Raw genomic sequence first — 57,671 nt, 5'->3', positions numbered from 1 at the left:
ACAAGTCATTCCAGATGCCCTTATCTTTTTTTGAACCTCGGACGCCTGCACATGAGCATTCAAAGCCACTTCTGCCTCGCCGCCTTGATGACCGGCGCGTTCATCTCGACGGCCATTGCTGACAGCCTCAACGTGCCGGACGGGCAAGTCGAGATTCCCCCGACACAAGCGCCGTCCGTTACCCCAGACCCAGCCTTGTTAACGATGATAGAGGTTTGGAATAACAGCGACTTCCAGGTCTACGCAATACAACAAGGCAAGAAAACCCTCCTGGAGCCCAAGGGCCGTACGCGCCTGGACAATCGCTACAGCGTGACCGTCTCCCCCGTGTCCCCAAATAGCGGGTTTAAATTTGCGTCACTGGTGGGCACCAACACCAAGTGCAATACCCAGTATTGCCTGATTGTCCAAGGCGCCGAACAACCGTAAATAACGTGGGCGCCCTGCCCGGCAAGGCTTTGCGCGCCTCCGCTGGGCATATCGCCGGGCGGATCAAACGACCGAATCAATGGTTCGATAGCGGCGCTGAGTGCCCCACCTGTTAGTTCTGACAGGTTACAAACTGGCAATCCAAGCATTGAATGGACATGACACTACCCTTTCATTTATGCATGGAGAGTTGGATATGAACATCACAAAAAACCTTTGGATTGCCGCGGCTTGCACGCTGGCCATGCTCGCCGGATGCACCAGTGGTCAAGGCCCGAGCAACATCGCAGGCGTGCAGCGGATCGCAAACAAGACGGCGTTCGCTCTAATCGTTATGCAAGGCACTCAGCCACACCCGCTCGCCTCAGGAGCATCGCTTGATCTGCAAATAAACAGTTGGGATATCACCATAGCGCGTCCGAACAGCGTAGGAACCATTGACCAACTGGGTCTGAAATACAACCAGGGAACCTGCCCGGTGGCGCACTGCGTTGACGTCTACTGACCAAGCCCATGCCGGCCCAGGCTATCGGCCGGAGGTGGACTCGATAAACCCCGTCACCCTATCCAGCACTGGCGCCAACCAGCGCAAAGGCTTGGCGATAGACGCCACCAATGTCGCATGGCCGGTTCGGGTGAAATACAACACCTCAACCTGCGCACCCGCTTCCCGCAGTTTTTTCGCTAACCCTCCCGTGTTGCGGGTGGGGTTCACGAGCGTGTCATCGGTCGAGGCAATCAACAGGCTTGGCGGCGCGTCACGGCTGACGTGGTTGATCGGCTGCGATTCCGGCGGTGAGTCCGGAAAGAAGAACACCGGCTTCACGTCTGGGTTTTCAATCGGCAAGAAGTCATAAGGCCCGGCCAGGCCGATCCAGCCTTTGAAGATCGAGGGTGCCAAGCCCACTGCATTGAGCCAACGCCCATCCAACGCCAGCATCGAGGCGTTATAAGCGCCGGAGCTATGGCCCATCACGTAAAGCTGCTTGGGATCGGCGCCGTATTCAGCGCCATGGTGATAAGTCCAGGCCACCGCTTTGGCGCCGTCCTGGAGAAAGGCGGGGTAACGCACTTGCGGGTAGAGCCGGTAGTCTGCGATCACCACCACCATGCCCCGTGAAGCCAGGGCTTCGCCGACGAAAGCGTAGTCGTCCTTGCTGCCGTTGTTCCAGCTGCCGCCGTAGAAAAACACCACCACGGGGGCGTTTGAAATGGCAGGAAGCGGGCGGTAGATATCAAGCTTCTGGCGGGGATCGTCGCCGTAGGCGATGGCGGAAGTCTTGGTGAAGGTGTCGCCGGGTGTCAGTGCATTGAGCACTTTGATCGGCGAGCAGGCCGCCATCAAAGCAGCCATTGCCAGGGTGAACACTTGCAGCCATTTGCGCGACATCGTTCAGCCCCCACACAACCTCAGCAATGGCAGCGTTCCAACTGTGGGAGGGGGCATCGCACCGCACCTCCCACAGTTGGATTTGTGTCAGCTCAGCTTACGAGGACAGGTACGAGGAGCGCGTCAGCCCCAGGCGCAAGGCGTCCAGGAACTGGGTGCGTTCCGACGCCGAGATCTTCGCGCTCGCACACTTGTCGCGGTAGTGCGTCATCAACTCCTCCGGCGACAGGTGCACGTAGCGCAGCATGTCTTCGATGGTGTCGTGGGTCTCGATCCCGGCGCTGTACACCGAACCGTCTTCACGCTGGTAGATGTTCACCGAGTCGGTGTCGCCGAACAGGTTGTGCATGTCACCGAGGATTTCCTGGTAAGCCCCCACCAGGAAGATGCCCAGCAGGTAATCTTCACCTTCGTTCAGGGCGTGTACCGGCAGGCTGGTCTCGATGCTCTGCTCGTCGACGTATTGCTTGATCTTGCCGTCGGAGTCGCAGGTCAGGTCTTGCAGCACGGCGCGGCGCAGCGGCTCTTCGTCGAGGCGGTGCAGCGGCAGGATCGGCAAAACCTGGCCGATGGCCCAGGTGTCCGGCAGGCTCTGGAACACCGAGAAGTTGCAGATGTACTTGTCGGCCAGCTTGTCGTTGAGTTCGTCCAGCACTTGGCGGTGCGAGCGCTGGCGGGCTTTCAACGAGTTGTGCAGGCGGCGGCACACGGCGAAGTAGCACTGTTCGGCCAGGGCTTTTTCGGCCAGGGTCAGCTTGCCATCGGCGTACTGGGTGGCCACGTCGCTCATGTAGTGAGTTGCGCGCCAGTAGGTTTCGGTGACCATCTCGATGTCGGTCGGGCCCAGCAGGTCCACCAGCCACTGCACGGTTTCCGGCAGGCTTTCCTTGTTTTCGATGGTCGGGATTTCGTCGTTGTGTTTCTCGACGTCAGTGACTTGCACCACCAGCATGGCGTGGTGGGCGGTCAGGGAACGGCCGCTTTCGGAGAAGATATTCGGGTGCGGCAGGCTCTGCGCGTCGCAGAATTCCTTGAGCATGCCCACGACCACACCGGCGTAGTCGTCCATGTCGTAGTTGATGGAACTGGCGTTACGCGAGTGCGTACCGTCGTAGTCCACGCCCAGGCCACCGCCGACGTCGATGTGATCCACCGGCAGGCCGAGGTTGCGCAGTTCGCCGTAGTAACGAATGGCTTCCTTGAACCCGTGCTGGTAATCGGCCAGGTTGGCGATCTGCGAACCCATGTGGAAGTGCAGCAACCGGATGCCCTGGTCCAGGCCTGCGGCGCGGAAGCGCTCGACCACGGACAACAGTTGCGCCGCCGACAAACCGAACTTGGACTTCTCGCCACCGGTGTCCGCCCACTTGCTCGACGCCAGGGACGACAACCGTACACGCAGGCCGACCTGTGGCTTGACCTTGAGGCTGGCAGCCTCTTCGATCACCAGGCCGACTTCGGATTCTTTCTCGATCACGATAAACACGTTGTGGCCGAGCTTCTGGCCCATCAGCGCGAGGCGGATGAACTCACGGTCTTTGTAACCGTTGCAGACGATGGTGCCGCCCTTCGGCGCCAGGGCCAGCACGGCCAGCAGCTCAGGCTTGGAGCCCGCTTCGAGGCCGATGGAGACGTTCTGGGTGGCGATGATGTTCTCGATCACCGCTTCCTGCTGGTTCACCTTGATCGGGTACAGCGCGGTGTACTTGCTCTGGTACTCCAGGCGCTCGATATTGGCGTCAAAGGCGCCGGTCAGCTGGCGTACACGGTCTTGCAGAATGTCAGGGAAGCGCACCAGCAACGGCAACGACAGGCCGCTTTTGCGCAACTGGTCGACTTGTTCGTAAAGGTCGACAGGCGTGCTGTTCGGGCCGTTCGGACGGACTTCAACGCGACCGGCGTCATTGATCGCGAAATACCCGGCCCCCCAATGGCGGATCCCGTAAACACTGCGGCTGTCCGCAACTGTCCATTGGCTGCCATCGTCTTTGCGTGTGCGTCGTACGGACATTGAAGTCCCCTATAAATGAAGGCGAAGGCGCCACCTCTCACGGAGGCTGGCGCAGTCTAAAGAATGAAAATGACGATTTGCCTGTAAGAAAGGTAGACCCCACTCGCAGGACAGAGTTTAGACACAGGTTGGGAAGAGGCTGTCAGCCGCCGGACTTCTTGGCCTTGTAACCGAGCTTGATCAGCTCGGCCAACAGCAGTTCGACGTGATCGCCCTGGATCTCGATGACACCGTCTTTCAAAGCGCCACCGGTGCCACAACGCTTTTTCAGCGCGGTGGCCAGTTCCTTGAGCGCATCTTCAGCCAGGGGCACGCCGGTGATAGTCGTCACCGTCTTGCCGCCACGGCCCTTGCTCTCGCGTCGCACGCGGGCAATACCGTCGCCTTCAGGAATCAGGGTGTGTTTGCAGGTACACGAATCCACGGGCTGACGACAGTCCGGGCAGTGTCGACCTGCGTCGGTGGAAAATACCAGGCCACCAAGGGCGGCGAAGGATGCGGCTTTTTTGGCCACCGGCAATCCTCTTGGGAGGATGAAGACTGATCGGCGCGCTCATGCACGACCGACCGCGAAGCCCCACTCAGGCAGGGGCAGCGCTACCGAACCGCCAAGGCGGCTCGGGTGAAAAGTCGCGCAGTGTAACGGCAAAAAGCCAACTTGCTAAGGGCCAAATGGCGCCAATTTATGCAACTTTAGCGACGTGAGGCCAGATAGCGGCGCAAGCCCTCCTGGGCGTCCGGGCAGTAGGGCTTTTGTTTGGCCTCCTGCAGGACAATCCCGATGGGCAAAAAGCGCGCTTCCATGACTTCTTCGGGCTGCAGACGCAGGGGGCCATCCCACACGGCGGAATAGGATCTGCACCAGAGCCGGTTGTTACCATCCTCGAAGTAGAAATGGTCATGCTCGACCAGTTCCACCCCGCCCACGCCTAGTTCTTCCTCCAGCTCACGCGCTGCGGATTCGGCATAACTCTCCCCGGCCGCCACCATGCCGCCCGCCGCCGTGTCCCAGAACCCCGGGTACATGGCTTTGCTCAACGTGCGCCGGTGCACACACAGCTCACCGGCGCAGTTGAACAGGAAGATAAAGGTGCAGCGGCCGATCAGGCCGCGCTGGCGAAGGTCGGACCTGACGAGGCTGCCGAGCAGATTGTCCTGCTCGTCGACCCAACAGATCAGTTCTGCATCGGAAGCCGCACGGTGCGCGGCCTCCTGTTGAGTGGCGTCCATCATCAACCCTGGTTAAGCAACTGACGCAAATCGATCACCGCTGCGTTGGCCCGCGAGATGTAGTTGGCCATCACCAGCGAGTGGTTTGCCAGTACGCCAAAGCCGCTGCCGTTGAGGATCATCGGGCTCCACACAGGCTCTTGCGAGGCTTCCAGCTCACGGATGATCTGACGCACGCTGACCGTGGCGTTTTTCTTGGCCAGTACGTCGGCGAAGTCGACTTCGATGGCGCGCAGCAGATGGGACAGCGCCCACGCCTGGCCACGGGCTTCGTAGAACACGTTGTCGATCTGCATCCATGGGGTTTCCACCACTTCTTCATCGACCTGCGGCACTTCACCCGGCGCCAGGGCCTCGGTTTTCAGTGCCGTGTTCAATTTGACCCGGCCTACACTGGCCGACAGGCGTTGCGACAGTGAACCCAGGCGGGTAGCGACATCGCCCAGCCAGTTGTTCAGGTTGTCGGCACGCGCATAAAACAGCGCGCCGCGCTGGTTGGGGTCGGACAAGCGTGCTTCGTAGCGGCTCAAGGAGTTGATGCCTTCCTGGTACTCCGACTCGCTCGATGGCAGCACCCAGCTCTTGTTGTCGAAGTTGAAACGCGGCTCGGCCTTGGCCAAGTCGGCGTCTTCGGCCGATTGCGACTGGGACCGGGCGAAGTCTTTACGCAAGGCACGGGTCAGGTCGCGCACCTGCACCAGCACGCCGTATTCCCAGCTCGGCATGTTGTCCATCCACAAGCCAGGAGGGAAACGGTCGTTGGAAATGTAGCCACCGGGTTTATTCAGCAACGTGCCGACCACGGTCTTGAGGGTTTCAACGGTGGTGTAGCCCACCACCATCTGCTTGCCTTCTTTCTCGGCAGCAATTTGCGCGTTCTGCTGGACCGGGAACAGCGCCGGCTCTTCGCTCCAGTACCAACCCAGGGCACCGGTGACCAACAGGTACAGGCCAAGCACGCTGAGCAGCGCCCGGCTCATCAGCAGGGTACGAAAATAGCTGCGGTTGGCCGACTTGGGCTCAGGGGCGGGGCCTTTGGCACTGCCTGCACGGTTTTTCCAGTCCAGCATGGCGATATCCTTTCAATCACTTGAGTTCATGCACTTCAATTGACGGCGTGCGTTCAAACACTCCGACCACAACCCTACCCCATCGTGCCCGCCGGTGCGGGGGTTTTCACCAAACTGGCGCAGGAGTGGCGCTGGACTATAAAGGATGGACGCTTTTTACGCTGCGCGACCGTCAGGTCATTAACTGAATCGCGCAGACGTACAGTTAATTGACATATGACACTCATCCCATTGAAAAGAGGTGCTAGCATAGAGCCATCAGTTCGACCTCAGCATGCACCCTTACTAGTAGTCAGGATATGACCGAGCCAGAAGACCCCAGCCGTGAGCGTCTCAAGCAGCACTTTGCCCAGCGGGTAATTCATCAGGCACGTCAAATTCTTGAGATCTGGCAGCGCCTGCAACGCAGCGAATGGTCAGGCGCCGACCTCTCCGAGCTCAGCGAGGCCAATCTGCGCCTGCTGCGCTTTGCCGAGCGTTTCGAACAGCCCGAACACGGCCAGTTGGCGCGCCACATCGGTGAATCGCTCAAAGCGGTGGATGAAAACCGTGGCCGCCTCAGCAGCCAGTTGATCACCGAGCTCAACCGCTTGATGCAGCGCCTGTCCCGCACCGGCCTGCGTCAAGGCGACCAGCTGGAACAAACCTTCCTGCCGCCGATGCGCAAGCCGATCTACGTGATGCTCGCCGATCACGACCGCGCCGAGCGCCTGGCCAAGCAGCTGGAGTTCTTTGGCCTGAGCGCCCAATCCCTGGACAGCGTCACAGCGTTTCGCGCGTCCATGGCCGAGCGCCTGCCGTCCGCGATCGTGATGGACGTGGACTTCTGCGGCGCAGGCCTGGGCCTCAAACTCGCCGCCGAAGCCCAGGAAGGCCTGGAGCAAAAGCTGCCGCTGTTGTTTTTCAGCCTGCACGAAACCGACACCCCGACCCGACTGGCTGCCGTGCGCGCCGGTGGCCAGGAGTTTCTGACCGGCACACTGGAAGCCTCCAGCCTGCTGGAAAAAATCGAAGTGCTGACCTGCGTCGCGCAGTACGAGCCCTATAAAGTACTGATCATCGACGACTCGCGGGCCCAGGCGCTGCACACCGAACGGCTGCTCAACAGCGCCGGGATCGTCACCCGCACCTTGATCGAACCCATCCAGCCATGGCCGAACTGGCGGACTTCCAGCCCGACCTGATCATCCTCGACATGTACATGCCCGCCTGCACCGGCACCGAACTGGCCAAGGTGATCCGCCATAACGACCGTTATGTGAGCGTGCCGATCATCTACCTGTCGGCCGAGGACGATCTGGACAAGCAATTGGATGCGATGAGCGAAGGCGGTGACGACTTCCTCACCAAGCCCATCAAGCCGCGCCACCTGATCACCACCGTGCGCAACCGCGCGCCCGCGCCCGCCACCTCAAGGCACGGATGGTGCGCGACAGCCTGACCGGGCTGTACAATCACACCCATATCCTGCAATTGCTCGAAGACTGCAGCTTCCGCGCACGCCGCGAGAACAAGCCGTTGAGCTTTGCCATGCTTGATATCGACCACTTCAAGCGGGTCAATGACAGCCACGGCCACCCCATGGGCGACCGTGTGATCAAGAGCCTGGCACTGTTCCTCAAGCAGCGTTTGCGCAAGACCGACTTTATCGGACGCTACGGCGGTGAAGAATTCGCCATCGTGATGCCCGACACCGACCTGGATTCGGCCTGCAAGGTGCTGGATGAAATCCGTGGGCGCTTTGCCGAAATCCATTACCCGGCACAGCCCCAGGATTTGTGGTGCACATTCAGCGCCGGGCTGGTGGAGCTGTGCGACGGCTCCGACAGCCTGATGATGGCGGCCCAGGCAGACGAGGCGCTGTATCGCGCCAAGCATGCCGGGCGCAATCGCGTGCAAGCCGCACGGGCGTCAAAGCAAAGTGCCACCTTTTCACCAGAATCCACTGATTCCGTCATAACGCTGTAACGAAAACGCAATAACTTCAGGCACTTACCTTTTGCTGTCGGTTGAAACCACGCATGCGCCTGAAGCTGCTGACCAATCTCAATACCCTTCTTCTGGTGGCCGTGTGCCTGGCACTTGGGGCGACGCTGTGGTGGTCGCAACGGGCGCTGGAACGGCCATATCTGCTGATGGAGCGCTACCTGGGGTTGTCCCAGACCTTCCAGAACCAGGCGGCGCGCAATATCGACGATTACCTGGCCAGCGGCGACGCCCTCCGCCTGAGCAGCGCCAGCCAAAGCCTGGAAAACCTGCGCCAACAGCTGGATGAACTGCCCGCTGACCTGGCGCAAAACCTGCGCCCCAGCCTGGCTGCCCTGGACGCCTTCAGCAAGACCGACTTGCTGGCCGCCGGCAAGCTGGCCGGCGACCCACAAGCCTTGCTGCTGCAAGCGGAGCGCGAATTGGGCGCCAACCTGGACCAGTTGAGCCAGTACGCCACGGGCGTCAATTCCCCAGACGGTGCGCGCTACCTTCAACCGCTGATGATCGCGTCCCAGCACCTGGGCAAGTTGTCCCTGGCCCGCGACAAGCTGGTGAGCAGCGGGCGTGCGGAACTGGCCGATGATGTTGAGCGCGAAGTCGCCAATATCCGCGCCCAGGCCGAGGTGCTGGGACAACTGCCGTTGCTCGGCGTCAAAGCCAGCACCGAATCCAATACCGATGACTTTTCCGCCCTGATGGGCCTGGAAAACAGCGAAAAAACCGAAGCCCAGGACACCGGCGTCGACCTCAAGCGTGAACTCAACAGCCTGCTGAACCGCTACCCCGCCGAACTCAAGCGCACCCGCGACCAGATCCAGCAACGCACCGAGCTGGCTGCCAGTACCCACCTGAAGATCAACGCCGTGCAACAGGCCATCGCCGGTCTGGAGCCTGTGGTGCGTGCGCAACATGGCCTCATCCAAGGCGAAGTCCGCCTGATGCAAGGGGTGATGATCGGCCTGATCCTGCTGATTGCGCTGCTGATCGACACCCTGCAACGCCGCCTGGCGAGGGTGCTGACCAATCTGGCCCCCGCCTTGTCGATCTGGGCCGAAGGCAACTTCAGCCAACCGATCGCACTGGGCAAGACCAACCGCGAACTGCGCGACATCGAAGCCTCCCTCAATCGATTGCGCGCCTACCTGGTGGACTTGGTGGGCACCATTCGCGGCAATGCCGAAGAAGTGGCCGGCAGCAGCCGCGCCCTCGCCGAGCTGAGCAGCGGCCTGCACGACGGCGCCGAACGCCAGGCCGGGGACACCGCGCAAATCCGCGATTCCCTGGGCGAACTTGAAGCCACCATCCAGCAAGTAGCCGGCGATGCCAGCCAGGCCGCCGGCGCCAGCCGCAGCGCGGGCCAGGCGGTGGAACACGGCCAGCGGGTGATCGGCCTGAGCCTGACCGGCTTGCATGCATTGGTCGGTGAAGTGCAGCAAAACGCACAGATGATCGAGAAGCTTGCTGAAGAGTCCGCCACCATCGGCGGCGTGCTCACGGTGATTCGCTCGATTGCCGACCAGACCAATCTGCTGGCCCTCAACGCCGCCATCGAAGCCGCCCGCGCTGGCGAGGCCGGACGTGGATTTGCCGTGGTCGCCGACGAAGTACGCACCCTGGCCCAACGCACCGCCGGCGCCACCGCCGAGATCCAGGGCTTGATCACCGGCCTGCAAAACGCGGCCCACCAATCAGTGGAAGGCATGCGCGCCCAGGTCGAACACGCCGAAGCCACCGCCCAGCAGGCCCAGGCGGCGGACGGAGCGCTGGATGAAATCGTCGGGGCGATCCAGACCATTTCCGACACGGCTGTGCGGATTGCCGATGTGACCGCGCAGCAGAGTGGCGCGGTGAGTGAGATTCGCGATAACAGCGAGCGGATTCATCAATTGGGTGAAGATAATTTGCTGCGGATCGGGCAAGGGCGTAGCCAGGGAGAGCATCTGCTGGTGCTGGGTGGGCAGCTCAATACCGCAGTCAAAGCCTTCCGGGTATGACCCAATCCCGCGCCCTATGAAGATCAAATGTGGGTGGGGGCTTGCTCCCGATTGCCGAGTGTCAGCCACTGCATGTGTTGGCTGATGCACCGCTATCGGGGCAGCCTCCCACATTTGATCTTCACCATGCCCAAGAATGCACAAAGGCCACCCGAAGGTGGCCTTTGCCTGGTGAAGCGTCAGTTAAGCGCGAGGCTTATTTGACAGCCCAACCGGTCAGCTCGGACAAAGCCTTGCCGATGTCTGCCAGCGAACGCACGGTTTTAACGCCTGCGTCTTCCAGGGCAGCAAACTTCTCGTCTGCAGTACCCTTGCCGCCAGAGATGATTGCGCCAGCATGGCCCATGCGCTTGCCCGCAGGGGCAGTCACACCAGCGATGTAGGAAACAACCGGCTTGGTCACGTGTGCCTTGATGTAGGCAGCCGCTTCTTCTTCAGCCGAACCGCCGATCTCACCGATCATTACGATCGCTTCGGTCTTCGGGTCTTCCTGGAACAGCTTCAGGATGTCGATGAAGTTCGAGCCTGGGATCGGGTCACCGCCGATGCCGACGCAAGTCGACTGACCGAAACCGGCGTCAGTAGTCTGCTTCACAGCTTCGTAGGTCAGGGTGCCGGAACGGGAAACGATACCGACTTTACCTGGCAAGTGAATGTGACCTGGCATGATGCCGATCTTGCATTCGCCTGGGGTGATCACGCCTGGGCAGTTAGGGCCGATCAGGGTAACGCCCAGCTCGTCGCACTTAACTTTAGCGTCCAGCATGTCCAGGGTAGGAATGCCTTCGGTGATGCAAACGATCAGCTTGATGCCGCCGAAAGCTGCTTCCAGGATGGAGTCTTTGCAGAAAGGAGCTGGAACGTAGATAACGCTGGCGGTAGCGCCAGTTTTTTCTACAGCGTCTTTCACAGTGTTGAACACTGGCAGGCCCAGGTGCTCGGTGCCGCCTTTGCCCGGAGTTACGCCGCCAACCATCTTGGTGCCGTATTCGATGGCTTGCTGGGTGTGGAAGCTACCTTGCGAACCGGTAATACCCTGGCAGATAACTTTGGTGTCTTTATTGATCAGGACGCTCATTATTTGCCCTCCGCAGCTTTGACAACTTGTTGAGCAGCGTCGGTCAGGCTGGTAGCCGCGATGATGTTCAAACCGCTTTCTGCCAGTACTTTAGCGCCCAGTTCAGCGTTGTTACCTTCAAGGCGAACAACAACCGGGATTTTCACGCCGACTTCTTTCACTGCACCGATGATGCCTTCGGCAATCATGTCGCAACGAACGATGCCGCCGAAGATGTTGACCAGTACTGCAGCGACGTTGGAGTCGGACAGGATGATCTTGAACGCTTCGGTAACGCGTTCTTTGGTAGCACCGCCGCCCACGTCGAGGAAGTTGGCTGGTTTGCCGCCATGCAGGTTGACGATGTCCATGGTACCCATGGCCAGGCCGGCACCGTTGACCATGCAACCGATGTTACCTTCCAGGGCTACGTAGTTCAGTTCGAACTTGGCAGCGTGCGCTTCGCGCGGATCGTCTTGCGACGGATCGTGGAAAGTCTTCAGCTTAGGCTGACGGTACATGGCGTTGGCGTCGATGTTGATCTTGGCGTCGAGGCAGTGCAGATCGCCATCAGCCTTGATCACCAGCGGGTTCACTTCCAGCAGGGCCAGATCGTGATCCTGGAACAGTTTGGCCAGACCTACGAAGATCTTGGCGAACTGGGCAACTTGCTTGCCTTCCAGGCCCAGCTGGAAAGCCAGCTCGCGACCCTGGAATGGCTGAGCGCCAACCAGTGGATCGATAGTGGCTTTCAGAATTTTTTCTGGGGTTTCTTCGGCGATCTTCTCAATGTCCACGCCACCTTCGGTGGAAGCCATGAACACGATGCGACGGCTCGAACGGTCAACGACAGCGCCCAGGTACAGCTCTTTAGCGATATCAGTGCACGATTCAACCAGGATCTTGGTGACTGGCTGGCCATTGGCATCAGTCTGGTAAGTCACCAGACGCTTGCCCAGCCACTGCTGTGCGAAGGCCTTGGCGTCTTCTTTGCTGCGAACCAGCTTAACGCCGCCCGCTTTACCGCGACCACCAGCGTGGACCTGGGCTTTGACAACCCACTCGGTGCCACCGATTTTGTCGCAGGCTTCTGCTGCTGCTTCCGGGGTGTCTACTGCGTAGCCCTTGGAAACTGGCAGGCCGTATTCAGCGAACAGCTGCTTACCCTGATACTCGTGAAGATTCATGCTTTTTACCGTCTTCGTTAGGTACTGCGCATTCGGCGCTGCGCTCATTATGAGTGCCGCGCCACCTGTGACTGCTGCTTGCGCAACTTGCTGGGCTTATGGCCCGTAAAGCTGCGCAAGGCTGCGTCCAGCGGATATTCCGCGGTGAGTCTTGCGCGCAAGGCTCACGACGGGCAACTCCGCCGTGGTTTCTTATTATCTCGCTTAGCGCTTCTTGCGGTTGGCGATGTGGATGGCGCCGCCATTCACAGCCAACGCTGCTTCGTGCAACGCTTCGGACAGGGTCGGATGGGAGAAGACCATCATGCCCAGGTCCTCGGCACTGGTGCCGAATTCCATACCGATCGCGCCTTGCTGAACCAGTTCTGCAGCGCTCGGGCCAATCACGTGGACGCCCAATACGCGGTCAGTCTTGGCATCAGCGATGACTTTGACAAAACCACCGGTGTCGTTGGCTGCCATGGCACGGCCAGACGCAGCAAACGGGAAGGTGCCGACGTTAACTTCAACGCCTTCAGCTTTCAACTGCTGTTCGTTCTTGCCGACCCATGCAATTTCCGGGTGGGTGTAGATAACCGATGGGATCAGGTCGTAGTTCATCTGGGTTTTGTGGCCCTTGATGCGCTCGACAACCATGATGCCTTCTTCGGACGCCTTGTGCGCCAGCATCATGCCGCGAACCACGTCGCCGATGGCGTAGACGCCAGGAACGGTAGTCGCGCAGTGATCGTCAACGTGGATGAAACCACGCTCGTCCATGTTCACGCCGCTGTCGGAAGCCAGCAGGTCGGTGGTCACCGGACGGCGACCCACGGCTACGATCAGCTTGTCGAACGTGATGGTCTGCTCGCCGTCTTTGTCGGTGTAGGTCACAACGACTTCTTCGCCGTTGACCTTGGAACCGGTAACGCGGGCGCCCAGCTTGATGTCCAGACCTTGTTTGGTCAGGGTTTTCAGCGCTTCCTTGGACACCGCGGTGTCGGCAGCCAACAGGAACGTGTCCAGGGCTTCCAGCACAGTCACTTCGGAACCCAGACGGGACCAGACCGAGCCCAGTTCCAGGCCGATCACGCCAGCGCCGATCACACCCAGACGCTTAGGAACCGCTTGGAATTCCAGGGCGCCGGTCGAATCAACGATCACGTTCTGATCAACTGGAGCTGGCGGGATGTCGATTGGACGCGAACCTGGAGCCAGGATCACGTTCTCGGCTTCGATGACTTCTACCGAACCGTCAGGCTTGGTGATTTCAACTTTCTTGCCGGCCAGCAGTTTGCCGTGGCCTTGCAGGGAAGTGACGCCGTTGGCCTTGAACAGGGTCGCAACGCCGGAAGTCAGGCCTTTAACGATGTTGGCTTTACGGCCGACCATTGCTGGCACGTCCATGGTCACGCCAGCATGGTTGATACCATGGATCGCGAAGCCGTCTTGGGCTTCGTGGAATTTCCAGGAGCTGTCCAGCAGCGCCTTGGAAGGAATGCAACCAACGTTCAGGCAAGTACCGCCCAGTGCCAGTTTGCCTTCCTTGTCGGTGTATTTTTCGATGCAAGCAGTCGAGAGGCCCAGTTGTGCGGCCTTGATGGCGGCAACATAGCCGCCAGGACCTGCACCAATCACTACGACGTCAAATTTCTGAGACATGAAAATAGATCCTCTATTAGCTACAAGCTGTCAGCCGCAAGCTGCAAGCAAAAGCCAAACTGCTTTTTCCTGCAGCTTGTAACTTGACGCTTGCAGCTGCTTCTCTTAAATATCCAGGAGCAAGCGAGCCGGGTCTTCCAGCAGGTTCTTGATGGTCACCAGGAAAGTCACGGCTTCTTTACCATCGATCAGGCGGTGATCGTAAGACAGTGCCAGGTACATCATTGGGCGGATCACGACTTGGCCGTTGATGGCCATCGGACGCTGGATGATGTTGTGCATGCCCAGGATCGCGGCTTGTGGCGGGTTGACGATCGGGGTCGACATCATCGAACCGAAGGTACCACCGTTGGTGATGGTGAAGGTACCACCGGTCATCTCGTCGATGGTCAACTTGCCATCACGGGCTTTCTTGCCGAAGCCGGCGATGCCGCCTTCGATTTCAGCCAGGCTCATCAGTTCGGCGTTACGCAGAACCGGTACCACCAGGCCACGGTCGCTGGACACGGCAACGCCGACGTCTGCATAGCCATGGTAAACGATGTCGCCGCCGTCGATGGAAGCGTTGACTGCCGGGAAGCGCTTCAGCGCTTCGGTGGCCGCTTTCACGAAGAACGACATGAAGCCCAGGCGCACGCCGTTATGGGACTTCTCGAACAGATCCTTGTACTTCGAACGCAGGGCCATGACTTCGGTCATGTCGACTTCGTTGAAAGTGGTCAGCATCGCCATGTTCGACTGTGCTTCAACCAGGCGCTTGGCCACGGTTGCACGTACGCGGGTCATCGGCACGCGCTTCTCGGTGCGGTCGCCAGCAGCGAACACAGGAGCGGCGGCAGCTGGAGCAGCAGCCTTGGCAGGCGCGGCAGCCGGAGCGTTTTTCTTGGCTTCAACAGCGGCAACCACGTCTTCCTTGGTCACGCGGCCGTCTTTGCCGGTGCCTTTGATGGAAGCCAGGTTGATGCCATTTTCTTCAGCCAGCTGACGTGCAGCCGGTGCAGCGATTGGATCTTCGCCACCCGCAGCCGGAGCAGCCGCTGGAGCCGAAGCAGCAGCAGCCGGTGCAGCGGCGGCAGGAGCAGCAGCGCTGCCCGCTTCGATCGAGCCCAGTACCTGGTTGGACAGGACGGTAGCGCCCTCTTCGGCAACGATTGCGCCCAGTACGCCGTCAGCCTCGGCCAACACTTCCAGAACGACTTTGTCGGTCTCGATGTCGACGATCAGGTCGTCACGCTTTACAGCGTCGCCTGGTTTCTTGTGCCAAGTGGCAACGGTGCCATCGGCAACCGATTCCGGGAATGACGGGGCTTTGATTTCGATAGCCATTATCTGTGGGTCCTTAAAATTCGGTTTCAGTCAGCGCGAAGGCGTTAAACAGTGAAAGCATCTTGCAGCAGTTTTTCCTGCTGCTCGGCGTGCATCGACGCATAACCACAAGCAGGTGCAGCAGATGCATCACGACCGGCGTACTCCAGGCCCAGGGCCTTGTTGTGGTTGCCGATGCTGCGACGCAGGTGATGCTGGCTGCTGTACCACGCGCCCTGGTTCATCGGTTCTTCCTGACACCACACCACATTGGTGAGGTTGGTGTAAGGCGCGATGATCTCCATGAGGTCATCTTCCGGGAACGGGTAAAGCTGCTCGATACGCACGATGGCGATGTCTTCGCGGCCTTCGGCACGACGTTTTTCCAGCAGGTCGTAGTAGACCTTGCCGCTGCACAGGATCAGGCGAGTGACCTTGGCCGCATCCAGCGTGTCGATTTCTGGAATCACGGTCTGGAACGAACCGTCCGCCAGATCTTCCAGGGTCGAGATGGCCAATTTGTGACGCAGCAGCGATTTCGGGGTCAGCACTACCAGCGGCTTGCGCAGCGGGCGGATTACCTGACGACGCAGCAAGTGGTAGATCTGGGCCGGGGTAGTCGGCACGCACACCTGGATGTTGTGCTCGGCGCACAGCTGCAGGTAACGCTCCAGACGGGCCGAGGAGTGCTCCGGACCCTGACCTTCATAACCGTGTGGCAACAGCATGGTCAGACCGCACAGACGGCCCCACTTGTGCTCGCCGCTGGTGATGAACTGGTCGATAACCACTTGGGCACCGTTGGCGAAGTCGCCGAACTGGGCTTCCCAGATCACCAGCGCCTGCGGCGTGGTGGTCGAGTAACCGTATTCGAACGCCAGTACGGCTTCTTCGGACAGGAACGAATCGTACAGGTCGAAACGCGGCTGGCCTTCGTACAGGTTCTGCAACGGGATGTAGGTGCCCGCGTCTTTCTGGTTGTGCAGCACAGCATGACGGTGCGAGAACGTACCGCGGCCGATGTCCTGGCCGGTCATGCGGATCGGGTGACCTTCGAACGCCAGGGTCGCGTACGCCATGGTTTCGGCGTAACCCCAGTTGATCGGCAGGCCGCCGGCTTGCATCTTCTGACGGTCTTCGTAGATCTTCGCAACCTGGCGCTGCACCACGAAGCCATCCGGGATTTCCAGCAGCTTGGCGGACAGTTCCTGCAGGGTCTTCAGATCGAACGAGGTGTCGTGACGCGCCGTCCAGGTGTGACCCAGGTACGGACGCCAGTCAACGAACAGCTCTTTGTTCGGCTCCTTGACCAGGCTTTTCACTACATGCAGACCATTGTCCAGCGCGTTGCGGTATTCATCGATCTTCGCCTGAACACGCGCATCGTCAACAATACCGGCCTTGGTCAGGCTTTCGGCATACAGCTCACGGGTCGTGCGCTGCTTGGTGATCTGCTGGTACATCAACGGCTGGGTGCCGCTTGGTTCGTCAGCTTCGTTGTGACCACGACGGCGGTAGCACACCAGGTCGATCACCACGTCACGCTTGAACTGCATGCGGTAGTCGACAGCCAGTTGGGTCACGAACAGCACGGCTTCCGGATCATCACCATTCACATGGAGGATCGGCGCCTGGATCATCTTGGCAACGTCGGTGGCGTACTCGGTGGAGCGCGCATCCAGCGGGTTGCTGATGGTGAAGCCAACCTGGTTGTTGATGACGATGTGAACCGTACCGCCGGTCTTGAAGCCGCGAGTCTGCGACATCTGGAACGTTTCCAGGACCACGCCTTGACCGGCGAATGCCGCGTCACCGTGGATGGAAATCGGCAGAACCTTTTCACCGGTGGTGTCGTTGCGACGATCCTGGCGAGCACGGACCGAACCCTCGACCACTGGAGAAACGATTTCCAGATGGGATGGGTTGAAGGCCATGGCCAGGTGAACTTCACCGCCGGTGGTCATGACGTTGGACGAGAAGCCCTGGTGATATTTAACGTCACCGGAACCCAGCTCGACCTTCTTCTTGCCTTCGAACTCGTCGAACAGCTCACGCGGGTTCTTGCCGAAGGTGTTGACCAACACGTTCAAGCGACCACGGTGGGCCATGCCGATCACGATTTCCTTGGTGCCGTAGGAACCGGAACGCTGGATCAGCTCGTCGAGCATCGGGATCAGGCTTTCGCCGCCTTCCAGGCCGAAACGCTTGGTACCCGGGTATTTGGTACCCAGGTATTTTTCCAGGCCTTCCGCTGCGGTCACGCGCTCAAGCAGGTGGCTGCGTACGTCGGCGGACAGCACCGGACGGCCACGCACGCCTTCCAGGCGATGCTGGAACCAGTGGCGTTGCTCGGAATCGGTGATGTGCGTGAACTCAGCGCCGATGGTGCGGCAATATGTCTGCTGCAACGCTTCGTGAATTTCGCGTAGGCTCGCTTCCTCTTTGCCGATGAACAGGTCGCCGGCACGGAAGGTCGTATCAAGATCGGCATTGGTCAAGCCGTAATGATTGATCGACAGGTCAGCAGGTGCAGGACGCTGCCAGAGCCCCAGCGGGTCAAGCTGGGCCGCCTGGTGGCCACGCATCCGGTAGGCCTGGATCAGTCGCAGCACTTCAACTTGCTTCTTCTCGTGCTCACTGCTCACGCTGCCGGCGGAAACCGGTTGGGCGCGGCGCTGGTTCTTTGCCAGCAGCACAAATTGATCGCGAATCGTTGCGTGCGATACATCGGTGGCAGCGTTGCCGTCTGAAGACAACGTCTGAAATTTGGTGCGCCATTCTTCTGGCACAGCGTTAGGGTCGTGCAGGTAGAGCTCATAAAGCTCTTCCACATAGGCAGCGTTACCACCTGAAAGATAGCCGCTGTTCCACATGCGCTGCATCACGCTTTCTTGCATGCTTGGTCACCCTCGATTTGGGGACACCACCGGCGAAAACACCGAGTTTGCTTGCAAAAGGCCAAGTGCAGCGACCAAAACAAGCCACTTAGGATCACGCTGATAGTTCGGGTACCAACCCGAATGCCCCTGCTTGTCTCATTTCTTCAAAATAAGAGCCGCGGCTTTGTAAGTCGCTGCTCAAGTTAAAACTACGGCGCCGGTTGAAGCCTGCGCCGCAGCATTTACGGGCACAACGGTCCTGCTTTGTTACAACGTCGGTTACACGCCGCTTTGCAGCAGCATGTTACGGATGTGACCAATGGCCTTAGTCGGGTTCAGGCCTTTGGGACATACGTTGACGCAGTTCATGATCCCGCGGCAGCGGAATACGCTGAACGGGTCATCCAGCGAAGCCAGACGCTCGGACGTCTTGGTATCACGGCTGTCTGCCAGGAAGCGGTACGCTTGCAGCAGGGCAGCTGGACCCAGGAACTTGTCCGGGTTCCACCAGAAGGACGGGCACGAGGTCGAGCAGCAGGCGCACAGGATGCACTCGTACAGACCGTCGAGCTTTTCACGCTCTTCAGGGGACTGCAGACGCTCGATGGCCGGAGCCGGCGTGTCGTTCTGCAGGAACGGCTTAACTTTCTCGTATTGCTTGTAGAAGATGCTCATATCGACGACCAGGTCACGGATAACCGGCAAACCTGGCAGAGGACGAACGATCAGCTTGTTGCCTTTCACCACGGCGGACAGCGGCGTGATGCACGCCAGGCCGTTTTTGCCGTTGATGTTCATGCCGTCGGAACCGCATACACCTTCACGGCAAGAGCGACGATAGGAGAAACCTTCGTCCTGCTCTTTGATCAGTGCCAATACATCCAGCACCATCAGGTCTTTACCACCGGTATCGACCTGGAACTCCTGCATGAACGGCGCAGCGTCCTGATCAGGGTTGTAGCGATAAACACTGACTTTCAACATGGCAGCCACCCTTAGTAAGTCCGAATCTTCGGTTCAAACGTCGGAACCGTTTTCGGCGAGAAGTTCACGGCACGCTTGGTTACGCGCTTGTCACCCGGGAAGTACAGGGTGTGGCACAACCAGTTTTCGTCATCGCGGTCTTCAAAGTCTTCACGAGCGTGGGCGCCACGGGATTCTTTACGAACCTCGGCGGCGATCGCCGTCGCTTCAGCCACTTCCAGCAGGTTTTGCAGCTCAAGGGCTTCGATACGAGCGGTGTTGAACGCCTGGCTCTTATCGTTGATCTTGACGTTGGCGATGCGCGTACGCAGGTCAGCCAGCTGGGCGATACCCTTCTGCATGTATTCGCCGGTACGGAACACACCGAAGTAGTTCTGCATGCAGCTTTGCAGCTCGCGACGCAGGGTTGCCACGTCTTCGCCATCAGTGCGCTCGTTCAGAGCGTTCAGGCGAGCCAGGGCAGTCTCGATGTTGGCGTCGGTGGCGTCATCGTATTCGATGCCGTCAGTCAGCGCTTTTTCCAGGTGCAGGCCGGCCGCACGGCCGAATACCACCAGGTCGAGCAGCGAGTTGCCGCCCAGACGGTTGGCACCGTGTACCGATACGCAGGCAACTTCGCCTACTGCGAACAGGCCATGGATGATCTCATCCACACCTTCAGCGTTCTGGGTGATCGCCTGGCCATGAATGTTGGTCGGCACGCCGCCCATCATATAGTGGCAAGTTGGAACAACCGGAACCGGAGCCAGTACCGGGTCAACGTGAGCAAAGGTCTTGGACAGCTCACAGATACCTGGCAGGCGGCTGTGCAGCACTTCCTCGCCCAGGTGATCGAGCTTGAGCATCACGTGGTCGCCGTTCGGGCCACAGCCGTTACCGGCGATGATCTCTTTAACCATGGAACGGGCTACAACGTCACGACCTGCAAGGTCCTTGGCGTTCGGAGCATAACGCTCCATGAAACGCTCGCCATGCTTGTTGATCAGGTAACCACCTTCACCACGGCAACCTTCGGTCACCAGTACACCGGCGCCGCGATGCCGGTCGGGTGGAACTGCCACATTTCGATGTCTTGCACCGGCACGCCAGCACGCAGTGCCATGCCGACGCCGTCACCGGTGTTGATCAGGGCATTGGTGGTCGACGCGTAGATACGGCCTGCACCGCCGGTCGCCAGAACAGTCGCCTTGGCGCGGATGTAGGTGGTTTCACCGGTTTCGATGCAGATGGCGATCACGCCAACAAATGCACCGTCGGCGTTCTTCACCAGATCAACGGCGTAGTACTCGTTCAGGAACGTGGTGCCGGCTTTCAGGTTGCCCTGATAAAGGGTGTGCAGCAGCGCGTGACCCGTACGGTCGGAAGCAGCGCAAGTACGGGCAGCCTGACCGCCTTTACCGTAATCCTTCGACTGGCCGCCGAATGGACGCTGGTAGATACGGCCTTGCTCGGTACGGGAGAACGGCAGACCCATGTGGTCCAGCTCGAACACCGCAGCCGGGCCTTCCTGACACATGTATTCGATAGCGTCCTGGTCACCGATATAGTCGGAACCCTTGACGGTATCGTACATGTGCCAGCGCCAGTCATCGTTCGGGTCCGCAGACGCGATGGCGCAGGTGATGCCACCCTGGGCCGATACGGTGTGGGAACGGGTCGGGAACACCTTGGTGATCACGGCAGTCTTGTGACCACCCTGGGCCAGCTGCAGCGCTGCGCGCATGCCAGCACCGCCGCCACCAATAATGATGGCGTCGAAGGAAATAGTTGGAATGTTAGCCATGAATCAGATACCCCAAAGAATCTGCACACCCCAGACGAAGTAAGCGAACATCGCAATGCCGCAGACTGCCTGGAAGAGAAAACGTACTGCAGTCGCGGACTTGCCCAGCGCCATTGGCGTCAGGTAGTCGGTCGCGATGGTCCACATGCCAACCCAGGCGTGTGCGCCCAGGGCTACAAGGGCCAGCAGACTGAAGATTCGCATCGCATTGTGGGCGAACAGGCCGTGCCATTGCTCATAGCCGATGCCCGGGTTTGCGACGAGGTATCCGATCAGGAAAATGAAATAAGCCGCGAGAACGACCGCAGACACACGCTGTGCCATCCAGTCATAGAGGCCCGAACGCGAAAGGTTCGTAACGCTGGTTACCATATCCAAACTCCTGCCAGAACGATCAGCACCACGGAAATGGCGATGATGATTTTCGAGCCCAGGCGGCCGCCTTCCAGCGTCTCACCGATACCCGCATCCATGATCAAGTGGCGCACACCGGCTACCAGGTGATACAGCAGAGCGGACAGGAGGCCCCATGCTACGAACTTGGCCAGCGGGCTGGTCAAGCATGCCTTCACCTCGGCGTAACCTTCCTCGGAACCCAGGGATTTGCTCAATGCATAAAGCATGATGCCCAAGCCCAGGAACAGGATGATGCCGGAAACACGGTGCAGGAACGACGTAACGCCGGTGATGGGGAGTTTGATGGTCCTTAGGTCTAGGTTTACAGGTCGTTGGCTATTCACGGCTTTTTTTCACACTGAAGAGCCCCTAACAATCAGGGCAAAGTTGTTGGGGAGTGCGACTGGTCAGGTAAGCACCACCCAGGGAGTGCGACCCCCAATGAAAGCAAGCCCAAAAGCCCTTGGCGGTCGGTGGCCGAGTATAGACAGTTAGGTTACTAATGACAACGCGCTGACCTCACCCTAATAGCGGATTGCGCTGGCGGGATAAAAGGCGTAAATGGCAGGCAATTTCGAGGAAAAAGTACGGTTAAAGCCTTCTGGCGCAAGACTTTAGGCAAATTGACATCTGGATTTATATCAATATAGTGGTGCGGGCCCTGCGTGGGGGGTCTGTCTGATGATTTGAAGCATAAATAGGAGGCCACATGGCTGACAAAAAAGCGCAGTTGATCATCGAGGGCGCAGCCCCCGTCGAGCTGCCCATTTTAACCGGCACCGTTGGTCCCGATGTTATCGACGTACGGGGCCTGACGGCCACGGGCCGTTTCACTTTCGACCCAGGCTTCATGTCGACCGCCTCTTGCGAGTCGAAGATCACCTATATCGACGGCGATAATGGCATTCTGCTGCATCGGGGCTACCCGATCGAGCAACTGGCTGAAAAGTCGGACTACCTGGAAACCTGCTACCTGCTGCTAAATGGCGAATTGCCAACAGCCGAGCAAAAAGCCCAGTTCGTCAGCACCGTGAAGAACCACACCATGGTTCACGAGCAGTTGAAGACCTTCTTCAACGGCTTCCGTCGCGACGCCCACCCGATGGCCGTCATGTGCGGCGTGGTTGGCGCCCTGTCGGCCTTCTATCACGACTCCCTCGACATCAATAACCCGCAGCATCGCGAAATCTCCGCGATCCGCCTGGTTGCCAAGATGCCGACCCTGGCCGCAATGGTTTACAAGTACTCCATGGGTCAACCCATGATGTACCCGCGCAATGACCTGACGTACGCGGAAAACTTCCTGCACATGATGTTCAACACGCCGTGCGAGATCAAACCGATCAGCCCGGTGCTGGCCGCTGCGATGGACAAGATCTTCATCCTCCACGCCGACCACGAACAGAACGCATCGACGTCCACCGTACGCCTGGCAGGCTCTTCGGGTGCCAACCCGTTCGCCTGTATCGCTGCCGGTATCGCCGCACTGTGGGGCCCTGCCCACGGCGGTGCGAACGAAGCCGTATTGACCATGCTCGATGAAATCGGCGATGTCTCGAACATCGACAAATTCATCGCCAAGGCCAAGGACAAGAACGATCCGTTCAAGCTGATGGGCTTCGGTCACCGGGTCTACAAGAACCGCGACCCGCGCGCCACCGTGATGAAGAAGACCTGCGACGAAGTGTTGAAGGAACTGGGCATCAAGAACGATCCGCAACTCGAACTGGCCATGCGCCTGGAAGAGATCGCCCTGACCGACCCGTATTTCATCGAACGCTCGCTGTACCCGAACGTCGACTTCTACTCGGGGATCATCCTCAAGGCCATCGGCATTCCAACCAGCATGTTCACCGTGATCTTCGCCCTGGCGCGGACCGTGGGCTGGATCTCCCACTGGAAAGAAATGCTCTCCAGCCCGTACAAGATTGGCCGCCCGCGCCAGCTGTACACCGGCTACGAGTCGCGTGACATCACCAAGCTGGAAGATCGCAAGTAAGCGTTTAGCTGCAAGCTGTACCGAGAACGCCTCCCTAAGTGGAGGCCGTTTTTGTTTGTGTCGCCTGAGCTGGCCTCATCGGGGGCAAGCCCCCTCCCACATTTGACTGTATTCACGCGTTCAGATGTGTGAACCCTATCCAGTGTGGGAGGGGGCTTGCCCCCGATGAGGCCAGACCAGACACCACAAAACCCCAGACAAAAAAATACCCCGGCCTTTCGACCGGGGCATTTCTTTATCCAGCTACAAGCTTAGTGGTTAACCGCCCCACTCGCCCCCAGGCCAGTCTGCGAACGCACAAACTGCGGGAAGTACAGCGCACGCTCTTTCTCTGCCGCCGCCGACTTGTCGGTGATGGAGAAGAACCAGATACCCACGAACGCGATGATCATCGAGAACAGCGCCGGGTATTCGTACGGGAAGATGGCTTTTTCATGGTGCAGGATCGAGACCCAGATGGTCGGACCCAGCACCATCAAGCCTACGGCGCTGATCAGGCCCAACCAGCCACCGATCATGGCGCCACGGGTGGTGAGGTTTTTCCAGTACATGGAAAGCAGCAGTACCGGGAAGTTACAGCTCGCGGCAATGGAGAACGCCAGGCCAACCATGAACGCGATGTTCTGGCTTTCGAACAGGATACCCAGGCCGATTGCCAGCACTGCCAGGGCGATGGTGGTGATCTTCGATACGCGAATCTCATCCTTCTCGTTGGCCTTGCCTTTCTTGATCACGCTGGCGTACAGGTCATGGGACACCGCCGAAGCACCCGCCAGGGTCAAACCGGCAACCACTGCCAGGATGGTGGCGAACGCCACGGCCGAGATGAAGCCCAGGAAAATACTGCCGCCCACCGCGTTGGCCAGGTGCACCGCCGCCATGTTGTTACCACCCAACAGAGCGCCCGCAGCATCCTTGAACGCCGGGTTGGTGCTGACCAGCAGGATCGCGCCAAAGCCGATGATAAAGGTCAGGATGTAGAAGTAGCCGATGAAGCCAGTGGCATACAGCACGCTCTTACGCGCTTCCTTGGCGTCGCTTACGGTGAAGAAGCGCATCAGGATGTGCGGCAGGCCGGCGGTACCGAACATCAGTGCCAAGCCCAGGGAGAACGCAGAAATCGGGTCTTTCACCAGGCCGCCGGGGCTCATGATCGCTTCACCTTTAGGGTGAACCTTGATCGCCTCGGAGAACAGCATGTTGAAATCGAAGTTGACGTGCTTCATCACCATCAGCGCCATGAACGAGGCACCGGACAGCAGCAGCACCGCCTTGATGATCTGTACCCAGGTGGTCGCCAACATGCCGCCGAACAGCACGTACATGCACATCAGGATACCGACCAGGATCACCGCCACGTGGTAGTCCAGGCCGAACAGCAGCTGGATCAGCTTGCCCGCGCCGACCATCTGCGCGATCAGGTAGAACGCCACCACCACCAGGGAGCCACAGGCCGACAGGCTGCGGATCTGGGTTTGCCCGAGGCGGTAGGACGCCACGTCGGCAAAGGTGTACTTGCCCAGGTTACGCAGGCGCTCGGCGATCAGGAACAGAATGATCGGCCAGCCCACCAGGAAGCCGATCGAGTAGATCAGGCCATCGTAGCCAGAGGTATACACCAGCGCGGAAATACCCAGGAAGGACGCCGCCGACATATAGTCGCCAGCAATCGCCAGGCCGTTCTGGAAACCGGTGATCTTACCGCCAGCGGCATAGTAGTCAGCTGCGGACTTGTTACGTTTGGAAGCCCAGTAAGTGATGCACAAGGTTGCACCGACGAACGCGACGAACATCACGATGGCCGAGACGTTCAACGGTTGCTTTTGCACTGCACCGGTCAATGCGTCCGCCGCCCAAACGGCCGGAGCAAACAGTGAAGCGCCGAATATTGCCAGTAGACGCCGAATCATTGCGCAGCCTCCTTGAGAATCGCATTGTTCAGGTCGTCAAACTCGCCGTTGGCCCGGCGCACATAGATGCCGGTCAGGATGAAGGCGGACACAATCAGCCCGACGCCCAGGGGAATACCCCAGGTAATCGACGAGCCGGGGCTGATCTTGGCCCCCAGCACTTGTGGCCCGTAGGCGATCAACAGGATGAAAGCGGAGTAAAGCCCTAGCATGATTGCCGAGAGAATCCAGGCGAATCGTTCCCTTTTTCTCACCAGCTCCTTGAAACGCGGGCTGTTTTGAATCGAGAGGTAAATGCTGTCGTTCATTGTTTTTATCCTCGCAGCACAGCTTTTTTATTATTGGAACATGGCCACTGTATGCGGCTGCGGAACAGGTTCCAGACGACCTTAGTCTTAGATCGAGTGTAGCGAGGGATTGTGAGAACACAGGAAGATTTGCGGAGGGCAAAAATCAATGTGGGAGGAGGCTTGCCCCCGATAGCGGTGGGTCAGTCAAAATAGCTGTGACTGACATGCCGCAATCGGGGGCAAGCCCCCTCCCACAAGGTACATCGGGGAATTTACTTAGCGAGCCACTCGGCTACACGCTCAGGGTGCTTGGCGACCCAATCCTTGGCCGCTGCGTCAGGCTTGGCGCCCTCCTGGATAGCGAGCATGACTTCGCCGATTTCATCCTTGGAGGCCCACTGGAATTTCTTCAGGAAGGCCGCGACTTCCGGTGCTTTCTTCTCCAGGCCCTTGCTGCCGATGCTGTTGACGGTTTCAGCAGCACCGTAGATCCCTTTTGGATCGTCCAGGAAGCGCAGCTTCCACTTGGCGAACATCCAGTGTGGCACCCAACCGGTAACCGCAATGGATTCCTGCTTGTCTTCGGCACGGGTCAGTTCGGCGATCATGGCTGCGCCCGAACTGGCCTGCAGCTTGTAGTCCAGGCCGTAGGCCTTGATCGCTTCGTCGGTCTTGAGCATCACGCCTGAACCGGCGTCGATACCGACAATCTTGTTCTTGAAGGTGGTGTCAGTCTTGAGGTCTTCGATGGACTTGGCCTTGACGTACTCCGGCACGATCAGACCGATCTTCGCATCCTTGAAGTTGGGGCCGTAGTCGACCACCTTGTCCTTGTTCTTGGTCCAGTATTCACCGTGGGTCACGGGCAGCCAGGCGGACAGCATGGCGTCGAGTTTGCCGGTCGCTACGCCTTGCCACATGATCCCAGTGGCGACCGCTTGCAGTTTCACGTCATAACCGAGCTTTTGCTTGATCACTTCTGCTGCCACATGAGTGGTGGCAACGCTGTCCGACCAACCATCCACGTAGCCGATGCTCAGGGTTTTGCTGTCGGCGCTGGCCAGTGTGGAGCTCATCGCAACTACCAGAGTGGCAGCTGCGCCCAAGAGTCGTCGCATCTTCATCGTACTTCCCCGAAAGTGCTGCGCCCGACGGATGCCGAGCGACGTCAACCTGTTGTTATGTGGTGCACCGCGCCCCCTTCACGCGCATCGATCCGGTGGCTGCGACATCAGTGGAATGCTGACACCCTGATCATCAACCTGCCGACGCCGTCGACCTGCTCTGTCAGCGACCTTATGCAAGCAAGAAACGACATCACATCGCCAGCAGGCCGTTTCCTGGAACATGGCGCCAATATTCCGCCCGAACTTTGCATGTCAAAATCATGCAGCCCCACTGGGAAGGGGCAAATCCGGGTAAGATGCGCGCCTTTGCTCCCCCAGATAAGCCGACCATGCCCGCGACTGCCCGCTTCCCCGCCCTGCCCTATTGCTTCGCCCTGATCCTCGGCCTGCTGGCCCTGGTCGGCTACTGGTACGGCCTTGGCCGCCCAGTGGTGCTGCCGGATGTCGCCAGTGCCAGCCATAAACTGCAATGCGCGTCCTACACGCCGTTCGACAAAGACCAATCTCCCTTCGACCAGCCGTTCAAGCTGCGCCCCGAGCGCATGGACGCCGACCTGGCCCTGCTGGCCACCCGCTTCGAATGCATCCGCACCTACTCCATGACCGGCCTGGAAGCCCTGCCCGACATGGCGCGCAAACATGGCCTGAAGGTGATGGCCGGCGCGTGGGTCAGCAGTGATCCGGTGGCCACCGAAAAGGAAATCGATGAGCTGATCGCCGCGGCCAACGCCAACCCGGACGTGGTGACCTCGGTGATCGTCGGCAACGAAGCCCTGCTGCGCAAGGAAGTCACCGCCGCGCAGTTGGTGAAGCTGATACAGACCGTCAAAAGCCAGATCAAACAACCCGTCACCTACGCCGATGTCTGGGAGTTCTGGCTGCAACACCCGGAAATCGCCCCGGCGGTGGATTTCCTGACCATTCACCTGCTGCCCTACTGGGAAGATGATCCATCGAGCATCGACCAGGCCCTCAAGCATGTGGGCGATGTGCGCCAGACCTTCGGCAACAAGTTCGCGCCCAAGGACGTGCTGATCGGCGAAACCGGCTGGCCCAGCGAAGGTCGCCAGCGTGAAACGGCTGTGCCGAGCCGGGTCAATGAAGCCAAGTTCATGCGCGGCTTTGTGGCCATGGCTGAAGCCAACGGCTGGCGCTATAACTTGATCGAAGCGTTCGACCAGCCGTGGAAGCGCGCCAGTGAAGGTGCGGTAGGCGGTTACTGGGGCCTGTTCGATGCTGATCGCCAGGAAAAGGGCATCCTCGCCGGGCCTGTGACCAATGTGCCGTACTGGCCGCTGTGGTTGGGGGTGGGCGGGATCATCCTGCTGGGGACACTGGCGCTCGGCGGCCGGGTTCGCAGCACACGTGCCGCGATCCTGCTGCCGTTGCTCGGTGCAGTGGCAGCCTGCTCCATCGGCTCCTGGGCCGAACTGACTCGCGTGACTGCACGCTTTACTGATGAATGGGTGTGGGCCGGTTTACTCGTGGCGCTGAACCTGCTGGTGCTGGCTCATGCAGCATTGGCACTGAGCACTCGGGAAGGCTGGCGCGAGCGAGCCTTCAACTGGCTGGAACAACGTGCGGGCTGGCTGGTGGCAATCGCCGGTTTTGCCGGCGCGGTGATGATGTTGTCTTTAGTGTTTGACCCGCGTTATCGCAGCTTCCCGAGTGCCGCGCTGGTGTTGCCGGCATTGGTATATCTGGTTCGCCCGGTGACCGGACCGCGTCGTGAAATTGCGCTGCTGACCTTCATTATCGGCGCCGGCATCGCACCGCAACTGTATCGCGAAGGGTTGCTGAACCAGCAGGCGTGGGGTTGGGCGGTGGTCAGTGGGTTGATGGTTGTGGCTTTGTGGCGGTGCTTGCGGATGCGCAGGACTTGAGACCGCCATCGGGGGCTTGCCCCCGATTGGCCCTATCAGGCGCCCCGCGGCTGCCGGACCAACCGCAACCCAGCGATCACCACCGCAAACACCGCAAACGTGGTGTTGTACAACGCCAGCGCCGGGAACCCGAACACCAGCCCCAACACCGCCAAACCCCAGCCCGCACGGCCGGGCACGAAAAACGCCAGCACCGAGGTGATCAACGCCGCCCAGCCCAGCACCTTGAAGTGAATCATCAACCCCAGGTTCCCACGCAACTGGCATTCCCAGCGACTGGCCTCGTCAGCGCAAATCCCCACCCAGCGGCCATCTTCCATAAAACCGTAGCGTGCACCATAACTGGCGGCCAGCCATAACGGCAGGGCAATAAGCAGCAAAATCAGCGGCAAACGACGGGACATGGGGGCACTCCGATAGGCAAAAACGGCGCCCAGCTTAATCGCCCCGCCGCCGTTATCAAGGGACATACACACAATTAGTGTTCACCAATGCGTGGCAAAGTGTATCGTCTGGCTACTATTACCCCGATTCCGACGTTTATTTCCGACTTTTCGTGCCGAAGGCTGGCACTTCGGAGATAGCACGGTGGTCATAGCCTGCGAACTTCATTCAGCACGTTTCCTCTTAGGGATTTAGTCATGCTCCGTTCCTTGCGCTGTGCCGCCCTGTTGGGCAGCCTTTTTTTGAGTGCGTCAGCACTGGCGGTCGACATTGACCAAGCCAGCTATGGCTACCCTTTGACCAACCCGTTCGAAGCGACCATCGCCACCACTCCGCCTGACCTTCGGCCGACATTGCCCAGCGATGACCAGATCAATCAGTCCGACTACACCCTGAACATGCGCCCCGAGCGCGAGTTCAGCCTGCCGGACAACTTCTGGGCGGTGAAGAAACTCACCTACCGCATCGCCAAGCAGGACCGCGCCGCGCCACTGATCTTCCTGATCGCGGGCACCGGTGCGCGGTTCGACAGCAGCATCAACGAATACCTGAAAAAACTGTATTACCAGGCCGGCTACCACGTGGTGCAACTGTCGTCGCCGACCAGCTTTGACTTCATCAGTGCCGCCTCGCGCTTCGCCACTCCGGGGATCACCCAGGAAGACGCCGAAGACATGTACCGCGTGATGCAGGCCGTGCGTGCGCAGAACGCTTCGCTGCCGGTGACCGATTTCTACCTCTCCGGCTACAGCCTCGGCGCCCTGGATGCGGCATTTGTGGCCAAGCTGGACGAGACCCGCCGCAGCTTCAACTTCAAGAAAGTGCTGCTGCTCAACCCGCCGGTCAACCTCTACACCTCGATCACCAACCTCGACAAGCTGGTACAGACCGAGGTCAAGGGCATCAACAACACCACCACCTTCTATGAACTGGTGCTGAACAAGCTGACCCGCTACTTCCAGCAAAAGGGCTATATCGACCTCAACGACGCCCTGCTCTACGACTTCCAGCAATCCAAGCAGCACCTGACCAACGAACAGATGGCCATGCTGATCGGCACTTCCTTCCGCTTTTCGGCGGCCGACATTGCCTTTACCTCGGACCTGATCAACCGCCGCGGCCTGATCATCCCGCCGAAGTACCCGATCACCGAAGGCACCAGCCTTACGCCGTTCCTCAAGCGTGCGCTGCAATGCGATTTCGACTGCTACCTCACCGAACAAGTGATCCCGATGTGGCGCGCCCGTTCCGACGGCGGCAGCCTGTTGCAACTGGTTGACCAGGTCAGCCTGTACGCCCTCAAGGATTACCTGCACGCCAGCCCGAAAATCGCCGTCATGCACAACGCCGACGACGTGATCCTCGGCCCAGGCGACCTGGGTTTCCTGCGTAAAACCTTCGGCGATCGCTTGACCGTCTACCCACTGGGCGGCCACTGCGGCAACCTCAATTACCGCGTCAACGCCGACGCCATGCTGGAGTTCTTCCGTGGCTAAATACCTTCTGCTGCTCGCCGCCCTGATGTGCGCGGGCGTAGCCAATGCCGACAACAGCAAGGCTCACGCGCCAATCGTGGTGGACTCCGACGGTTTCAAAGAGCCGTTGAGCAAACTCAAATTCAACCCGGGCCTGGACCAGCGCGAATTCGAACGCTCCTCCGTCAACGCGCTCAACGTGTACGACCCGCTCGAATCGTGGAACCGCCGGGTGTACCACTTCAACTACCGCTTCGACCAATGGGTGTTCCTGCCTGTGGTCGACGGCTACAAGTACGTGACCCCGAGCTTCCTGCGCACCGGTGTGAGCAACTTCTTCAACAACCTGGGCGACGTGCCCAACCTGTTGAACAGCCTGCTGCAGCTCAAGGGCCACCGCTCCCTGGAAACCACCGGGCGCCTGCTGCTCAACACCACCGTCGGCATCGCCGGCCTGTGGGACCCGGCCACCGCCATGGGCCTGCCGCGCCAGAGCGAAGACTTCGGCCAGACCCTGGGCTTCTACGGTGTCCCTGGCGGGGCCTATCTGGTACTGCCGATCTTTGGTCCGTCGAACCTGCGCGATACCGGCGGCTTGCTGGTGGACTACACCGCAGAATCCCAGATCAACTTCCTCAACGTTTCCGAAGTCAGCTCCAACCACCCGGAAATCTGGGCCCTGCGCGCGGTGGACAAGCGCTACCAGACCAGCTTCCGGTATGGTCAGATGAACTCGCCGTTTGAGTATGAGAAGGTGCGGTATATCTATACCGAGTCGCGCAAGTTGCAGATTGCCGAGTAAACAAAGCCCACAAAAAAGGCCATTCGAGTGAATGGCCTTTTTTATGTCTGCGATTTAAGCCTTGATTGCTTTCCAGACTTTGCCGACCACACTGACCAGCGCCAACACCACAGCCCCCGCAACAATCCCCGCCACCGCATTGAGCAGCGTCGGCATCAACCACGCCACTGCACCCGCGCTCTGACTCACCGATTCAATCCAGTGATGCACCACCGGCACGCCATGGGTAAGAATGCCGCCACCGACCATAAACATCGCCGCCGTACCGATCACCGACAGGCTTTTCATCATGTACGGCGCCGCACTCAGGATCGCGCCGCCAATGCTGCGCGCCACCTGGCCAGGCTTCTGGGTGAGCCACAGGCCCAGGTCGTCCAGCTTGACGATACCGGCTACCAGCCCGTAGACGCCTACGGTCATGACAATGGCGATGCCCGACAGCACGATCACTTGTTGCGTCAGTTGCGCGTCGGCCACGATACCTAGGGTAATGGCGATGATTTCGGCGGAGAGGATGAAGTCGGTGCGGATCGCGCCTTTGATCTTGTCCTTCTCGAACGCCACCAGATCGGTCGCCGGGTCCGCTACGGCGTCGGCCAATTGCGCGTGTTGGGCCTGGTCTTCGGCTTTGCTGTGGAGGAGTTTGTGGGCGAGTTTCTCGAAGCCTTCGAAACACAGGTAGGCGCCGCCGAGCATCAACAGCGGCGTCACCGCCCAGGGCGCAAAGGCGCTGATCAGCAGTGCGGTGGGCACCAGGATCAGCTTATTGACGAACGAGCCCTTGGCCACCGCCCACACCACGGGAATTTCCCGCTCGGCACGCACGCCGGAGACCTGCTGGGCGTTAAGCGCCAGGTCGTCACCCAGCACGCCTGAGGTCTTCTTCGCGGCCATTTTTGTCATCAAGCAACGTCGTCGAGTACCGCGGCGATATCGTCGATCAACACCAACAAGCTGCTTCCTGCCATGAATCGGTCTTCCTTAAAGGGGGATGGCGCGAGCATAACGCGGCGCAGGGCTTTAAGGGCAGATTGTTGAGGCCCGCGGATGGCCGGTGCTACCATGCGCAACCGCCGGTATTGGCAAGGAAACTCCTGGTTTATGAGCAGCATTCGCGAGCGCAACAAAGAAAAAATCCTGCGGGCGGCGAGCGAGGAGTTTGCCGACAAGGGCTTCGCCGCGACCAAAACCAGCGACATTGCCGCCAAGGCCGGGCTGCCCAAGCCCAACGTCTATTACTACTTCAAGTCCAAGGACAACCTCTACCGCGAGGTGCTCGAAAGCATTATCGAGCCGATCCTGGCGGCTTCCACGCCGTTCAATCCGGACGGCGAGCCTTCGGTGGTGCTGAGCAACTACATCCGCTCGAAAATCCGCATCTCCCGCGACCTGCCCTTCGCCTCCAAGGTGTTCGCCAGCGAAATCATGCATGGCGCACCGCACCTGAGTGCCGAGCAGGTTGAACAGCTCAATGCCCAGGCCAAGCACAATATCCAATGCATCCAGAGCTGGGTGGACCGGGGCTTGATCGCGGCCATTGACCCCAATCACTTGATGTTCAGCATTTGGGCGGCAACCCAGACGTACGCGGATTTTGACTGGCAGATCTCGGCGGTGACCGGCAAGGCCAAGCTGGATGAAGCGGATTATGAAGCGGCGGCGCAGACCATTATTCGGTTGGTGCTCAAGGGGTGTGAGCCGGACTGATACACCGAGGTGCCTGTGCCAATCGGGGGCAAGCCCCCTCCCACAGGTTGAACTGCGAACACGGTCAAAATTGCGGGAGGGCTTGCTACCGATGGGGCCCTGACAGTCAGCAGAGAATCAAGCTGACACCCCCGCATCCGCCAACAACCCCACCCCCTCGATCGCCGTAATCGCACACTGCTCGTCAATATCCGACGTATCCCCGCTGATCCCGATCGCCCCCAGCACCACACCGTCCTGATTCCGTATCAACACGCCACCCGGTGCCGGCACGACGCTGCCGTGCCCCAGGCTGTTCAACGCCGCGATAAACGCCGGCCGTTGCTGCGCATCCAGCGCCAGCAAACGTGAGCCCTTGCCCAGGGCAATCGCACCCCAGGCTTTGCCGATGGCGATTTGCGGGCGCAGCAGGCTGGCGCCGTCTTCCCGCTGCAGGGTGATCAAGTGCCCGCCACTGTCGAGTACCGCAATGGTCAGTGGCGCGGCGCTAATGGTGCGGCCAGCGGCAAGGGCCTGGCCGGCCAGTTGGGTGGCGAGTTTCAAGGTTAAAGCGCTCATGGTGCCGTCCTTCTTTTGTTATTGGGAAAGCGGTTTGGATCTGTTTGATCAGATGCACGATCAAACAAATAGAACACAATGGCATTTGTTTTTGTATACAATATTTTCGCACAAAGTCTCCATACGTCGAAAAAGTCCGCTAAAAATGCCTTCCGACGAACGCCAAGGCCGGTGAAGAAAATCCATTGACCTCTGGCGCTCGCCGTGAATACACTTTGACCAGACACCACTTGTATACAATTACAAAACGCAAGAGGCACCAAAACATGAGCAAAATGAGAGCAATCGAAGCCGCCGTCCTCGTCATGCGTCGTGAAGGCGTGGACACCGCCTTCGGCATCCCAGGCGCCGCGATCAACCCGCTGTACTCAGCCTTGCAGAAGGTGGGTGGCATCGATCACGTCCTTGCTCGCCACGTTGAAGGCGCCTCGCACATGGCCGAGGGTTACACCCGCACCAAGGCCGGCAATATCGGCGTGTGCATCGGCACCTCGGGCCCGGCGGGCACCGACATGGTCACCGGCCTGTACAGCGCCTCGGCCGACTCGATCCCGATCCTGTGCATTACAGGCCAGGCCCCGCGTGCACGGATGCACAAGGAAGACTTCCAGGCCGTGGACATCACCAGCATCGTCAAGCCGGTGACCAAGTGGGCAACCACCGTCCTGGAACCCGGCCAGGTGCCCTACGCGTTCCAGAAAGCTTTTTATGAAATGCGCTCCGGTCGCCCAGGCCCCGTGTTGATCGACCTGCCGTTCGACGTGCAAATGGCCGAGATCGAATTCGACATCGACGCCTACCAGCCGCTGCCCTTGGCCAAGCCATTGGCGACACGCATCCAGGTAGAGAAAGCCCTGGCCCTGCTCGACGCAGCCGAACGCCCGCTGTTGGTCAGCGGTGGTGGCGTGATCAACGCCGATGCCAGCGAACTGCTGGTGGAATTCGCTGAGCTCACCGGTATCCCGGTCATCCCGACCCTGATGGGCTGGGGCACCATCGCCGACGATCACCCGTTGATGGTGGGCATGGTTGGCCTGCAAACCTCCCACCGTTATGGCAACGCGACGATGCTCAAGTCGGACGTGGTGCTGGGCATCGGCAACCGTTGGGCCAACCGCCACACGGGTTCGGTGGAGGTCTACACCGAAGGCCGCAAGTTCATCCACGTGGACATCGAGCCGACCCAGATCGGCCGCGTGTTCACCCCGGACCTGGGCATCGTTTCCGACGCCGGTGCGGCACTGACGATGTTTATCGAAGTAGCCCGCGAGTGGAAAGCCGCCGGCAAGCTCAAGGACCGCAGCGCCTGGCTGCATGACTGCCAGCAGCGTAAAGCCACCCTGCACCGCAAGACCCACTTCGACAACGTGCCGGTCAAGCCCCAGCGCGTGTACGAAGAGATGAACCAGGTGTTCGGCAAAGACACCTGCTACGTCAGCACCATCGGCCTGTCGCAGATTGCCGGTGCGCAGTTCCTGCATGTGTACAAGCCACGCCACTGGATCAACTGCGGCCAGGCCGGCCCGCTGGGCTGGACCATTCCGGCTGCGCTGGGCGTGGTCAAGGCCGACCCGAGCCGCAAGGTGGTGGCGTTATCGGGCGACTATGACTTCCAGTTCATGATCGAAGAACTGGCCGTGGGCGCGCAGTTCAAGCTGCCGTACATCCACGTGGTGGTGAACAACTCCTACCTGGGCTTGATCCGTCAGGCACAGCGCGGGTTTGAAATGGACTACTGCGTGCAGTTGTCTTTCGACAACCTCAACGCTCCGGAACTCAATGGCTATGGCGTTGACCACGTGGCCGTCGCCGAAGGCCTGGGTTGCAAGGCCCTGCGCGTATTCGAGCCAGGCCAGATCCAACCGGCGCTGCGCAAAGCCCAGGAAATGATCGAAGAATTCAAGGTGCCGGTGATCGTCGAGATCATCCTGGAGCGCGTGACCAATATTTCCATGGGCACCGAGATCAACGCCGTCAATGAATTCGAAGACCTGGCCCTGGTCGGCAACGATGCGCCGACTGCCATTTCCCTGCTCGATTAAGGAGAACCCTATGCCGCGTTTTGCCGCCAACCTGTCCATGCTGTTTACCGAACAGGACTTTCTTGCCCGTTTCAAAGCGGCCGCCGAGGCCGGTTTCGAAGGTGTGGAGTACCTGTTCCCGTATGAATTCAGCTCGGCTGAGATCAAGGCAAACCTCGACGCCAACGGCCTGACCCAGGTGCTGTTCAACCTGCCGGCCGGTGACTGGGCCAAGGGCGAACGCGGCCTGGCGTGCCACCCGGACCGGGTCGAGGAGTTCCGCGCCGGGGTCAAGCTGGCCATCGCTTACGCCCAAGTGCTGGGCAATACCCAGATCAACTGCCTGGCGGGGATTCGTCCCGCGGGTGTGGATGATGAAACCCTGGAAAAGACCTTCGTCGCCAACCTCAAGTACGCCGCCGACAAGCTGCAGGCAGCGGGCATCAAGCTGGTGATGGAGATGATCAACACCCGCGACATCCCCGGTTTCTACCTGAACAACACGGCGCAAGCCCTGTCCATTCGCGAGCAGGTGGGCAGTGCCAACCTGTTCCTGCAATACGACATCTACCACATGCAAATCATGGAAGGCGACCTGGCCCGGACCATGGCCACGCACCTGGATGAGATCAACCACATCCAACTGGCGGACAACCCTGGGCGCAATGAGCCGGGCACGGGCGAGATCAACTATCGCTTCCTGTTCGAGCATTTGGACCGCATCGGTTACCAGGGTTGGGTCGGCTGTGAGTACAAGCCGTTGACCACCACCGAAGCGGGTTTGGGTTGGCTCAAAACTCACAACGCGATCTAACAAACACCATCGAGTCAATGTGGGAGGGGGCAAGCCCCCCTCCACATAGGACCTGCTGTGTAATAACAAGAGGATTTCATCATGGCTAAAATCGGATTTATCGGCACCGGCATCATGGGCCAACCCATGGCCGCGAACCTGCAGAAAGCCGGTCACCAACTGTTCCTTTCCGAACACCACGGCAAGGCACCGGCTGAACTGATCAGCGCCGGCGCAGTAGCTTTGGCCAATCCGCAGCAAGTTGCCCAGGAAGCCGAGTTCATCATCGTCATGGTGCCCGACACCCCACAGGTCGAAGACGTGCTGTTCCGCGCCGACGGCGTGGCTGCCGGCCTCTCGCCGAACAAGGTAGTGATCGACATGAGTTCGATCTCGCCCACCGCCACCAAGGCGTTCGCGGCGAAGATCAACGAGACCGGTGCGCAGTACCTCGACGCGCCGGTGTCCGGTGGTGAAGTCGGCGCCAAGGCCGGCACCCTGAGCATCATGGTCGGCGGCGAGTCGCAGACGTTCGAACGCGCCCTGCCGCTGTTCCAGAGCATGGGCAAGAACATCACCCTGGTCGGCGGCAATGGCGATGGCCAGACCGCCAAAGTGGCCAACCAGATCATCGTTGCGCTGAACATCCAGGCGGTGGCCGAAGCGCTGCTGTTCGCCTCGAAAAACGGCGCCGACCGGCCAAGGTGCGTGAAGCGCTGATGGGGGGCTTTGCCTCGTCGAAGATATTGGAAGTGCACGGCGAACGCATGATCAAGGGCACCTTCGATCCGGGCTTTCGCATCAACCTGCACCAGAAAGACCTGAACCTGGCCCTGGCCGGCGCCAAGGAGCTGGGGATCAACCTGCCGAACACCGCCGGCACCCAGCAGGTGTTCAGCACCTGCACGGCGATTGGCGGCGGGAATTGGGACCACTCGGCGCTGATCAAGGGGCTGGAGCATATGGCGAACTTCTCGATTCGCGATAAGTAACCCCCCACAGATCTCACTCTGAAATGCAGTCAATGTGGGAGGAGGCTTGCCCCCTTCCACATTTGTTCCCATTCCAAGTCTGAAATTGCTGCATCTCTAAAAACAAGAATCCCCCCGGGAGCCCGCTTATGTCGGTCGATCCGCAACACCTGCTTCGCGAGCTGTTTGCCACAGCCATCGACGCCGCCCACCCCCGGCTAGTCCTTGAACCTTATCTGCCCGCCGACCGCAGCGGCCGTGTGATTGTGATCGGCGCCGGCAAGGCCGCTGCCGCCATGGCGCTCGTGGTCGAGAACTGCTGGCAGGGCGACGTCACTGGCCTGGTGGTCACCCGCTACGGCCATGGCGCACCGTGCCAGAAAATCGAAGTGGTCGAAGCCGCCCACCCCGTGCCCGATGCCGCCGGCCTGGCCGTGGCCAAGCGCGTGCTGGCATTGATCAGCAACCTCGGCGAAGACGACCGTGTGATCTTCCTGCTCTCCGGCGGCGGCTCTGCCTTGCTGGCCCTGCCCGCCGAAGGCATCACCCTGGCGGACAAACAAACCATCAACAAGGCCCTGCTCAAGTCCGGCGCGACCATTGGCGAGATGAACTGCGTGCGCAAGCACCTCTCGGCGATCAAGGGCGGTCGGTTGGCCAAGGCCGCGTGGCCAGCAACGGTATACACCTACGCCATCTCCGATGTGCCGGGCGACCAGGCCACGGTGATTGCCTCCGGCCCGACCGTCGGCGACCCGAGCACCTCGCAACAAGCCCTGGCAATCCTCAAGCGTTACGGGATCGACGCGCCTGCATCCGTGCGCAGTTGGCTGCAAAACCCGGCCTCGGAAACCGTCAAGCCCGGCGACCCGATCCTCGCCCGCAGCCACTTCCAATTGATCGCCCGCCCCCAGCAATCCCTGGAAGCCGTGGCCGTGAAAGTACGCCAGGCCGGCTTCAGCCCGCTGATCCTCGGCGACCTGGAAGGCGAAGCGCGGGACGTGGCCAAGGTGCACGCGGGCATTGCCCGCCAGATCGTGCAGCACGGCCAGCCGTTGGCGGCGCCCTGCGTGATCCTGTCCGGCGGTGAAACCACCGTCACCGTGCGCGGCAATGGCCGTGGCGGGCGTAACGCGGAATTCCTGCTGAGCCTGACCGACAGCCTCAAAGGCCTGCCCGGCGTGTATGCCCTGGCGGGCGACACCGACGGCATCGACGCTCGGAAGACAACGCCGGCGCAATCATGACGCCGTGCAGTTACCGCCGCGCCGAAGCCCTGGGCCTGAATGCCAGTGATGAGTTGGATAACAACAACGGCTACGGCTATTTCGCGGCGCTCGACGATTTGATCGTCACCGAGCCGACGCGCACCAACGTCAACGACTTCCGCGCCATTCTGATTCTTGAGACTGCCAAACATGACGCCTGACAAAAAAGTCAAAATCCTCGCCACCCTGGGCCCGGCCACCGACGGGATTGATGACATCCGTGAGCTGGTGGAGGCCGGGGTGAATATCTTCCGCCTCAACTTCAGCCACGGTGAGCACGCCGATCACGCCCAGCGCTACCAGTGGATTCGCCAGGTGGAGCGCCAGCTCAACTACCCGCTGGGCATCCTGATGGACCTGCAAGGGCCGAAGCTGCGGGTCGGGCGGTTTGCCGAGGGCAAGGTGCAACTGGTGCGTGGCCAGGCACTGCGCCTGGACTTGGATGAGACTGCGGGCGACCAACGCCGCGTCAACCTGCCCCACCCGGAAATCATCGCAGCCCTGGAACCGGGCATGGACTTGCTGCTGGACGACGGCAAGCTGCGCCTGCGGGTGATCACCAAGCATGCCGATGCCATCGACACCACCGTGCTCAATGGCGGTGAGCTGTCCGACCGCAAAGGTGTGAACGTGCCCCAAGCGTTGCTGGAGCTGAGCCCACTGACCGCCAAGGACCGGCGCGACCTGAGCTTCGGCCTGGAGCTGGGCGTGGACTGGGTGGCGCTGTCGTTCGTGCAACGCCCGGAAGACATCCGCGAAGCCCGTGAGCTGATCGGCGACAAGGCCTTCCTGATGGCCAAGATCGAGAAGCCCTCCGCCGTGCAGCGGCTGCGGGAAATCGCCGAGCTGAGCGACGCCATCATGGTGGCCCGGGGCGACCTGGGTGTGGAAGTACCCGCCGAAAGCGTGCCGCAGATTCAGAAGGACATCATCAGCACCTGCCGCCAACTGGGTAAACCGGTGGTGGTGGCCACGCAGATGCTTGAATCCATGCGCTTCTCACCGGCGCCGACCCGTGCCGAAGTCACCGACGTGGCCAACGCCGTGGCCGAAGGCGCGGATGCGGTGATGCTGTCGGCCGAAACCGCATCGGGCGAGTACCCGCTGGAAGCCGTGCAGATGATGAGCAAGATCATCCGCCAAGTGGAAAACGGCCCGGATTACCAGGCGCAGCTAGACGTCAGCCGACCCAAGGCCGATGCCACCGTGTCGGACGCCATCAGCTGCGCGATCCGTCGCATCAGCAGCATCCTGCCGGTGGCGGTGCTGGTGAACTACAGCGAATCCGGCAGCTCCAGCCTGCGCGCGGCGCGGGAACGGCCAGTGGCGCCGATCCTCAACCTCACACCGAACCTGTCCACGGCACGACGGCTGAGCGTGGCGTGGGGCGTGCACTCGGTGGTCAATGATCGGCTGCGCCAGGTGGATGAGGTGTGTTCTACGGCGTTGGAGATTGCCCAGGCCCAAGGGATGGCGCAGCGCGGGGATACCTTGGTGATTACGGCGGGGGTGCCGTTTGGGCAGTTGGGTTCGACCAACTCGCTGCGTATCGAGATGTTGATTTAGCGCTTATAAAGGCCCCATCGGGGGCAAGCCCCCTCCCACATTGGACTGCATTCACAGCTATCGCTATGTGAACCCAACAAAGTGTGGGAGGGGGCTTTGCCCCCGATGGGGACAACCCGGTCCCACTGACTAACCACCATGCACAACCAGACCTGCCCCGACTGGGCCGAAGCCCTGCTCAACGGCTTCAGCCAAATCTTCCTCCAGCGCCAGCCGCTGTGCGGCCTGCTGTGCCTGCTGGCCATCCTGATCGGCGCTCCGGCCTTGCTCGGCGGTGCGCTGCTGGGTGGCGTCGCCGGTTTGCTCACGGCCCAGCGCCGGGGGTATCCCAAGGCTGAACGCCAAGCCGGTCTGTATAGCTATAACGGCGTATTGCTGGGCCTGTTGATCAGCCAGCATTTCGCCTGGTCGGCCCTGTTGCCGCCGCTGATCCTGGCGTGTGGCGGCTTGAGTGCGATCCTGACGCGGCAATGGCTTAAACACGCGACGCAACCGGATGGCTTGCCCGCCTACACCGCACCCTTTGTCATGCTGGGTTGGCTGCTGCTGGGCACTGCTGCGCCAAACACTTTCGCCCTGAGCGAACCCGATGCTCTGGCATTGCTCAGCGCACCCTTCACTGGCCTGGCGCAAATCATGCTGCTGGACCAGCCCCTGGCCGGTGCATTGATTGCCCTTGGCCTGTGGCTGGCCAACCGCCGCGCAGCCCTCTGGGCCTTGATCGGTGCCGGCGCCGGCGTGCTGATCGGCGTCGCGCTGGATGACAGCACCGGCGCCCTCCTCGGCCTGCACAGCTACAACCCGCGCTCGCGGCCCTGGCCCTGAGTCAGTCGCGTCGCCAACCCTGGCTGCCGCTGCTCGGCATCCTCCTGGCCAGCCTGCTCACGCCGGGCTTTGCCGCCCTGCACCTGCCCGCGCTCACTGCGCCGTTTATCCTCGCCTGCTGGCTGGTGCGCGCCGGTTGCCGGATGCTTCAGAAACCGCGCATGGACAGCCCCTTCGAATCCCCCTAGGCTTGCTCGATCTTCGATTCGGGCGGGTTTTATGGACAGCAACAACGACTGGCGCCAGCGGCTCTACGTCATGATTTTCCAGAGTGACACCATGGCCGGACGGCGCTTTGACGGCATCCTGCTGCTGATCATCCTCGCCAGCCTGGTGATCGTGATGCTCGACAGCATCGACCAGGTGCACCAGAACTACGCCGATGTGCTGGCGTATATCGAGTGGGGCTTCACCTTCATCTTCCTGATCGAGTACGGCTTGCGCCTGTATTGCTCGCCCAAGCCCTTGCGCTATGCCTTCAGTTTTTACGGGCTGGTGGATTTGCTCGCCATTGTGCCCGGCATCCTGGCGCTGTATTACAGCGACGCGCAGTACCTGCTGATCATCCGCATCATCCGCATGCTGCGGATCTTCCGGGTGCTCAAGCTCAGCCCGTACCTCAAGCAGGCCAACTACCTGATGGCGGCGCTGCGCGGCAGCAAGCAGAAGATTGTGGTGTTCCTGGTGAGCGTGTGCACGCTGGTGACGGTATTCGGCACCTTGATGTACGTGATCGAAGGCCCGGAACACGGGTTTACCAGCATTCCCAAGGGCATCTATTGGGCCATCGTGACGCTGACCACTGTGGGCTTTGGCGATATCGTGCCGAAGACGCCACTGGGCCAGGTGATTTCGTCACTGGTGATGATCACCGGTTACTCGATCATCGCCGTGCCCACCGGGATTTTCACCGCCGAACTGGCCAGTGCCATGCGCGGTGAACAGCTGCAAACCGACTGCCCGGTGTGCAAGAAAAACAGCCACGAGCCCAACGCCGCGTTCTGTTCGCGTTGCGGCAGTAATCTTTTTAAGAAAGTGGAATAAGCAAAGTTCTTTTTAATCTTTAAGCGACTATGACGCCCCGGCTATAGTCGCTGGCAAATGGCCTTACCCCCTTCTTTCGAACAACAAGGAATGAGCAGTGAAAAAACTCGTTAGCGCCTCTCTCCTGGCCGCCGGCCTTGCCCTGGCGGGCGCCGTGCACGCCGCACCGGTCACACTGCTCAACGTCTCCTACGACGTCATGCGCGATTTCTACAAGGACTACAACGCCGCCTTCCAGAAACATTGGGAAGCCGAGCACCCGAACGACAAATTGACCCTGCAAATGTCCTTCGGCGGTTCCAGCAAACAAGCACGCTCGGTGATCGACGGCCTGCCGGCTGACGTGATCACCATGAACATGGCCACCGACATCAATGCCCTCGCCGACAACGGCAAACTGGTGCCGGACAACTGGGTCACGCGCCTGCCGAACAACAGCGCGCCGTTCACTTCCGCCACCGTGTTCATCGTGCGCAAAGGCAACCCCAAGGCCCTGAAGGATTGGCCGGATCTGCTCAAGGACGGCGTGCAAGTGATCGTGCCCAACCCGAAGACCTCGGGTAATGGCCGCTATACCTACCTGTCGGCCTGGGGCTATGTGCTCAAGAACGGCGGCGATGAAGAGAAAGCCAAGACCTTCGTCGGCAAGTTGTTCAAGCAAGCGCCTGTGCTGGATACCGGTGGCCGCGCCGCCACCACCACGTTCATGACCAACCAGATTGGCGACGTGCTGGTGACCTTCGAGAACGAAGCCGAAATGATCGCCCGTGAATTTGGCCGTGATCAGTTCGAAGTCATCTACCCAAGCGTCTCTGCCGAAGCCGAGCCGCCCGTGTCGGTGGTCGACAAAGTGGTCGAAAAGAAAGGCACCCGCGTGGCCGCCGAAGACTACTTGAAGTACCTGTGGTCGCCAGAAGGCCAGGAAATCGCCGCCAACAACTACCTGCGCCCGCGTGATCCGAAAGTGCTGGCCAAGTACACCGACCGCTTCCCGAAAGTCGACTTCCTGTCGGTGGAAAAGACCTTTGGTGACTGGCGCACGGTGCAAAAGACCCACTTCAATGATGGTGGGGTTTTCGACCAGATCTACTCCGGTCAATAACTGAACAATGTGGGAGGGGGCTTGCCCCCGATAGCAATGTGTCAGCCACTACATCCAGTGACTGACACTCCGCAATCGGGGGCAAGCCCCCTCCCACATTTGGTTCTTGGCATGGCAGCTGGATAGGTGGTGTTCTGTCCGCTCAGTTGTTTCTAGATGTATCATCAGCCAGCATAAGTGATATCACCCCAAGCGCCCTACCCGCGCTGACGCCTTGCCTTTACTCTCGCTCGCCATCTTCCCTCGCTTTTATGAGACCACCATGAATGCCACCCCCCACGCTGCAAGCACCATGACCCGCGGGATGGTGATGCTGTTTGCGTTCTGCTGTGGCGCCATCGTCGCCAACATTTACTACGCACAGCCGATCATCGAACTGATCGCCCCGGACATCGGCCTTACGCCGGCCATGGCCAGCCTGATCGTGTCGCTGACGCAGATCGGTTATGCCTTGGGGCTGTTCTTCCTGGTGCCGTTGGGCGACCTGCTGGAAAACCGCAAGCTGATGATCCTCACCACCGTGGTGGCCATCGCCAGCCTGCTGGGCGCAGCGTTCACCGAACAGCCGAACCTGTTCCTGCTGGTGTCGCTGCTGATCGGTTTCAGTTCGGTGTCGGTGCAGATCCTGATCCCGCTGGCCGCGCACCTGGCGCCCGCTGAGTCCCGTGGCCGCGTGGTCGGCAGCATCATGGGCGGTTTGCTGCTGGGTATCCTGCTGGCACGGCCGGTGTCCAGCGTCGTGGCGGACCACTTCGGCTGGCGTGCGATGTTCATGGCCGCGGCGGGGTTGATGGCGTTTATCAGCGTGGTGTTGATGCTCACGATCCCCAAGCGCCAACCCGATCACAGCGCCAGTTACGGCCAATTGCTGGGCTCGCTGGGCACTTTGTTGCGGCGCCAGCCGGTGCTGCGCCAACGCGCGTTTTACCAAGGCTGCATGTTTGCCACCTTCAGTCTGTTCTGGACCGCAGTGCCCCTGGAACTGGCGCGTAATCATGGCCTGAGCCAGAGCGAAATCGCCCTGTTCGCCCTGGTCGGCGCACTGGGCGCCATCGCCGCGCCCATTGCAGGGCGCCTGGCGGATGCCGGTCACACTCACCGCGCTTCGTTGCTGGCGATGCTGTTCGCGGTGTTGAGCTTCCTGCCTGCGTTTGTGCATCCGCTGTACAGCGTGATCGGCCTGGCGGTGACCGGTGTGGTCCTGGACTTCTGCGTGCAGATGAACATGGTCCTCGGCCAACGCGCCGTCTATGCCCTCGACGCCCATAGCCGCAGCCGTTTGAACGCGCTGTACATGACCAGCATCTTCATCGGCGGTGCTTTCGGTTCGGCGATTGCCAGCAGCGTGTACGAACACGGCGGTTGGCTGGGGGTGATGATGGTGGGGAGTGCATTCCCGCTGGTGGCGTTGTTGCGTTTCGTCAGTGCGTCGCGCCAGACGTCGGTGGCCACCGCCTGAGGGGATGGCACACCGGGTTGAGTCTGTGACGGGTGAGGCTACGACTGGGCCCTTCCAGCAGTTGCCTCGGCAGACGATGGCGTGAACAAACGCAGCAACTGCATCAGGAACGTCGCCAGGGTCCTGGCAAGTGCTTCCACCACCCCGGTCGGTTGGTCCGGTACCTTGTCCGGGGTTGGGGTTGGGGTTGGGGTTGGGGTTGGAGCCGGCGTGGGTACAGGCCGTATCTCCGGCGCCTGACCGCTCCACAGCACATCGGTTTGCCTGATGCCGCCTTTGCTCTTGACCAGCAGGTCCGCACTGCCGGTGCCTTTAAGGTCGATGGCCAGGCTAGACAGGCCCGTGCCCGGGTCATGTTTGAGCACCGCCTCACCGGGTCGACCGCTGAACCGTTCGGTAAACACCAGCGCCCGCACACCTGCCTCTTTCAAGGCGCCCGACACGTCGATCTTGTCGGTGCCACTGGTAAAGTCCTCGATCAGGTCGGGACTCTGGGGCGTGGAGTCGCTGGCCTTATCGTAGACAAACGTGTCGGCACCGCCCCCTCCCCTTAACCTGTCGGCACCGAGGCCACCCTTGAGTCGATTGGCGGCCTCATTGCCGACCAGCGTGTCGCGGCCAGCACCACCGATGGCATTTTCCACCGTGCAGCCCTTGGCAATGGACACATTGCCCCTCAAACCGCCCACATCCGAGAAGGATTCGGCATTCAGGTTGATGTTCTGGTCCTGTGAGAAGCCGGAAAAGTCCAAGGTATCGTTCCCCCCACCATCCCAAACGCAGAAGATGGGTTTGTCCCGGGCGCTTTTAAGGCTCAGCACCTCGCGCTCGGTATTGGAATTGAAGCCATAGACGGTGTCGGTATTACGTGTCTGGTAGTTGGCGCCGTAGAGACGTTGCACCGCAGCAATGTCATCCATCATCGGGGCCGACGGATTGAGCCCCTTGAAGTCATGGCCAGCCTGATGCTTCTCCGACCAATAGCTCATCACCGTGCGGGCCTTTGTATCCTGGGCGTAGACTGCACCCTGTTCATAATGGGGATTGCCGCCGTTGTAGTTCCCCGGATGTTGCAGACCGATGGCATGGCCGATTTCATGCACAGCAGTCACCGAAAAATGGCTGCCCAGCGCCGGTGAACTCCCCCCTCCCAGCGTACCGATCGTCGCCGTGGTACGGGCATTGGAGCGATTGGGTGAAGTGGCAACGCCGCGATCCCCGCGAGGGTTGTTGTGGATACTGAGCATGCCGTCGGTGCCGTTTGCCTGCTCGCGAAAGTTGATATTGGCCACGTCCTGCCAGGACTGGACTGCCTGGCGCACACGTTGCTGCTGCTGGTTGTTGAAGCTCTTGTCTACCGTGTACTGCAGGTCCACCTTTTGATCACCGTTGCGATCATGAAAACGTAAGCCGTCCCGCGTGATTTGTTTGCCTGCCTGGTCTGTCGTAAAAGACGGCTTGTTACCGGCACCGGCTCCATACGGACCTGCGTCCGACATAGGCAAACCCAGCGGGGTATTGGTACAACAGGAATCAAAAATTTTCATGGCATGAGACTCGTCAATTTTAGTAAAGACGCGTATCGAATTGAGTCGCTTAGCTATCCCTGCCAATGACGTCCGGGTTATCCAGCACCGAACAAATCGACACCGCAAATTAACGTCGCATACCAAAAAAAGTCAGACAATCCTTATTCCATCTCTGACCAAGTCACTTCTACGCCGTGCAACAAAGGCTCAAAAAACAGGGAATTCGGTTGCAATTTAAATATTCAAATACACAAACATCGTTTCGATAACATTTTGTTTTAACAACAAAAAAACAAAATTTAAACACTGCCTGGTAACGTCAACAGGTGTTTTTCAATCTTGCGACGATATGTTTACTCAACGTTTTCAGGCCGCCCGTTAGTGCTCACAACGGCCGGTTGCAGGTCAAGAACGCACTAATTTTTCCAACGCGGCATCCGCCAGAAATGACGAGCGACTTTTGACTTTGTGCTCGCGCACGTAACGGTCGATGCGTTGGATGACATAACCGGGTAAGGTCACATTGACCTTCTCGGTCTTACCCAGGTAGGGCGAGATGTCCAACTCCAGCATCCCCCAGCCCATCCCCGCGTAGTCCTCATGAGCGTGATGGTTCGCGACTGACGTTGGCATCGGAATCGTCCCACCCTGCGCGGCGATCTCCTGCAGCAGGATATGCGCCACTTCCACGGCAGCGTTGTAAGCCTCTTCAAAACTGTCCCCGGCGGTGACAGCGCCTGGAATATCGGGGATCTGAATACCGGTGGCGGTAAAGTCATCGCCCCATTCGATACAGATTGGGTATTGCATGAATGCTCTCCTTAAAACTGAAACAACCCGGCGCGTTTTCTGATGCTTAGGACCGTACCCAAGGGCAGGTCCTTAATGCGTCAGCCCGACTGACGGGTGTTTTACCGAATGTTGAGCGAGGGCCAGTAACCGAATGAGCCCGCGCAGGCCGCAAGGCCGGCTGGCGCCGGAGCAGCTTCAGGCGTAGACCGAATGCCCTAGATCCAGGCAGCACAGCAAGCGGTCGACGGTATGCTCCAAGGGGCCGGAATTATCCAGCACGAATAACCCCGGACCATTGCCGGCGATCAGCGCTTGGGTAAACCGCGCATTGCGCGCCAGGCGTTCCTCGATATCCGCCAGGGATTCACGCCCCCGTGCAATCAAGCGTTGGCGCAGCTCGGCTTGATCCACGGTCAACAGCAGCACCAGCAACTGCGGATAACGTGCGCGAGCCTGCGCCAAGTGCGCACGCGAGCCGTTGACCAGCACGTCGTCCCCCGCTGCGAGCCAGGCGTCGATGTCCTTGGGAATGCCGTAGGACAACCCATTGGCGTGCCAGCTGAGGGCAAACGCGCCGTCGGCGTCCAGCGTGGCAAACTGCTCCGGGCTCACGCCCTGGGCGGCTTCGCCCACGGCTTCCGCCGAACGGGTGATCACCCTTCGCACAATGCGACAGCCACGCTGGGCCAGACGCGCACGGGCGGCATCCAGCAGGCTGTCTTTGCCTGAGCCCGATGGTCCGATGAGATAGATCAACCTGCCTGCCATCAAAACACCCTCTTTGCCTGTCGCCAGACGTGTTTCACTACAGGCTGGCCGGATGGTAGTCACTGGAAAGTATATCCACTAATCCCTCCCATCAGCGTGGCCCTTTCACCAGCGGCAAAGGTGAGAAACCGGACTTGGCCTACAGCAGCCGCACGGGCAGGTACTCATACTGCCGGCCGAGCGGTACGCAGCGGGGCTGCCCCGCCGGGTTTCCATTCCCCGGACGTCCCGTCTGCGTGCAGCTCGCCCTCTTTTATATCCGTAAGCAAACCCTTTGCGCGAAATGGGTAGAACCCATGACCAACGCGGGGCAAGCACCACGTCCATATTGGAGCTGTTGTGTGTGAAAGAACGGATTTCAACTCGAAAAAAAGGCGACCCTCAGGTCGCCTTTTGTCATTGCGCGTACTGCTTGCTCAGCCCCGGCGGCACGCCTTGCACGTTGGTGTCTTCCCACGGTCCGTTGGGGCTGATGGAGCGGCTCCAGCCGTTGCTCCAGCGGTATTAGGTGCGCTGGCGGTAGAAGGTGTCCGGCTGGTCATCGAGCACGTAGACCTGCATCTTGCCGTCCCAGTGGCTGGCGGCGCCCGGTGGTGGGGCAAACGTCGGCGATTTGCTCGGCACAGGCTTTGGCGGCGGGGTAACCGGGCCGGACGGCTTGGTGCTCGGTTGAGTCGAAGGACCGGACGGCGGGATAGTCGGGCCGGTCGGGCCAGAAGGTGGTCGATGGACCGCACAGGCGCTCAAGCCCACTATCAGGCTGAGCAGAGTGATGCGTGCGAATGCGGTCGTCATGGGCGTTTCCTCAAGAATTACTGGTCCGGACTGTCGATGGTCAGCTGTTGCAGTGCAGTGCTGCTGCTGGCCAGGGGTTGGCTGCGGCCGATCCACTCGCCAGAGGTCGGAAGACCGGCCCGGGATATGCGCGCAACCAGTTGGACTTCGGCGAAGTTGGACAGTTTCAATTGCGGCATCATCGCGTCGGCGTCGCCCAGTTCGACGGTGACGGGCAGTTCGGCGACGGTGACGCGTTTGGCCGCCAACGGTGCCGGAGGGCCACTGACGGCGCGGGCGAAGATGAACACAGTGTCGGTCGGCAGCGCCTTGGCCTTCACGTCGGCGGACACGTCCACCCGCACCTTCAGCACGGCTTTTTGGGCGACGGTGCCCCCGCTTTCCTTCAGGCTTTGTGCTGCCCGGTCGATGCCGCCTTGCAGCGCGGCACGGGAATTGTCTTGCGGTGGCAGTTGGGCCAGCAAGCGGGTCCAGTAATCAATCGCCTCCTGATAGCGCTTGCCTTCGAACGCCGCGATACCCAACAGACCAAGGCTGGTGACTTCCTTCGGATCCAGCTTCAGGGCTTCATCGGTCAACGCCTGAACCTGGGGCGACCACTGCTTATTGTCAGCAAAGTATTGCGCCTGGGCCCACTGGCCAAGCAGCTCCGGCTGGCGGCCAGCCAGCGCCACGGTACGTTCGAAGATTCTGGCCGCATCCGCCGAACGGTCCTGGGCCATGTAGGCGCGACCGAGGAAGTACAGGCCTTCGGCCGAGTCCGGCTGGGCGGCAGCGGCACGTTCCAGGCGCTGGGTCATGTCCTCCATGGACACCGGCGGCTGGGAGAATTCGCGAGTCAGTTCGACTTTGTCGCTGGCACCAAAGTGCAGGTACAGGCCCAAGCCAAGCACGGGGACGAGGACGGCGGCGAGCAACGGCAGCGGTTTGCCCAGGCGGGATTCGCGGGGCTTTTCGACGCCTTCGGTATCAGCCAGCAGTTCGCGGGCCGCTTCGGCACGACCGGTGTCGAGTTGTGCGGCGTTGAGCACGCCTTCGTCCTGCTGCACTTGCAGCTCGGCAACACGTTCCTGGTACAGCGCCACGTTCAGCGCGGTGCGATCCTCTTCGCGCTGGGCACGGCGGCCGCGCAACACGGGGATCAGCAGGAAACTCAGGGCAATCAGAAGCAGCAAGCCGGCTGCGAGCCAGAAATCAATCATCAGTCTTGGTGTCCAGCAGTTGGTCGAGGCGTTTACGCTCTTCGGGGGACAGTGCGTCGGAACCATCGGTTGGCGCGGCGCGGCGACGGCGCACGATCACCGCCATGACGACCACGCCCGCCAACAACAACCCGGCGGGGCCGAACCAGAGCAGCGCGGTCTTGCCGGTGAGGGCCGGTTTGTAGCGCACGAAATCGCCGTAGCGGTCGACCATGAAGTCGATGATCTGCTGGTTGTCCTTGCCCTCACCCAGCATGCGGAAGATCTCTTTACGCAGGTCGGCGGCGATGGGCGCGTTGGAGTCGGCGATGTCCTGGTTCTGGCACTTGGGGCAGCGCAGTTCCTTGGTCAGTTCGCGAAAACGTTCGCGATCACCGTCCTTGGCAAACTCGTAGGTGTCGATGGCCCCGTGGGCCACACCGACCAAGCCCAGCGCCAGCACGGCAGCGGCTAACAGACGCTTCATGGCTTGGCCTCATCGACCAGCGCCTGGTACTTGGCGGCCAGTTGCTCGCGCCACACAACTTCGTCGATCACGCCGACGTACTTGTCGCGGATCACGCCCTTGGCGTCGATAAAGAAGGTCTCCGGGGCACCGTAGACGCCGAGGTTGAGGCCGAGATTACCGTCTTCATCACGGATATCCAGCTGGTATGGGTTGTGGAACTCGGCCAACCATTTCAAGGCTGCTGCATTGTCGTCCTTGTAGTTGATGCCGTAGATCACCACGCCCTTCTCGGCCAATTTGTTGAGCACCGGGTGTTCGACGCGGCAGGAGATGCACCAGGTGCCCCACACGTTGACCAGCGCCGGTTTGCCCAGCAGGTCGGCACGGGTCAGCGTCTTGTCGCCTTGCACGTTCGACAGCGAGAACTCGGGGAACGGCTTGCCGATCATGGCCGAAGGCAGCTCGGCCGGGTCCAGGTACAGGCCGCGATACAGGAACACCGCCACCACCAGGAACAACGCCAGCGGCAACACCATCAACCAACGCTTCATACCGCCGCTCCTTGCAGACCGAGGGCTTCACGCACCCGGCTCTTGACCTTGACCCGATAACGCCGGTCCAGCGCGGCCAGCAAACCACCAAAGCCGGTGAGCAAACCGCCGAACCAGATCCAACGCACAAACGGCTTCACATGCACGCGCACGGCCCAGGCGCCCTCGCCCAACGGTTCGCCCAATGCCACATACAGGTCACGGGTGAAACCGGCGTCGATACCGGCTTCGGTCATCATTGAGCTCTGCACGGTGTAGAGGCGTTTTTCCGGGTGCAGCACGCTGATTTCCTTACCGTCGCGCATTACCCGCACGGTGCCTCTGTCGGACGTGAAATTCGGCCCTTCAAAGTGCTTGGCGCCCTCAAAGATGAACTGGTAACCGCCCAGGTCCATGGACTCGCCCGGCGCCAGGCGCAGGTCGCGTTCGGCGCTGTTCTGGCTGGAGAGCACCACGCCCAGCGCACACACGGCGATGCCAATGTGGGCGATCTGCATGCCCCAGTAGCTGCGGGTCAGCGTCGGCAGGCCTTTGATCAAGCCTTTGTGGCGGGTCTTGTCGAAGATGTCGCGCACACCGGCCAGCAGCACCCAGGCGGCGAGCATAAAGGTGGCCAGTACCGCCCAGTTGAAATCGCCATAGGCAATACCGGCGATCACGGCCAGCGCGACGCTGCCCAGCAGTACCGGCATCAGCATGCCGGCCAGCCATTTCACCGGTGTGTCTTTCCAGCGCACCAGTACGCCGACCGCCATCACCACCATCAGCAAACCCATCAACGGGATAAACAGCGCGTTGAAATACGGCGGGCCGACGGACAGCTTGGCACCGCTCAGCGCATCCAGCACCAGCGGGTAAAGAGTGCCGAGCAGGATCATCGACGCAGCCACCACCAGCACCAGGTTGTTGCCCAGCAGCAGGGTTTCCCGCGACCACAGGTTGAAGCCAACGCGGCTCTTGACCACCGGCGCACGCAGGGCGAACAGGGTGAGTGAGCCGCCCACCACAAACAGCAGGAAGATCAGGATGAACACGCCGCGCTCCGGGTCGGACGCAAACGCGTGCACCGAAGTCAGTACGCCTGAACGCACGAGGAACGTGCCGAGCAGGCTGAGGGAAAATGCGGCGATGGCCAGCAGCACCGTCCAGCTCTTGAACACGCCGCGCTTTTCAGTGACGGCCAGGGAGTGAATCAGCGCGGTGCCCACCAACCATGGCATGAACGAGGCGTTTTCCACCGGGTCCCAGAACCACCAGCCGCCCCAGCCGAGTTCGTAGTAAGCCCACCAGGAGCCCAACGTAATGCCAATCCCCAGGAAGGCCCAGGCGACGATGGTCCACGGCCGCGACCAGCGCGCCCAGGCGGCATCCAGGCGCCCGCCGAGCAAGGCGGCGATGGCGAAGGCGAAGGCCACGGAGAAACCGACGTAACCCATGTACAGCATCGGCGGGTGCACGATCAGGCCGATGTCCTGCAGCAAGGGGTTGAGGTCATGCCCGTTCGACGGGATCTGCGGCAGGATGCGGCTGAACGGGTTGGAGGTCATGATCAGGAACAGCAGAAAACCAATGCTGATCATGCCCATCACCGCCAGCACCCGCGCCAGCATCACTTGCGGCAGTTGGCGCGAGAACACCGACACGGCAAAGGTCCAGCCGCCGAGGATCAACGCCCACAGCAGCAAGGAACCTTCGTGGGCGCCCCACACGGCGCTGAACTTGTAGTACCAAGGCAGCGCGGTGTTGGAGTTATTGGCGACGTAGGCGACCGAAAAGTCGTCGGTCATAAAGGCGTAGGTCAGGCAGCCAAACGCAAACAACAGAAACGCAAACTGGCCCCAGGCGGCCGGCTGCGCCAGGCTCATCCACAGGCGGTCGCCACGCCAGGCGCCGAGCAACGGCACCACGGCCTGCACGATGGCGAAGCACAGGGCGAGGATCATCGCCAACTGGCCCAACTCGGGGATAAACAGTGCGGACGTCATCACTCAACCCTCCTTAACGGGTGTTGGCGCGGACTGGCCGCTGTCTTTCAAAGCCTTGGTGACTTCCGGCGGCATGTATTTCTCATCGTGCTTGGCCAGCACTTCATCGGCCACCACTACGCCCTCGGCGTTGAGCTTGCCCAGGGCAACGATGCCCTGGCCTTCGCGGAACAGGTCCGGGAGGATGCCGCGGTAGGTGATGGTCACGGCCTTGTTGAAGTCGGTGACCACGAAGGTCACGTCGAGGGAGTCGCCGGAGCGCTTCAGCGAGCCCTTCTCCACCATGCCGCCGGCGCGGATGCGCGTATCGACAGGCGCTTCGCCATTGGCGATCTGGGTCGGGGTGTAGAACAGGTTGATGTTCTGTTGCAGCGCGCTCAAGGCGAGGGCCACGGCAATGCCGACGCCGGCCAGAATGGCCAGGATGATCAACAGACGCTTTCTACGCAGCGGATTCACTTTTCGGTCTCCCGGCGCAGACGACGCGCCTCTTGTTGCAGGTAACGCTTGCGGGCCAGGATCGGCGCGGCGACGTTGAGGGCCAGCACCGCCAGGCAAATGCCATAGGCCGTCCAGACATACAGGCCGTGGTGGCCCATGGCGAGAAAATCACTGAAAGAAGCAAAGCTCATCCACGCGCTCCCAGGCAGGTTTGCACTTCGGCCTTGACCCAACTGGCGCGGGCTTCACGCTTGAGCACTTCAAGGCGCATGCGCATCAGCAGCACGGCGCCGAAGAAGCAGTAGAACCCCAGCACCATCAACAGCAACGGCGCCCACATTTCCACGGGCATCGCCGGTTTTTCGGTGAGGGTGAAGGTGGCGCCCTGGTGCAGGGTGTTCCACCACTCCACCGAGTATTTGATGATCGGGATGTTGATCACGCCGACAATCGCCAGTACCGCGCAGGCCTTGGCGGCGCTGTCACGATTACTGATCGCGTTGCCCAGGGCAATCAGACCGAAGTACAGGAACAGCAGGATCAACATGGACGTTAGTCGTGCATCCCACACCCACCACGAACCCCAGGTGGGTTTGCCCCAGATCGCACCGGTGACCAGCGCCACGGCGGTCATCCACGCGCCGATGGGCGCGGCGCATTGCAGGGCCACGTCGGCCAGCTTCATCTTCCACACCAGGCCGACAATGCCGCACACCGCCAGCATCACGTAGCAGGACTGGGCGAGCATCGCGGCGGGCACGTGGATATAGATGATGCGAAAGCTGTTGCCTTGCTGGTAATCCGGCGGCGCGAAAGCCAGGCCCCAGACCAGGCCGATGCCGATCAGCAACACGGCGAAGAGGCTCAACCACGGCAGCAGTTTGCCGCTGATGCCATAGAACCATTTGGGCGAGCCAAGCTTGTGAAACCAGGTCCAGTTCATTGCTGTTTCTCACGGTTGCTTCGCGTCATGACGAGAAGCGTAGGGTCTTTACTGACTCAGCGTGTCACGCTGGGTCAGACCTCATTATTCACCGACGCTGATCTTCAGGCCGGCGGCTATGGCAAAGGGTGTCAGGGTTACCGCCAGGGCGGTCAGGCTACCAAGCCACAGGAGGTAACCGGTCGCCGGCATGCCCATGAGCGCGGCCTGCAAAGCGCCGCTGCCGAGGATCAGTACCGGGATGTACAACGGCAGAATCAACAGGGCCAATAACAGGCCACCGCGCTTCAAACCGACGGTCAACGCTGCGCCCACGGCCCCCAACAGGCTGAGCACTGGCGTGCCGAGTAACAAGGACAGAAGCAATATCGGCAGGCATTCAACGGGCAAGCCCAGCATCATCGCCAACAGCGGCGAGAGCAAGACTAGCGCGAGGCCGGAAAAAGCCCAGTGTGCCAGCACCTTGGCCAGTACCAGAAGTGGCAAAGGGTGCGACGAAAGGACCCACTGTTCCAGGGAACCGTCTTCGAAATCACTGCGAAACAGCCCGTCCAGCGAGAGCAGAACCGATAAAAGCGCCGCCACCCACACCAGTCCCGGAGACAAGGTTTGCAACAGTTTAGTCTCGGGCCCGACCGCCAGCGGGAACAGCGCAATCACGATGGCAAAGAACACCAGCGGGTTGGCCAATTCAGCCGGGCGACGGCACAACAGCCGCGCTTCACGGGCGACCAGCAGGGCGAAGACACTCATGCCGACCACCGGCCCAGGTCGAGGTCGCGGTAACCGGCGGGCATGCGAGCCAGGGTGTGGTGGGTGGTGAGCAGCACGGTGCCGCCCTGCTCGCAATGCCGCGCCAGGTGCTCTTCCAATTGGGCGACACCTTGTTTATCCAGGGCGGTGAAAGGCTCGTCGAGAATCCACAACGGCGGGCCCGGCAGATACAGGCGCGCCAGGGCCACGCGGCGCTGTTGGCCGGCAGACAGGGTGTGGCAAGGAACGTCTTCAAAGCCCTTGAGACCGACAGTGGCCAGGGCCTGCCAGATGGCGTCACGGGAGGCCCGATGATGCAGGGCGCTGAGCCAGCTGAGGTTTTCTTCGGCGGTGAGCACGTCCTTGATGCCGGCGGCGTGGCCGATCCAGATCAGGTTTCGCGCCAGTTCAGTCCGTTGTTCGCCGAGGGGTTTACCGTTGAGCCGTACTTCGCCCGCCGTCGGCTGCATCAGCCCGGCCAGCAGGCGCAGCAGACTGGTCTTGCCACTGCCGTTGGGGCCGCTGACCTGCACCATATCGCCACCCGCCACACGCAGGTCGAGGTGCTCGAACAGCAGGCGCAAGTCGCGTTCACAGGCAAGCGCTACGGCTTCAAGAAGAGGGCTGGTCAAGAGATCGCGGGCCTTTACGGTTCAAGTCGGCGGTGCAGCGGCCGTTAAAGAGAGATGCACAATAACGGCTTTGGCGACCGATTTTAGAGAGCTGGATCAAATAGTTGTGAGGTTTTTACCGCTCTCTTTGCAGACGGGCGGCATTATACATGCGATGCCCTACTCTAAAGAGGGCAATTTCCCCAGAGACGATGCGCACGATGACCGGCGAGATCAACCTTCCTACGCTCCCTCCCACCCCGACAGCCGGGCAAAGCCCCGCGCCTGCGACGGGTGAATTGTTGAAACTGCTGGAGCCGCAGATCGGGCTGATCGACCCGGGAAAAACCGCGAACGCCGAGGTCATCGCGCTTAAACAAGGCGGTGAAGCCTTTCAGCTTCTGCTCAAGCTGACCCTTGAAGGCGGCCGCCAGACCCTGGTGCAAGCCAGCAGCGCCCAGCCGTTGCCATTGGGTAGCAATGTGGCAGTGAGCCAGACGCCGGCGGGCAACCTGACCTTGAGCTTGCAACAGGCCTTGAGCGCCAATGTGGCGGCCCTGACCCGCCTCGACACTAATCAGATGCCAGTGGGCACGCTGTTGCAGGCCAAGGTGCTGACCACCCAGATGTTGCCCCAGGGCACTGCACAACCAGCGATCTACCGCTCGCTGGTGACGGTGCTCAACAACGCCCTGGCCGGTGCGACGCTGACGGTGGAAAGCCCTCAGCCCCTGCGCGTGGGCAGCCTGCTCAGCGCCGTGGTGCAGAACGCGCAGACCCTGAGCTTCGTACCGTTGAGCGGGCTCAAGGATCAATTGGCCGTCACCCAACAACTCTCGACTCAGCAAAGTCGGCAAGGCTCGCTGGATGCGGTGTTCACCGCGTTGCAAAACCTGCCCCGTGGCGACAGCACGTCGGTCGACCTGCGCGCCGCCGCCGACCGCTTGCTCGCCGCCCTGCCGGACCTGGCCCAGGTGAGTAATCCCAAGGTGCTGGCCCAGGTGGTCCAGAACAGCGGCGCGTTTCTTGAAGCCAAGCTGCTCGCCGGGCAAAACCCGCAAGTGCCGCCCCTGGATATGAAGGGCGCGCTGCTGCGCCTGGTCGCGGATCTGCTGCCTGCCCTGCCCACCAGCACCAACTTGAATGCGATCCTTGCCGCCAACACCCTGGCCCAGGTGATGCCGAATTTCGTGCGCAGCCCGCTGAATACGCTCGGCCAAGTCAGCGCACGACAGGCGCCAGTTGGCTTCCCACTGCCGGAACGGCTGATGGCCAAACTGGAAGGCGAAGGCGACCTGGAGAACCTGCTGCGCCTGGCTGCCGGGGCTATCTCCCGCTTGCAGAGCCATCAACTGTCGAGCCTGGAACAAACCGGCACCACTGCCGATGGCCGCCTGCAAACCACCTGGCAGCTGGAAATCCCCATGCGCACCCTGCAGGACATCGTGCCCTTGCAGGTCAAGTTCCAGCGCGAGGAACCGGCGCAGGACAAGGACCAGCCCGAACGCAAGGACAGAAAAGACCCCAAGCAAATGCTCTGGCGCGTCGAGTTGGCGTTCGATATGGAGCCGCTGGGGCCATTGCAGGTCCAGGCGCAACTGACCCAGGGCAAACTGTCCAGCCAACTGTGGGCAACCCGCCCGTTCACCGCCAGCCTGATCGAAAGCCATTTGGGCAGCCTGCGCGAGCGGCTGGTGACCTCCGGCATCAACGTCGGCGACCTGGATTGCCACCTCGGCACGCCGCCACGCGGGCCGAAAACCGGACTGGAGCAACGCTGGGTGGATGAAACCGCATGAACAACGCAAACCCGCCACGCCAGGCGATTGCCCTTAAATACGACGGCCAACAGGCGCCGACGCTCACTGCCAAGGGCGACGATGCCCTGGCCGAAGCCATCCTGAAATTGGCGCGTGAAAATGAAGTGCCGATCTATGAAAACGCTGAACTGGTGAAGCTGCTGGCACGCATGGAGCTGGGCGACAGTATTCCGGAGGAGTTGTACCGCACGATTGCCGAGATCATTGCGTTTGCGTGGACCTTGAAGGGCAAGTTCCCGGTGGGCTATGACCCGGACGCGGGGCCGGTGGAGCGGGATGTGACGGAGCGTGGCGACGACTACTGACTAGCGTCAGGCAGAGGCAGATCCATGTGGGAGGCCCCCACTACCTCTTCGACGTAGCGATGTCGCGCAGCAAACTGGGCGCACCTACGAAATCTGCGGCTCAATAAGTCGGCTTCACACGGTTTGAGTGTGGGAGGGG

At 60.5% G+C, this 57,671-nt stretch carries 45 protein-coding genes and 8 pseudogenes; 20 read left to right on the top strand and 33 right to left on the bottom strand.

Features of this window, described 5'->3' with window-relative positions; all coding sequences use genetic code 11:
* The first annotated feature begins 51 nt into the window (after positions 1–51).
* Both IQK56_RS08700 and IQK56_RS08695 read left to right on the top strand, forming a co-directional pair.
* Positions 52–429 carry a hypothetical protein gene (locus tag IQK56_RS08700; RefSeq protein ID WP_122308090.1) on the top strand — a complete coding sequence of 126 codons (378 nt, stop codon included), beginning with the start codon at positions 52–54 and terminating at the stop codon, positions 427–429.
* A gap of 196 nt (positions 430–625) precedes the next feature.
* Complete coding sequence (locus tag IQK56_RS08695; RefSeq protein ID WP_193863155.1) at positions 626–934, top strand: hypothetical protein; 309 nt, start codon at positions 626–628, stop codon at positions 932–934.
* Positions 935–955: 21 nt separating this feature from the next.
* On the opposite strand, the gene IQK56_RS08690 is transcribed toward IQK56_RS08695, so the two are convergent.
* The 5 genes from IQK56_RS08690 to IQK56_RS08670 form a co-directional block, all read right to left on the bottom strand.
* Entirely contained in the window at positions 956–1,819 is an 864-nt protein-coding gene (locus tag IQK56_RS08690; protein ID WP_150760934.1) for an alpha/beta hydrolase, read from the bottom strand.
* Between the two features lie 97 nt (positions 1,820–1,916).
* Positions 1,917–3,830, bottom strand: coding sequence for an arginine decarboxylase (speA, locus tag IQK56_RS08685; protein WP_122308087.1), 1,914 nt, complete (start codon positions 3,828–3,830; stop codon positions 1,917–1,919).
* A 142-nt stretch (positions 3,831–3,972) separates the two neighbouring features.
* Positions 3,973–4,344, bottom strand: a complete 372-nt coding sequence (locus IQK56_RS08680; protein WP_150674974.1) for a translation initiation factor Sui1 — start codon at positions 4,342–4,344, stop codon at positions 3,973–3,975.
* A 179-nt stretch (positions 4,345–4,523) separates the two neighbouring features.
* Positions 4,524–5,060, bottom strand: coding sequence for an NUDIX hydrolase (locus IQK56_RS08675; RefSeq protein ID WP_150674973.1), 537 nt, complete (start codon positions 5,058–5,060; stop codon positions 4,524–4,526).
* A 2-nt stretch (positions 5,061–5,062) separates the two neighbouring features.
* Positions 5,063–6,130, bottom strand: a complete 1,068-nt coding sequence (locus IQK56_RS08670) for a DUF2333 family protein (RefSeq protein WP_099583597.1) — start codon at positions 6,128–6,130, stop codon at positions 5,063–5,065.
* 299 nt (positions 6,131–6,429) lie between these two features.
* On the opposite strand from IQK56_RS08670, the pseudogene IQK56_RS08665 reads away from it, so the two are divergent.
* Both IQK56_RS08665 and IQK56_RS31725 read left to right on the top strand, forming a co-directional pair.
* Positions 6,430–8,098: pseudogene (locus IQK56_RS08665) on the top strand (diguanylate cyclase).
* A 1,499-nt stretch (positions 8,099–9,597) separates the two neighbouring features.
* Positions 9,598–10,113, top strand: a pseudogene (locus IQK56_RS31725) (methyl-accepting chemotaxis protein); the annotation flags it as partial.
* A gap of 196 nt (positions 10,114–10,309) precedes the next feature.
* Here IQK56_RS31725 and sucD read toward each other — a convergent pair.
* The 9 genes and pseudogenes from sucD to sdhC form a co-directional block, all read right to left on the bottom strand.
* Positions 10,310–11,191: a succinate--CoA ligase subunit alpha gene (sucD, locus tag IQK56_RS08655; protein WP_017134448.1), complete on the bottom strand. Its 882-nt coding sequence runs from the start codon at positions 11,189–11,191 to the stop codon at positions 10,310–10,312.
* On the bottom strand, positions 11,191–12,357 hold the full coding sequence (gene sucC / locus IQK56_RS08650; RefSeq protein ID WP_003210567.1) for an ADP-forming succinate--CoA ligase subunit beta: 1,167 nt from the start codon (positions 12,355–12,357) through the stop codon (positions 11,191–11,193). Before sucC ends, sucD begins: the two co-directional genes overlap by 1 nt.
* Positions 12,358–12,561: 204 nt before the next feature.
* A complete protein-coding gene (lpdA, locus tag IQK56_RS08645; RefSeq protein WP_099586741.1) occupies positions 12,562–13,998 on the bottom strand; it encodes a dihydrolipoyl dehydrogenase in 1,437 nt (478 codons plus the stop codon).
* Positions 13,999–14,103: 105 nt separating this feature from the next.
* A complete protein-coding gene (gene odhB, locus IQK56_RS08640; RefSeq protein WP_193862725.1) occupies positions 14,104–15,324 on the bottom strand; it encodes a 2-oxoglutarate dehydrogenase complex dihydrolipoyllysine-residue succinyltransferase in 1,221 nt (406 codons plus the stop codon).
* Between the two features lie 44 nt (positions 15,325–15,368).
* Positions 15,369–18,200: a 2-oxoglutarate dehydrogenase E1 component gene (locus IQK56_RS08635; protein WP_032889159.1), complete on the bottom strand. Its 2,832-nt coding sequence runs from the start codon at positions 18,198–18,200 to the stop codon at positions 15,369–15,371.
* Between the two features lie 261 nt (positions 18,201–18,461).
* Positions 18,462–19,166 carry a succinate dehydrogenase iron-sulfur subunit gene (locus IQK56_RS08630; protein ID WP_003172807.1) on the bottom strand — a complete coding sequence of 235 codons (705 nt, stop codon included), beginning with the start codon at positions 19,164–19,166 and terminating at the stop codon, positions 18,462–18,464.
* A gap of 11 nt (positions 19,167–19,177) precedes the next feature.
* Positions 19,178–20,949, bottom strand: a pseudogene (gene sdhA / locus IQK56_RS08625) (succinate dehydrogenase flavoprotein subunit).
* A 3-nt stretch (positions 20,950–20,952) separates the two neighbouring features.
* Complete coding sequence (gene sdhD, locus IQK56_RS08620) at positions 20,953–21,321, bottom strand: succinate dehydrogenase, hydrophobic membrane anchor protein (protein ID WP_003233245.1); 369 nt, start codon at positions 21,319–21,321, stop codon at positions 20,953–20,955.
* Positions 21,315–21,689, bottom strand: coding sequence for a succinate dehydrogenase, cytochrome b556 subunit (sdhC, locus tag IQK56_RS08615; protein ID WP_016979564.1), 375 nt, complete (start codon positions 21,687–21,689; stop codon positions 21,315–21,317). The genes sdhD and sdhC overlap by 7 nt, the downstream gene beginning before the upstream one ends.
* Before the next feature lie 365 nt (positions 21,690–22,054).
* Between sdhC and gltA the strand changes: the two genes are divergently transcribed.
* On the top strand, positions 22,055–23,344 hold the full coding sequence (gltA, locus tag IQK56_RS08610; RefSeq protein ID WP_017734340.1) for a citrate synthase: 1,290 nt from the start codon (positions 22,055–22,057) through the stop codon (positions 23,342–23,344).
* A 251-nt stretch (positions 23,345–23,595) separates the two neighbouring features.
* Here the strand turns inward: gltA and IQK56_RS08605 are convergent, their stop codons facing one another.
* From IQK56_RS08605 to IQK56_RS08595, 3 genes are all read right to left on the bottom strand, one after another.
* Positions 23,596–25,254, bottom strand: coding sequence for a cation acetate symporter (locus IQK56_RS08605; protein ID WP_150675815.1), 1,659 nt, complete (start codon positions 25,252–25,254; stop codon positions 23,596–23,598).
* Positions 25,251–25,562, bottom strand: a complete 312-nt coding sequence (locus tag IQK56_RS08600) for a DUF485 domain-containing protein (RefSeq protein WP_003190001.1) — start codon at positions 25,560–25,562, stop codon at positions 25,251–25,253. The genes IQK56_RS08605 and IQK56_RS08600 overlap by 4 nt, the downstream gene beginning before the upstream one ends.
* A 254-nt stretch (positions 25,563–25,816) precedes the next feature.
* Positions 25,817–26,668: a glycine betaine ABC transporter substrate-binding protein gene (locus IQK56_RS08595; RefSeq protein ID WP_099586747.1), complete on the bottom strand. Its 852-nt coding sequence runs from the start codon at positions 26,666–26,668 to the stop codon at positions 25,817–25,819.
* 332 nt (positions 26,669–27,000) lie between these two features.
* Here IQK56_RS08595 and IQK56_RS08590 point away from each other — a divergent pair, with 332 nt between their 5' ends.
* Entirely contained in the window at positions 27,001–28,554 is a 1,554-nt protein-coding gene (locus IQK56_RS08590; RefSeq protein WP_150675816.1) for a glycoside hydrolase family 17 protein, read from the top strand.
* 35 nt (positions 28,555–28,589) lie between these two features.
* Here the strand turns inward: IQK56_RS08590 and IQK56_RS08585 are convergent, their stop codons facing one another.
* A complete protein-coding gene (locus tag IQK56_RS08585; RefSeq protein WP_150675817.1) occupies positions 28,590–28,958 on the bottom strand; it encodes a hypothetical protein in 369 nt (122 codons plus the stop codon).
* 237 nt (positions 28,959–29,195) lie between these two features.
* Between IQK56_RS08585 and IQK56_RS08580 the strand changes: the two genes are divergently transcribed.
* Both IQK56_RS08580 and IQK56_RS08575 read left to right on the top strand, forming a co-directional pair.
* Complete coding sequence (locus tag IQK56_RS08580) at positions 29,196–30,494, top strand: alpha/beta hydrolase family protein (protein ID WP_122306430.1); 1,299 nt, start codon at positions 29,196–29,198, stop codon at positions 30,492–30,494.
* Positions 30,487–31,275 (top strand): MlaA family lipoprotein, encoded by a 789-nt coding sequence (locus IQK56_RS08575; protein WP_122306429.1) that lies wholly within the window; start codon positions 30,487–30,489, stop codon positions 31,273–31,275. Before IQK56_RS08580 ends, IQK56_RS08575 begins: the two co-directional genes overlap by 8 nt.
* Positions 31,276–31,329: 54 nt before the next feature.
* On the opposite strand, the pseudogene IQK56_RS08570 reads toward IQK56_RS08575, so the two are convergent.
* Positions 31,330–32,243 (bottom strand): annotated as a pseudogene (locus IQK56_RS08570) (DUF808 domain-containing protein).
* 133 nt (positions 32,244–32,376) lie between these two features.
* Here IQK56_RS08570 and IQK56_RS08565 point away from each other — a divergent pair.
* Positions 32,377–32,982, top strand: a complete 606-nt coding sequence (locus IQK56_RS08565; RefSeq protein ID WP_099586753.1) for a TetR/AcrR family transcriptional regulator — start codon at positions 32,377–32,379, stop codon at positions 32,980–32,982.
* A 117-nt stretch (positions 32,983–33,099) separates the two neighbouring features.
* On the opposite strand, the gene IQK56_RS08560 is transcribed toward IQK56_RS08565, so the two are convergent.
* Positions 33,100–33,540 (bottom strand): GlcG/HbpS family heme-binding protein, encoded by a 441-nt coding sequence (locus IQK56_RS08560; RefSeq protein WP_193862721.1) that lies wholly within the window; start codon positions 33,538–33,540, stop codon positions 33,100–33,102.
* Between the two features lie 266 nt (positions 33,541–33,806).
* Here IQK56_RS08560 and gcl point away from each other — a divergent pair, with 266 nt between their 5' ends.
* From gcl to IQK56_RS08515, 9 genes and pseudogenes are all read left to right on the top strand, one after another.
* Positions 33,807–35,582, top strand: a complete 1,776-nt coding sequence (gcl, locus tag IQK56_RS08555) for a glyoxylate carboligase (RefSeq protein WP_032889133.1) — start codon at positions 33,807–33,809, stop codon at positions 35,580–35,582.
* Positions 35,583–35,592: 10 nt separating this feature from the next.
* Positions 35,593–36,375, top strand: coding sequence for a hydroxypyruvate isomerase (gene hyi / locus IQK56_RS08550; RefSeq protein ID WP_193862719.1), 783 nt, complete (start codon positions 35,593–35,595; stop codon positions 36,373–36,375).
* 81 nt (positions 36,376–36,456) lie between these two features.
* A pseudogene (locus IQK56_RS08545) lies at positions 36,457–37,346 on the top strand (2-hydroxy-3-oxopropionate reductase).
* Between the two features lie 128 nt (positions 37,347–37,474).
* Positions 37,475–38,754, top strand: a pseudogene (locus IQK56_RS08540) (glycerate kinase type-2 family protein).
* The gene (gene pyk, locus IQK56_RS08535) at positions 38,744–40,159 is read left to right on the top strand and encodes a pyruvate kinase (RefSeq protein ID WP_150760958.1); all 1,416 of its coding nucleotides are present in this window, start codon (positions 38,744–38,746) and stop codon (positions 40,157–40,159) included. The pseudogene IQK56_RS08540 and the gene pyk overlap by 11 nt, the downstream one beginning before the upstream one ends.
* Before the next feature lie 138 nt (positions 40,160–40,297).
* Positions 40,298–41,172, top strand: a pseudogene (locus IQK56_RS08530) (urea transporter).
* 31 nt (positions 41,173–41,203) lie between these two features.
* Positions 41,204–42,028, top strand: coding sequence for an ion transporter (locus IQK56_RS08525; protein WP_193861871.1), 825 nt, complete (start codon positions 41,204–41,206; stop codon positions 42,026–42,028).
* Positions 42,029–42,125: 97 nt separating this feature from the next.
* Positions 42,126–43,130 (top strand): sulfate ABC transporter substrate-binding protein, encoded by a 1,005-nt coding sequence (locus IQK56_RS08520; protein WP_122308219.1) that lies wholly within the window; start codon positions 42,126–42,128, stop codon positions 43,128–43,130.
* A gap of 262 nt (positions 43,131–43,392) precedes the next feature.
* Positions 43,393–44,589, top strand: coding sequence for an MFS transporter (locus IQK56_RS08515; protein ID WP_193861870.1), 1,197 nt, complete (start codon positions 43,393–43,395; stop codon positions 44,587–44,589).
* A gap of 38 nt (positions 44,590–44,627) precedes the next feature.
* On the opposite strand, the gene IQK56_RS08510 is transcribed toward IQK56_RS08515, so the two are convergent.
* The 13 genes and pseudogenes from IQK56_RS08510 to ccmA all read right to left on the bottom strand — a co-directional run bounded on the left by IQK56_RS08510 (position 44,628) and on the right by ccmA (position 55,428).
* The gene (locus IQK56_RS08510; protein WP_425274535.1) at positions 44,628–45,965 is read right to left on the bottom strand and encodes a M10 family metallopeptidase C-terminal domain-containing protein; all 1,338 of its coding nucleotides are present in this window, start codon (positions 45,963–45,965) and stop codon (positions 44,628–44,630) included.
* Between the two features lie 558 nt (positions 45,966–46,523).
* Complete coding sequence (locus IQK56_RS08505) at positions 46,524–46,928, bottom strand: type II toxin-antitoxin system HicB family antitoxin (protein ID WP_150676804.1); 405 nt, start codon at positions 46,926–46,928, stop codon at positions 46,524–46,526.
* A gap of 177 nt (positions 46,929–47,105) precedes the next feature.
* Positions 47,106–47,678 (bottom strand): phosphonate metabolism protein/1,5-bisphosphokinase (PRPP-forming) PhnN, encoded by a 573-nt coding sequence (gene phnN / locus IQK56_RS08500; protein WP_150676802.1) that lies wholly within the window; start codon positions 47,676–47,678, stop codon positions 47,106–47,108.
* Between the two features lie 396 nt (positions 47,679–48,074).
* Positions 48,075–48,473 (bottom strand): annotated as a pseudogene (locus IQK56_RS08495) (hypothetical protein).
* 17 nt (positions 48,474–48,490) lie between these two features.
* On the bottom strand, positions 48,491–49,675 hold the full coding sequence (ccmI, locus tag IQK56_RS08490) for a c-type cytochrome biogenesis protein CcmI (RefSeq protein ID WP_150676800.1): 1,185 nt from the start codon (positions 49,673–49,675) through the stop codon (positions 48,491–48,493).
* Positions 49,668–50,141, bottom strand: coding sequence for a cytochrome c-type biogenesis protein (locus IQK56_RS08485; RefSeq protein WP_150676799.1), 474 nt, complete (start codon positions 50,139–50,141; stop codon positions 49,668–49,670). Before IQK56_RS08485 ends, ccmI begins: the two co-directional genes overlap by 8 nt.
* Positions 50,138–50,674 (bottom strand): DsbE family thiol:disulfide interchange protein, encoded by a 537-nt coding sequence (locus tag IQK56_RS08480; RefSeq protein WP_032889103.1) that lies wholly within the window; start codon positions 50,672–50,674, stop codon positions 50,138–50,140. The genes IQK56_RS08485 and IQK56_RS08480 overlap by 4 nt, the downstream gene beginning before the upstream one ends.
* Positions 50,671–52,659 carry a heme lyase CcmF/NrfE family subunit gene (locus tag IQK56_RS08475; RefSeq protein WP_150761956.1) on the bottom strand — a complete coding sequence of 663 codons (1,989 nt, stop codon included), beginning with the start codon at positions 52,657–52,659 and terminating at the stop codon, positions 50,671–50,673. The genes IQK56_RS08480 and IQK56_RS08475 overlap by 4 nt, the downstream gene beginning before the upstream one ends.
* A 3-nt stretch (positions 52,660–52,662) precedes the next feature.
* Entirely contained in the window at positions 52,663–53,118 is a 456-nt protein-coding gene (gene ccmE, locus IQK56_RS08470; RefSeq protein WP_122306018.1) for a cytochrome c maturation protein CcmE, read from the bottom strand.
* Positions 53,115–53,291 (bottom strand): heme exporter protein CcmD, encoded by a 177-nt coding sequence (gene ccmD / locus IQK56_RS08465; protein WP_003172771.1) that lies wholly within the window; start codon positions 53,289–53,291, stop codon positions 53,115–53,117. The genes ccmE and ccmD overlap by 4 nt, the downstream gene beginning before the upstream one ends.
* Positions 53,288–54,043 carry a heme ABC transporter permease gene (locus tag IQK56_RS08460; RefSeq protein WP_099586776.1) on the bottom strand — a complete coding sequence of 252 codons (756 nt, stop codon included), beginning with the start codon at positions 54,041–54,043 and terminating at the stop codon, positions 53,288–53,290. Before IQK56_RS08460 ends, ccmD begins: the two co-directional genes overlap by 4 nt.
* Before the next feature lie 84 nt (positions 54,044–54,127).
* Positions 54,128–54,796 carry a heme exporter protein CcmB gene (gene ccmB / locus IQK56_RS08455; RefSeq protein WP_034096629.1) on the bottom strand — a complete coding sequence of 223 codons (669 nt, stop codon included), beginning with the start codon at positions 54,794–54,796 and terminating at the stop codon, positions 54,128–54,130.
* Positions 54,793–55,428, bottom strand: a complete 636-nt coding sequence (gene ccmA, locus IQK56_RS08450; RefSeq protein WP_150676795.1) for a cytochrome c biogenesis heme-transporting ATPase CcmA — start codon at positions 55,426–55,428, stop codon at positions 54,793–54,795. Before ccmA ends, ccmB begins: the two co-directional genes overlap by 4 nt.
* A gap of 200 nt (positions 55,429–55,628) precedes the next feature.
* Here ccmA and fliK point away from each other — a divergent pair, with 200 nt between their 5' ends.
* On the top strand, positions 55,629–57,206 hold the full coding sequence (fliK, locus tag IQK56_RS08445; RefSeq protein ID WP_122306020.1) for a flagellar hook-length control protein FliK: 1,578 nt from the start codon (positions 55,629–55,631) through the stop codon (positions 57,204–57,206).
* Entirely contained in the window at positions 57,203–57,532 is a 330-nt protein-coding gene (locus tag IQK56_RS08440) for an EscU/YscU/HrcU family type III secretion system export apparatus switch protein (RefSeq protein ID WP_065939955.1), read from the top strand. Before fliK ends, IQK56_RS08440 begins: the two co-directional genes overlap by 4 nt.
* The last annotated feature ends 139 nt before the right edge of the window (positions 57,533–57,671 follow it).

It is taken from the genome of Pseudomonas cyclaminis, assembly GCF_015163715.1.
Lineage (GTDB): Bacteria > Pseudomonadota > Gammaproteobacteria > Pseudomonadales > Pseudomonadaceae > Aquipseudomonas > Aquipseudomonas cyclaminis.
The sequence above is the reverse complement of the archived record's forward strand: the minus strand, read 5'-3'. Positions and strand labels throughout refer to the sequence as shown.

What these genes read in the sequence shown, in the direction of transcription:
- IQK56_RS08485 (WP_150676799.1), bottom strand. Translation starts at nt 50,141, where the DNA reads ATGAAGCGTCTGTTAGCCGCTGCCGTGCTGGCGCTGGGCTTGGTCGGT.
- IQK56_RS08695 (WP_193863155.1), top strand. Translation starts at nt 626, where the DNA reads ATGAACATCACAAAAAACCTTTGGATTGCCGCGGCTTGCACGCTGGCC.
- IQK56_RS08635 (WP_032889159.1), bottom strand. Translation starts at nt 18,200, where the DNA reads ATGCAAGAAAGCGTGATGCAGCGCATGTGGAACAGCGGCTATCTTTCA.
- IQK56_RS08580 (WP_122306430.1), top strand. Translation starts at nt 29,196, where the DNA reads ATGCTCCGTTCCTTGCGCTGTGCCGCCCTGTTGGGCAGCCTTTTTTTG.
- IQK56_RS08605 (WP_150675815.1), bottom strand. Translation starts at nt 25,254, where the DNA reads ATGATTCGGCGTCTACTGGCAATATTCGGCGCTTCACTGTTTGCTCCG.
- IQK56_RS08460 (WP_099586776.1), bottom strand. Translation starts at nt 54,043, where the DNA reads ATGAACTGGACCTGGTTTCACAAGCTTGGCTCGCCCAAATGGTTCTAT.
- IQK56_RS08505 (WP_150676804.1), bottom strand. Translation starts at nt 46,928, where the DNA reads ATGCAATACCCAATCTGTATCGAATGGGGCGATGACTTTACCGCCACC.
- IQK56_RS08590 (WP_150675816.1), top strand. Translation starts at nt 27,001, where the DNA reads ATGCCCGCGACTGCCCGCTTCCCCGCCCTGCCCTATTGCTTCGCCCTG.
- IQK56_RS08675 (WP_150674973.1), bottom strand. Translation starts at nt 5,060, where the DNA reads ATGGACGCCACTCAACAGGAGGCCGCGCACCGTGCGGCTTCCGATGCA.
- sucD (WP_017134448.1), bottom strand. Translation starts at nt 11,191, where the DNA reads ATGAGCGTCCTGATCAATAAAGACACCAAAGTTATCTGCCAGGGTATT.
- IQK56_RS08585 (WP_150675817.1), bottom strand. Translation starts at nt 28,958, where the DNA reads ATGTCCCGTCGTTTGCCGCTGATTTTGCTGCTTATTGCCCTGCCGTTA.
- phnN (WP_150676802.1), bottom strand. Translation starts at nt 47,678, where the DNA reads ATGGCAGGCAGGTTGATCTATCTCATCGGACCATCGGGCTCAGGCAAA.
- hyi (WP_193862719.1), top strand. Translation starts at nt 35,593, where the DNA reads ATGCCGCGTTTTGCCGCCAACCTGTCCATGCTGTTTACCGAACAGGAC.
- IQK56_RS08630 (WP_003172807.1), bottom strand. Translation starts at nt 19,166, where the DNA reads ATGTTGAAAGTCAGTGTTTATCGCTACAACCCTGATCAGGACGCTGCG.
- IQK56_RS08515 (WP_193861870.1), top strand. Translation starts at nt 43,393, where the DNA reads ATGAATGCCACCCCCCACGCTGCAAGCACCATGACCCGCGGGATGGTG.
- ccmB (WP_034096629.1), bottom strand. Translation starts at nt 54,796, where the DNA reads ATGAGTGTCTTCGCCCTGCTGGTCGCCCGTGAAGCGCGGCTGTTGTGC.
- IQK56_RS08670 (WP_099583597.1), bottom strand. Translation starts at nt 6,130, where the DNA reads ATGCTGGACTGGAAAAACCGTGCAGGCAGTGCCAAAGGCCCCGCCCCT.
- IQK56_RS08600 (WP_003190001.1), bottom strand. Translation starts at nt 25,562, where the DNA reads ATGAACGACAGCATTTACCTCTCGATTCAAAACAGCCCGCGTTTCAAG.
- pyk (WP_150760958.1), top strand. Translation starts at nt 38,744, where the DNA reads ATGACGCCTGACAAAAAAGTCAAAATCCTCGCCACCCTGGGCCCGGCC.
- fliK (WP_122306020.1), top strand. Translation starts at nt 55,629, where the DNA reads ATGACCGGCGAGATCAACCTTCCTACGCTCCCTCCCACCCCGACAGCC.
- IQK56_RS08595 (WP_099586747.1), bottom strand. Translation starts at nt 26,668, where the DNA reads ATGAAGATGCGACGACTCTTGGGCGCAGCTGCCACTCTGGTAGTTGCG.
- IQK56_RS08480 (WP_032889103.1), bottom strand. Translation starts at nt 50,674, where the DNA reads ATGAAGCGTTGGTTGATGGTGTTGCCGCTGGCGTTGTTCCTGGTGGTG.
- IQK56_RS08700 (WP_122308090.1), top strand. Translation starts at nt 52, where the DNA reads ATGAGCATTCAAAGCCACTTCTGCCTCGCCGCCTTGATGACCGGCGCG.
- IQK56_RS08525 (WP_193861871.1), top strand. Translation starts at nt 41,204, where the DNA reads ATGGACAGCAACAACGACTGGCGCCAGCGGCTCTACGTCATGATTTTC.
- IQK56_RS08565 (WP_099586753.1), top strand. Translation starts at nt 32,377, where the DNA reads ATGAGCAGCATTCGCGAGCGCAACAAAGAAAAAATCCTGCGGGCGGCG.
- gltA (WP_017734340.1), top strand. Translation starts at nt 22,055, where the DNA reads ATGGCTGACAAAAAAGCGCAGTTGATCATCGAGGGCGCAGCCCCCGTC.
- speA (WP_122308087.1), bottom strand. Translation starts at nt 3,830, where the DNA reads ATGTCCGTACGACGCACACGCAAAGACGATGGCAGCCAATGGACAGTT.
- ccmI (WP_150676800.1), bottom strand. Translation starts at nt 49,675, where the DNA reads ATGATTGATTTCTGGCTCGCAGCCGGCTTGCTGCTTCTGATTGCCCTG.
- odhB (WP_193862725.1), bottom strand. Translation starts at nt 15,324, where the DNA reads ATGGCTATCGAAATCAAAGCCCCGTCATTCCCGGAATCGGTTGCCGAT.
- gcl (WP_032889133.1), top strand. Translation starts at nt 33,807, where the DNA reads ATGAGCAAAATGAGAGCAATCGAAGCCGCCGTCCTCGTCATGCGTCGT.
- lpdA (WP_099586741.1), bottom strand. Translation starts at nt 13,998, where the DNA reads ATGTCTCAGAAATTTGACGTCGTAGTGATTGGTGCAGGTCCTGGCGGC.
- sdhD (WP_003233245.1), bottom strand. Translation starts at nt 21,321, where the DNA reads ATGGTAACCAGCGTTACGAACCTTTCGCGTTCGGGCCTCTATGACTGG.
- IQK56_RS08560 (WP_193862721.1), bottom strand. Translation starts at nt 33,540, where the DNA reads ATGAGCGCTTTAACCTTGAAACTCGCCACCCAACTGGCCGGCCAGGCC.
- IQK56_RS08690 (WP_150760934.1), bottom strand. Translation starts at nt 1,819, where the DNA reads ATGTCGCGCAAATGGCTGCAAGTGTTCACCCTGGCAATGGCTGCTTTG.
- IQK56_RS08440 (WP_065939955.1), top strand. Translation starts at nt 57,203, where the DNA reads ATGAACAACGCAAACCCGCCACGCCAGGCGATTGCCCTTAAATACGAC.
- sucC (WP_003210567.1), bottom strand. Translation starts at nt 12,357, where the DNA reads ATGAATCTTCACGAGTATCAGGGTAAGCAGCTGTTCGCTGAATACGGC.
- ccmD (WP_003172771.1), bottom strand. Translation starts at nt 53,291, where the DNA reads ATGAGCTTTGCTTCTTTCAGTGATTTTCTCGCCATGGGCCACCACGGC.
- IQK56_RS08475 (WP_150761956.1), bottom strand. Translation starts at nt 52,659, where the DNA reads ATGACGTCCGCACTGTTTATCCCCGAGTTGGGCCAGTTGGCGATGATC.